This window comes from Dyadobacter crusticola DSM 16708 (assembly GCF_000701505.1).
In the GTDB taxonomy this organism is placed as follows: domain Bacteria; phylum Bacteroidota; class Bacteroidia; order Cytophagales; family Spirosomataceae; genus Dyadobacter; species Dyadobacter crusticola.
Genome location: NZ_KL370787.1, coordinates 163,775 through 221,445, shown reverse-complemented (window position 1 = coordinate 221,445; position 57,671 = coordinate 163,775). Strand labels below are relative to the sequence as shown.

Below are 57,671 nucleotides of genomic sequence, written 5' to 3'. Positions count from 1 at the left end.
CGAAAATTTTCCGTTCAAACAAGGGGTGCAACATAGCAGGAAGGTTATTCCTCATTGGTAAAACTTTAAGATTTTACCCACAATAACCTTCATTAAGCTATGAAAAACATCTTGAAATCCGTTGCTGCGGCTGCATTCAGTTTGTTCCTGCTCAATCAGGAAGCATTTGCTATCGACCCTACTGAGGCAAAATCTCAATGCAAGAACAACACCTGTGAAAAATTCAGGATCGGTATGTACCGCGTCAGGGACACCGAAACGATGAACCTGCTGGTCGAGAAACAAAAGGGTGAGAAGCTTTCCATTCGCCTGACTGATCATAAGGGAACGGTACTGCACGAAGAGATGGTGGGTAAGTCGGTTATGAAATTTGGTAAGAAACTGAATTTCTCCCAGATGCGGGATGGTAACTATACGCTGATAGTCTCTGATGAAACCGAAAAAGTTGTTAAGAATATTTTCCTGTCGACCAACGAGGTGCGTGAAGTCAACAGGCTTTTAGTAGGATTAAATTGAGGTTCAATAAGGTGCGTTGCACGATCTGGCCGCAGGATCTCTGTAACGCCCTTTTTATTTTGCGCTTTCTGCCTCTTCAAAATTCCGTGGCAGCAGCTTGCCGACGGTGAGATCGTAAAGCAATTTGGCCCAGATCAATATACAGGGCACTGCCTTCACCACATACGGCTTCATCCATTCATTCCGGACGAATTTTGGGAAAAGATCAGTTGGCGACAGGATCGTAAATACCAGTGCAAGGATCAGCAAAATGTAATTTGCCTTGCTAGGAAGCTGGCTGTAATACCACAATGCCACGCCTGCGACAGCAATGATAAAGGTCGGCGATTCGGCCCGGTGATTGAAAATAACTACCCAGATCAGCACCGAAGCGAGCATTAAAATCCGGAATGTGTAATTGGAATATGCATTGATCCGCAACAAAGGAATGCAGAAAAGTATCGCACCGGCGACACTCACGTAGGTTTTGTTAAACTCTAACCCAAACCACGTCCGCAGCCAGCCGATCACCGAAATTCCGTCCGAGATGGAGTGGTCGTTGCTCAGCAAATTTCCCCAGCTTTTGTACAGGTAAATAAACTGCTCCGTATCCACTACCACCAGCGGAAAAATCGTAAAAAGCACAATCCAGCATGCGGTTGTGTAGGTAAGTTTCAGCTTGTTCGGATACAGCAGGTAAAGCGCCAGTCCCACAATCCCGAAGAGCTTAATGTAAACAGTGGAGACCAGGCAAAAGGAGGCCAGCCAGTATTTTCTGCGTTCGAGTGCCCCGAATGTAAAAAGCAGCAGCCCGGCAATCAATGCATTGCTCTGCTCGTTCTGGACAGAAGTCAGCATTTCAACTGCAACAAAAACAAGGATCAAACCTTTTGTCCGGAGATCAAATTTTGGAAGATAGTACACTGAATACAGCAGTACCACTACATTCAGGATATTCCACAGCGAAAGACCGAGAACGTCCGGGAGTATTGCTAAAACACCGAAAAGAAGCGCGAAAGTCGGACTGTATTTATACAGATCACCCTGCTCTTCGACATATTCTATATAAAGGTCTTTTCCCTCAATTAAATGAAAGAAAGACTGCTTAAAAATGATGTAATTATTGTAGCTAGTATAAAGTCGCCCTCCCTCCACGAAGCTTTTCAGCGGCGATAGGTAAGATTGCAGGCTTGCGAAAATCGCCATTCCCAAAAACAGGAACAGCAAGTGTTTTTGATTTACCAGAAAACGGTTCAGTGCGGTCATTTGTGTTCAGCTACTTCATGTAACCCATTGCTTTAAGCCAGCCTTCCATGGCGGCAGGCCAGTTGGCCAGGGAGCCTTTTCCTTTCGTGCGCATGCCGTAACCGTGGCCGCCTTTTGGGTAAAGGTGCATTTCTGCGGGTATTTTCTTCTTTTTCAATGCAAGATAATACTCAATGCTGTTTTCAACGGGCACTCCGGTATCGTCCATGGCGTGAACAAGGAATGCTGGCGGCGTTTGTTCGCTCACCTGCAACTCATTACTGTAATATTTGATCAGTTCTTCGGATTTTTCCGGACCCAACAAATTGTCGCGCGAGCCACCGTGAGATATCGCGGGCTGAAATGAGATCACCGGATAGAGCAGAATGGAAAAGTCGGGCTTGGCTGCGGGAGAAGCTTTCGGTCCCATATTGTAGTGAGTCGAAAGGGTAGCAGCGAGGTGCCCGCCGGCCGAAAAGCCCATTACGCCAACTTTACTTTTGTCAATATTCCATTTTGATGCATTGTCCCGGATTAGTTTCATGGCCTGCATAGCATCCATCAGCGGGACTTCGTGCTGGTGCTCCATTGCCTTTTCATTGGGCAGCCTGTATTTCAGTACAAACGCGGAGATACCACGGTCATTGAACCATTTGGCAAAGTCGCTGCCTTCGTGTGAAGCAGCCAGTATCCCGTAACCGCCGCCCGGACAGATCATAACAGCCGCACCGGTGGCTTTTTCTTTGGGGGCAATGTAAGCTGTGACGGTTGGAATGGTAACGCCGCTGATCCTGAGAATACCCTGCGCGTCAGTCTCGGATTTCTCCTGAATGCTGCTGCTTTTGAAATGAGGTACCTTGCCTTCCGGCCAAAGGTTAATGGTTTCTGTTTGTGCCATAACTGGGGAAAGAAGTAAGGTAAGGCTCCAAGCTGTGAGAATCCGTGCGATCGTTTTCATGGGTCAAATTTTCATCGAAAAGGCTGCGGCAGGCGCAATATACCCTCAAATGGACTTCAACCACGTGCGCACAGCTAAATTTAAGTCGTGCTCGCTACCCGCAGTGACATAAATCAGCTGAAAGTCACCTTCGCCCCGCATGGCCTTCCAACGCCAGTCGAGCTGGCTTATGGTGGTATAATGCTGATTGGAAAACCACCAGGCTGTCTGCAACTGGTCGCTCCCTTTTTTGAGTGTGCCTACGTAGACCGTTTTTCCTGCAAAATGCTTTTCACGAATGGAAGTCAGTTCGTAGCCTGAGCCTGTCCAGCAGATAGCAGGATTATGCTCTGTTGTGAAAAATTCAGGAATGGGTTTGATGTAAATAAGCGCCTGCTCGCTCTTGCATTGAATCACGCCATTTTTCATGACATCCGTTTTGTAAGCTCCTGGGATACTTACCGAAACTGTTTTTGCATTTGCTTGATCAGACGGGTTTCTGTGAGATACAAAGTAAACGCAGCAAGCCAGCACAGCGAAATGGACCAGTATGGATCTTCCACCAGGTTCCCATTGTGCCCACTTATCCCGGCAAAGTGCTGTGCCCCGGCTTGAATGCAGGTATTTGACTAAAAACGAAAGCGGAAGCCAGACGTAAACAAGTAAACAGATGATACCCGCCCAATCATGCAGCGGGTTTTCGGGACTGATATGAAATGCAACCAGCATTACAATCCGGATCAGATTGCTCAGAATATTAAGTAAGAAGGCGGCCAACAGGATCGCTAGTTGCAAGATTGGCTTTAATGCTTGTTGCGTTCTGCGTTGCTCGTGCACGATCAGGAAAATGCCGGCAAGAAGTGAAAAGCCCGTCATCTGAAGTCCCATACAAGCCGGGTCAACCGAGAAACCCGCGCCGTTCATCTCGATGATGTTCCCCGAGACAGTAACAGGAATGTTACCAGCTCGCAGAATAATAGCCGACCACTCGCTCAATTGAAGGCGGATCGGGAATGTGAAAACCTCAGAAACGTATTTGAAAAGAGGTGAAATAATTACGAGCAAAGCAGCAGGCAACAGGATGAACTTCCCGTAAAAATGTTGGACTGCAAATAAAGCGGCCGATACCAGCAGCAAATACCGGAAAGTCTGCTCATTCCTGAAAAAGCAGGCGACGATCAGTGCGCTCGCCAGTAAACCGAAGAATGTACCACTGCCGCGAGTTCCATTGTTTTGTAATACAAATGGGATCAATCCCGCTCCGATGAGGCTGGTTGCATCTGCTTTCAGGTAGCCGCTCGCAAAAAGGCTGCCGAACAACATCGTGTACCCTACCAGAAAGAACAATCCGGTGTATCTCTTACCAGCGAGCATAGTTCCTGAATGTGTAGTAGGTTACCAGCAATGCAAACAGGATAATAAGTACCCACTCGTGTGGCTCCGGTACCGCGCCGGAAGATTTGAGAGTAGCATTGTCGAGGCTTTTCTTGCTTTTTCTGATATCAAAATTGTCATAGTCTTTTTGACTTTCAAGAACAATCAAGCTGGATACGGGAGTGACGATATGTGCCTGATCCGCTTCATTTACCAATGCAGATACCAGAACCGAATCTTGCTGATACTGCCGGTCGAGGTAAGCCCGGCCGATTTTCTTCATGATTTGGTTGTAAGCAAACAAGCGAAGCAAATGGTCGGGCGCGCTGCCCTGAACCGGCTCGTTGCTTTCGACGATGATCATTTCGGAACTCCCGATCTTTAATGCGGATTGATCAACCTCAAGATCCGCGGGAAATTGTTGTGATGCAAGCAATTTCTCAATTTCTGCCAGGCCAGTTCGTTCATTTCTGATCAAGCGCAGCTCCTGCATTGTTTTGAGATAAGGAGAAAGCTCTTCGCCAAAATCAAATGTGCGAAGCCTTACCGGTTGAGTATCTCTTGCGATTGCTTTTGAAAATCCGCTGCCCGCCAGGTCTTTCAGATTAGGAGAAGTTCCGTTGCTTTTGGTGATTAAAAGTGCTTTCTCCCGGTTTGCAATGAGGTGAATGGGAAAAAGGGAGTAGTTGAAAGTGGAGAGTTTTTCAAAAATGGCATTCTGATTATCAGCTGTAAGTTGTTCCAGTTTGTTGTCAAAAACAAAAACCGGCTTTCCATTGGCCATTTCACCCACCTCATCAAAGTCAGCCCTGGACCAGGCTTTGTTAATGTCAAGGTAAATGGCTGCGGGTGCAAAAGTTTCTGCCGCCGCTTGAATGGGCATTGCTTTATACGACTTCCCATTGAACTGGAACACCGCATCAGACAAAGGCGGCGCAGGAAACCTTGCTTCCCACGCAGGCTGGTATTTTCCACTAAAAACAACTGTTCTTGAATCTTTCAACTGGGTTTTAAAAGGCAAATGAATGTCGCCGGGTTCATTCGTGAAGTTGAGCGACAAATGCTCGAAAGCTCGCTCGGCCGCCGGACCTTCAAACCAGATATTTTCATAAATCAGCTCACGACCTGCTGATTTTAGCGGAGATGTAATGCCAATTTTGAACCGCCGGTTTTCAACACTTGTACAGGGAAAAACCTTCAATTTCACTGCATTGCCTTCTTGCCAATGTACAACCGAGGGGTCGCGGGTTTCAATTCCCACAATGTTATTGTAAGCGAGGTCAGCCTTGGTTTGGGTAGTTAAGTAACTTTTTTGTTCAACACCATTGATCCATAACGAAAGCGAGCTCACTACCGAACCTTCCGGCAGGTGAAATGTGAACAATGCTTCTTCCTGCTGGAATTTGGAGGATGCATTGCTTTGTATATTGATCGTTTTCTCAGTATAAGCAAGCCTGAACTCAGGATATACCCTTGCATTGGTAAGCACATTGGCAGTAACCAAATCGCTGCCCGACCACAATCTTTCCTGTGTGAAATGCCTCGTGCCAAATAAAACGTCCAGTAAGCTGATCCTCTCTTTTTGTGTCAGGTCGGGTTTGGTCGAGAAAAGCGAAGCGATCAGTACAAGCGGATTATGCTCGGATAGCTTTTCCATGTTCAATGTACTCGGGGCTACGCTGAATAACTCTCCGGGCATTTGGTAAACGAGCCCTCCCATGACAATTTGTTTCGAAGTCCAGTCGGTCTCGATAACCTGGCCAAGCGATACCCATTTCGGCAGGTCACTAGCTTCTCGCATGGAGCTTTCGACAATCTGGTTCCGGATCTTTTCATTTAATACATTCCATCGGATCGAGTACCCCGATGCAAGAAGGAGAGGCACGATCAGGCCCGTTAAAACCGACAACCGATAGCTGCTCCATGCTGCCCGCAAGGCCCTGATATGTGAAATTGCAAGAAGCAATGGAATGAAAGTGTGTGCAGATAAACCCAGAAAAACGAGGAAGATCAGACTGGCCAAATAGAGCCGGGAGAGGTAAATGGCGTAGTAACACCATAAAACCGTGGAAGCCGCAAGAAGGAAAAACAAAGCACTTTTCAGGAATGCAGGCAGCGCCTTTTCCCATGCAAAACAAACACCGCTGAAAGCAAAAATTACAATCAATACACTCAGCCAGTCCGCCGATGCATTGAAAACGGGAAAGGAAAGGTTGAATGTAAAACAGCTAACCAGCCACACATAGCCGAGTAAGATCCGGTGGGGCAGGTACGCAGCCGGCTGTTTTTTCCAAATGAACCGTGCCTTACCTGTGGCTAAAAGCATCACCAGGTAAATCACAGACACCGCAAACGGCAGAATGAAGGAGCCGGGCAGCACATCATTGAAGAAAACGCCTTTTTGTGAGAGAAGGAGTGCAGCCGCATTCAACACCAGGCAGCCTAACCCGATAAAGTAATCAAAATCAGCTGTTGTTTGTCGCAGCCGCTGCTCGTCATTTTGAACACCGGTGTCGTAAACTTCTGGGGTTTCAGACGTTTTGGTAAGTGTAACTTTCATAGGTTATCAGTTTAAAAAGTACTTTGTAGTACAAAGTAAAATTGCGAACTTGATTAAACCTATTATTCAGTATGATAAACTTTGTGTTAACTCAGATGAATTAGCAAGCGGAAACGAATAGGAAATTAATTGCTATCAGGGTTTCGCCGGGTTGATCATAATGTGTGCGCGGTGCGTGCCGGGATCCATTATCCAGGGCATTCCGGCTACATCGGGTTTCAGGGGTAGACCGGTACTTTCAGCAGTAGCAAACGGGATATAAACCACATAACGCAAATAGCCGTTTTTCAGATTGGCAGTCGCTGCATCGTAATTGTCCATTGTTCCGGACAGTGCGAATAGCGTAGACGATTGTTTGGGCATACGCAGTTTTCCATCCTTTGCTTCTTTTTCCCGTATATCGAAGATTTCCTTTGGATTTTTGCCTTCCCGCGTCAATGCCCGCCCGCGTTCCATAAATGGTTCCAGGTCGGCGTGGTAGCAGGAAACTCCGATATCAGCTTTTGTGGGATCATCGGCCAGGCACACGTAGTCGTTTGTCCCTTCGCGAAGTACCGTAAATGTTCCGTCCGCCGAGTAACCGTAAACCTTTGCACCAGCCTGCTTTTCAGAGGGTGCCGCAAGGACAGCGGTCTTGATCTGAATGTCAGACGAGGGGATTTTTTGGGCGGCTGCGGGTAGTGCCAGAACAGCGGCGATCATGGAAAAAAAAGTTTTGTTCATAATAGTAAATGAAAGGTGGATTTTCTCTTATACTCTAAAAATAGTAATCTTTAATGTAAGGATCACACAATAAGGCCGGCTTTCCGGATCTTCACTATTTCACCTGATGAACTTAAAAAAATCCCTGATACTATTCCCGGCAGCCTGCCTGCTGGCTGGTTTGACCGTCGCTACTTACCAGCGTTCCAATCCCAGTACTCTGCAAAGCACCACGCTGGACAGTCTTTACAAAGACCTGACGGAAGCACAAAAACGATCTCCCAAATACGCAGTAGCCGGTTTGCAGGTGACCAATGGGCTGGAAGCAACCTTGTTTGCGTCGGAGCCGATGATCACCAATCCAACCAATATCGACGTCGACGAGCTCGGCCGGGTTTGGGTTTGTGAGGCTTATAACTACCGCCCGGCGATCAATGGAAATCCGACCAAGAATGAGGGCGACAGGATTATGGTTTTGGAAGATACCGACGGAGACGGGAAGTCGGACAAAAGCACAGTTTTCTATCAGGGTAAAGAAATCAATGCGCCGCTCGGAGTTTGGGTAATGGGCAATAAAGTGGTGGTTTCGCAAAGTCCGTACGTGTGGCTTTTTACAGATGAAAATGGTGATTTAAAGGCAGATAAGAAAGAAGTACTTTTTGAAGGAGTAGGCGGGGAGCAGCATGATCACGGTATGCACGCATTCGTTTTCGCACCTGACGGGAAGCTGTATTTCAATTTTGGAAATGAAGGCGGACAGTTGCTCGATGGAAAAGGAAAGCCGATTGTTGATAAAAACGGTAAGGAAATTGACTTTAAAAAATTAAAGCAGGGAATGGTTTTCCGCTGCGATCCTGATTTTACCAACATCGAGGTTTTGGGAAATAATTTCAGGAACAATTATGAAGTGGCGGTGGACAGCTACGGAACTATGTGGCAGTCTGACAATGATGACGACGGAAACAAAGGCGTGCGGATCAACTACGTAATGCAATATGGTAACTACGGCTACACGGACGAAATGACCGGCGCAGGCTGGCGCGCCAACCGAACCAATATGGAAGATTCCATTCCGTACCGCCACTGGCATTTGAATGATCCTGGCGTAGTGCCTAACCTGCTGCAGACTGGCTCCGGCTCGCCTACCGGAATGATAGTTTACGAGGGGAAATTGCTGCCGAAGGAATTTTATGGTCAGATGATCCACTGCGAGCCTGGTCATAATGTACTTCGTTCATATCCGGTTGAAAAATCAGGGGCAGGTTATACAGCTAGAATCGTGAATATCGTCGATGGAAAAAGAGATCAATGGTTTCGGCCAAGCGATGTTTGCGTAGCGCCAGACGGATCTTTGATCGTATCGGACTGGTATGATCCGGGAGTAGGCGGGCACCAGGCGGGAGACCAGCAGCGCGGCAGGATTTACCGCATTGCGCCGACAAATACACCTTATCGCATCAAAAAAGCGGATTTTTCAACAGTAGCAGGCGCAGTAGAAGCGTTACAAAGTCCTAATCTCTCGGTGCGCTTTCTTGCATGGAATGCGTTGGAGAAAATGCAGGAACAGGCAGTGCCTGCTTTGGAAAAGTTGTTTAAAGATAAAAATGCAGATTACAGAATGCGTGCGCGTGCTTTGTGGGTTTTGAGTAAATGGCCGGCAACGAGCAAAAAGAACATCGATCTGGCGATCAAAGATCTGAATCCTGATATGCGAATTGCAGGTTTACGCGCGGCCAGTGAAGTAAAAGGTGCGGATTTGACAGGGTATATCAAAACTTTGGCAAAAGATAAAGACGCACAGGTACGGAGAGAATGTGCATTGATCCTGCATCATCACAATTCCCCTCAATCTGCAGAACTATGGGCTGAGCTGGCCAGGCAGTACGACGGGAAAGACCGCTGGTACCTGGAAGCTTTGGGTATCGGCGCAGACGGACAGTGGGACAGCTTTTTCAATGCATGGAAAGCCAAAGCTGGGGCTAATCCGATTGGTACCCAGGCTGGAAAAGACATTGTTTGGCGGTCGCGCGGGAAAGAGTCTTTGCCACTGCTTGCTTCACTGGCGGGTGACCCGAAGGTGGACTTGAAAAGTCGGCTGCGGTATTTCCGTGCATTTGATTTCAATGAAGCGCCTAATGAGAAATCTTTGGCTTTGCTGAAAATCATGAAAGGTTCCGGGCCTGATCAGGAAAAGGTAAATGAGCTTGCATTGCGGCATCTTGACCCTGCATTTGTCAAACAAAATGCGGAAGCAATGGCGGCATTGAAGAAAATGCTCGATGCCTCTTATAGTACTCCGGCTTATCTTGAATTGGTAACAAAGTACGAGTTAGCGTCTGAAAACGAACGATTATTGGATATGGCGCTTAGTGAGTCGGCAACAAGACTTGGGCCTGCGGCAGCTACGCAATTGATGAAGCAAGGCGGTGCGGATCTTGTCTGGGGTGTGATAAAAGGCAGTGAAAATGCAAAAAGCGAGCAGCTACTTACGGCGCTTAGGTCGGGAGGTGGAAAGGAGACGCTTGAAATTTTGAAGAAGGTCGCTACCGACGAAAAATATCCCCTGTCGCAGCGCATTGTGGCGGCAAAGTCGCTGGGCGGCACGATGAGCGGAGAAGATGAAGTTCTTGAGTTGCTGAAAAAGGGTAAGTTGGAAGGTGAAGTGAAAGTTGCAGCTGTAAAAGGACTGAGCGGCGCGTGGCGTAAATCGGTGAAAATGGAGGCTGCTAAGTATATGGAAGGAGGCGCAGTTGCCGCACGTAAACACCCCGAAACAAAGGAGTTGATCGGAATGAAAGGCGATGCTACGAAGGGTAGGCAGATATTTACAAACTACTGCTCAGTATGTCACCAGGTGAATGGCGAGGGAATGGATTTCGGGCCGAAATTGTCAGAAATAGGTAGTAAGCTGCCGAAAGAAGCGCAGTATGCGGCTATTTTCGAGCCGAGCGCCGGAATCGGATTTGGGTATGAAGGTTTCGAAGTGACTTTCAAAGACGGTTCCGTCGTAACCGGGATTGTGGCAAGCAAAACGGAAACTGACCTGATCCTCAAATTCCCGGGCGGATCAACGCAGGAGTATAAAATGTCGCAAGTTAAATCCATGAAGCAGCTCAAAGATTCCATGATGCCCGCCGGCTTGCAGGACGCGATGACCACCGACGAGCTGGTTAGCTTAGTGGATTATCTGAGTGGGTTGAAGAAGAAGTAAGAACGAGAATTGACATTCTGGATATGAAACTCGGCTTTGTAAGCGCATTAACCTGAAAAAATTTGTAAATTCAAGTTATGAACACGGTAAGAGTTGAAATTGAAAACGATCAGGATATTCCTCGACTTGAAAAGTTGTTGACAGAACTTGGCCACAAATTCTACTTTGAATTTCAGCCGGATGAATCCACCATTATCCCGGAGAATGCGAAGTCTGGGATCGCTGAGGGGCTGAAAGATAGAAATGAAGGAAGGGTGGTTGACAACTTTCAGGCACGGCAGCGGATTGACCGGAAGATATCCGAAATGCAACAAAAGGCCGGAGGGCAGTGACAGCAATACACTGGACCAATCGTGCCATTCTTGACTATGAGATTTTGACTGAATATCTCTTTGAAACTTGGAGCGAAGGAATTGCTTTAAGAGTACTATCTGAGATTGACCATCAGATCGAGAGAGTTCGGCAAAGTCCACTTCAATTCCCGGTTGTTGAGCCCAAACGCAGATCAGGCGCTGCGTAGCATCCCCGCAAACTTCTATTTTCTTCGTGATTGAGCCTGAAAGTATATTGCTGTTATCGATTTTCGACAATAGGTTAGATCCGCAAAAGCGGCCGAGGTAAGTTGTGCTTTTCTCCTCTGTAACCTTATTTTACTTCTTGTATCTTTTCAAAACTTCTCTTCCTTATTCAGGAAACATCAGGTATTTTTAAACGTTTTTTGAGAGTCTGAATCATCCGAGGTCGTTTTGAAACCATTCCATTCTTTTAAGTCTGCATTCCTATTCACCGTAGTTACTTTCCTCCTTCCTGCTTACGGTTTTTGTCAAGTTGCCGATTCAACAGCTGTTGATTCTGTGGCTGCTATCAGTCCCGACAGTGCTTATGCATTGCTTTCCGAACCCGAAAAGCGGTTTGCCAGGAATGCAGTTGCCGGCTTGAAAGTGGCCGATGGACTGGAAGCTACGCTTTTTTCATCTGAACCAAACATCATCAACCCGATCAATATCGACGTGGACCACCGCGGCAGGGTTTGGGTTTGCGAAGCCTATAATTACCGGCCGGCCGTCAATGGAAAATCGGAGCTTGGAATGGGTGACAGGATTATGATCCTGGAAGACAAAGACGGTGACGGAAAAGCGGATGTTACCAAAGTGTTTTACCAGGGGCCGGAGATCAATGCGCCGCTGGGTATCTGGGTAATGGGCAATAAGGCGATTGTTTCGCAAAGTCCGTACGTGTGGCTTTTTACGGATACCAATGGCGACGACAAGGCGGATACCAAAGAGATTTTGTTCAAAGGAATTGGTGGTACCCAAAATGATGCAGGTGTGCACGCATTCGTTTTTGGTCCGGACGGAAAATTTTACTTCAACTTCGGGAATGCAGGCCGGCAGCTTGTGGATGGTCAGGACAGGCCGCTGCTGGATAAATATGAAAGACCTATTGATTTTAGACAATTCAAGCAAGGTGTCGTTTTTCGCTGTGAACAGGACTTTACCAAAGTGGAAATCATGGCGGAGAACTTCCGGAATGGATTTGAAGTCGCGGTGGATAGCTATGGTACCATGTGGCAGTCTGACCAGGAAGAGCCTGGAAATGGCGGCGACCGGGTTTCTTATGTTATGGAAAACGGAAATTTCGGGTACATAGATGAAATGACCGGCGCCAGCTGGCGGCTCAACCGTACTAACCTGGAAGACGAAGTGCCGCGCCGTCACTGGCACCAGAATGATCCCGGCGTAGTACCCAACCTGCTTGAAACAGGTTCAGGCTTTCCGATGGGTATGACGATCTACGAAGGAGAGCTGCTGCCGCGGCGTTACTGGGACCAGATCCTGCTCGCTGACGCAGGCCAGCGTTACGTAAGTTCGTTTCCGGTAGAGAATGACGGAGCAGGATATAAGTCAAAGGGCATGGAGCCGATCGTAGAAGGTACCCGCGACAAATGGTTCAGGCCGACCGATGTTTGTGTCGCACCTGACGGTTCACTGATCATTTCCGACTGGTATGATCCGGTTATCGGGTCTCACAAAATGAAAGACAAAAGCCGCGGTCGGATTTTCAGGATAGCGCCTCAGGGTACACCCTATACAATTCCCGTTTTTGATCTGAATAATCCGGAAGAAGCAGTAAAGGCGCTTCAAAGTCCTAACTTGTCAATGCGGTATCTCGCCTGGAATGCATGTGTAAAGCATGGGTGGAATGCAGAGCCTTATCTCGAAGAACTTTTCAACAGATACAATGCAAACCCAAAGCTGCGCGCCCGTGCATTGTGGGTTTTAAACCGGATCGAAGGGTTCAATTACCGGAGTCTGGACATTGGATTCCGACATTTGAATCCTAACATCAGAATCACTGCTTTGCGGGCAGTAAGGCAGCGCAACAGCGATCCTACCGAGTATATCAAACGGCTCACTTCCGATCCTGATCCGCAGGTAAGAAGAGAATGCGCGCTCGCGATCAACCATAATCACACTTATGAAGCTTTGGATGTGTGGTTGCAGCTCGCCAAACAATACAAAGGAAATGACCGCTGGACAGTGGAAGCTTTGAGTATCGGTGCATTTGATCAGTGGGAACGGATTTTTCCGGCCTGGCTTGAAAGACAAAAAGGTAAACCAACTGCAACCGACGCGGGAAAAGATATTGTCTGGCTGGCCCGTACACGCCAGGCTATTCCGTACCTGACCGAGGCAGCTGCGGACACTTCTGTTGCTTTCAAAAGTCGGTTAAGGTATTTCCGCGCATTCGACTTCTTCCGGGCAGGATATGAAAAATCCCAGGCCTTGCTGAATGTACTGACAGTACCTTCCAGCGATCGCATTGAGGTAAGCAAGCTTGCATTGCTGCATTTGGACAAATCTTTTGTTACCAACTCCCAGCAAGGATTAACTGCGCTCAATAAGCTGCTCGACGAAACCTACGGTACCGAGCATTACATTGATTTGATGACGAGGTATGCGCTTGAATCTGAAAATGACAGGCTGCTTAAAATGGCTGTCGACAAATCAGACGATGTGCTTGGAAGAGACGCCGGTGCTTTATTACTGGAACAGGCGGGGATCAGCTACGTCAATGAAAAGCTGGCGTCGATGAATGACGCAAGGAAGATTGCATTGCTCGCATCATTTCAGACAGTCGGCAGCAGCGAGTCTGTTTACCTGCTGCGTTCTATGGCGGTTGACCCGAATGAATCAGCGAAGGTACGGGAGAGCGCAGCCAGGTTCCTCGGCGCGAGCTGGCCAGGCGAGGAGGCGGTTGTGAAGCTGCTGACGGAAGACAGGCTTGCAGGCGGTGTGAAGGAAGCTGCTTTGGATGGTGTCAGGAATGCATTCAGGGAGGAAATAAAGGCGCAGCTTGCTCCCTATTTCCCGAAGCCAAAGGTAGAAGAAGCTGAGTCAGCACCTGCCAAGCCAGCCTCGAAAAAAGAGCGCCGCCGTCGCCGCAGGTCTTAGGCAAAAACGCATTTTTAAAATAATGGGAGCAGTTTTGAGGTAAATTGTCTTTCCAAAATTCTTTACATCCTAAACATAACTAACGAAATATATGCTTCGTAGAAATTTTGTAAAATCTACACTAGGTCTCGCGGGAGCCGCAGTTGCAGCTGGAAATGCATTTGCTGGACAGTCTGCTCCCACTGCCAAAAACCAGTTCAAGCTTAAATACGCCCCGCATTTCGGAATGTTTCAGAACAAGGCTGGGAAGGACGTAATTGATCAGCTGAAATTTATGGCTGACAATGGATTTATGGCGCTGGAAGATAATGGTATGATGGGCAGGCCGGTAGAAGAGCAAGAAAAGATCGCGAAGGAAATGGCGCGCCTCGGCATGCAAATGGGCGTGTTCGTGGTTGATAAAGGAGGTAATGGCGCTAATACGCTGGCAGCGGGAAAGCAGGAGTACATTGATATTTTTCTCAACGGCTGCAAAAAAGCAGTGGAGGTTGCCAAGCGCGTGAATGCAAAATGGATGACAGTTGTACCGGGTGATTTCGAAAGAAACCTGCCGATCGGCGTGCAAACCGGGCACGTAATAGATGCATTGCGCCGCGGCGCGGAGATACTCGAACCGCACGGTCTGGTCATGGTTTTAGAACCACTTAGTGATAGCCCAAATCTATTCCTGCGTACTTCTGAGCAGACTTACGAGATCTGCCGCGGAGTTAACAGCAAGTCTTGCAAGATACTTTACGATATCTACCACATGCAGAAAAACGAGGGTAGGCTGATCTATAACATCGATAAAACGTGGAGTGAGATCGACTACTTCCAGATCGGAGATGAGCCGGGCAGAAAAGAGCCGACTACCGGGGAAATCAATTACAAAAACATTTTCAAATACATTTACGACCGCAGCAAGAAGGAAAACAAATCTTTCATCATGGGAATGGAACATGGTAACTCCAAATCCGGCGCAGAAGGCGAAGATGCATTGATTAAGGCGTATGTGGAGAGTGATGCGTTTGTGGTTTAGGGAACTTCGGCAATCGGCTCTCGGCAGTCGGCTTTGAAGTTCAATTGCGATTGTGATACTGAGTTAAATAGAAAAAGAACCCGAAGTAGAAATACCTCCGGGTTCTTTTTTGTATTCGATAGCCGATAGCCGATAGCCGATAGCCGATAGCCGATAGCCGATAGCCGATAGCCGATAGCTAATTAGCTACAAACCACTACCGAATTTTCCGATGCTTCGTCAACGCCCGCTGGTACGTATTTGTCTGCTTCCCAGTCGTTTTCCCACTTTTCATCATCGAGGATATAGCGGAACTGATATTCGCCTGCGCCTAGTTCGAGGCTTGTTTTGAATGATCCGTCTTTTTGCTTTTTGAGTACAACTGCTTCTGGATTCCACTCATTAAATTCTCCAACAAGGGCAACTTTCTTCGCTTCGGCAGCCGCCTCAGCAGGAACTGTAAATGTTACTTTGTAAACAGATTTACTCTTTACAAATTGTTTCGTTAATGCCATAATTAAGTAGTGTTAAATAATTAATGAGACAAATATACAATCAATCTATATTCAAATCAATGAATATCAATACTGTATACGTTTTTGCTCTTTGAAAAATCATAAACATGTCATTTGTGTACTCTTCTGGGCACATCTGCTTTGTCCGTTTAATGCAACGTATAGCGTACTCCTAAAAATACCCGGCGACCCTGATTGGGAGCGTAAACGTAAGAAGGGTCAAAGGTAAGCCCGTATGGATTTTCAGGAGTTGCGATCACTTGACCTTGGTCATTAAACTGTACTTTTTTGTCAAATGGATCATTGGCTCGGGCAATGGAATTGGCAGGTGGCGTGAAGTTTAGCAAATTTTTCAAACCTCCGTAAATTTCCATGCCATTGCTAAACTTCTTGGTAACCTGGATATTCTGCAAAGACCACACGGGCGATCTCCGCGCGCGCGGGTCGGTTTCACTTAACACAGGTAAACGCATTGGCCCATACATATTTCCGGTGTAGTCAAATGAAATGCCTGCCTTCTGAATCTCGTAACTGACCGACCAGACTGCCGTGAATTTTTCTGTTAAAACAGGTCGGAACCGCGTTCCGTTTTCTACCTGGTAATTGTCCATTAAAGTCCCACCCGTGATGATTTTCAGCGGGAACGAAAAGTTAAAGTCCAGGTTCAGGCTGATCCCTTTTGAAACTGCATGACCGTCCAGATTGTCGTAAATAATTTGGTTCGGGTCGGTGTCATAATCCGGTAAAATGCGATTCGTAAAATGCGTGTAAAAAAGTGAAGCGTCAAGGCCGACAAAAGAATTTCCGGTTACAATCTTTTTCACCAGGTTCAGATTTGCATTCCAGCTTTGCTCAGGATTGAGCGCTTCTTTCACAATAACCTGCCGCGAGCCCGTCAATGCGGCGTGATCTTCTGTAAATAAATTGACGATCCGGAAGCCGCGGCCCACATTGAGCCGGACCACGTCTGTTTGATTAAACTTGAATTTGTAAGCTGCACGGGGTGTGAAAATGCTTCCGTGCCGGCTGTTATAATCATATCTCGCTCCAAGTAGCAATGCGTGGGCGCCGGTTTTGATTTCATCCTGTACAAAGAAACCAGGGAGGTAAATCTTGTCTGCGTGATCCTGGCCGTCCAGGTACCTGGTTGCGGTCGTGTTATCGTTGTAAAAAGTGTAGCGGAAAGGGGAGCCGATCAACAGATTGTGTTGTCCGATTTCCTTATCCCAGAGCAGCTGCGCAAATGCAATCTTCTGATCGGCGAGAAATGGCACATTTCCATAAACCGAGTTCTGGTGATGTGAGCTGAATGAATATTGAAGCGTGATTTTCTCACGCGTTGGAAGCTGATAATTACCTAAAACTTCAAATCTGGAAGTATAAATGCTCTCGCCATATACCTCGTTCCCGCCGCGGTGAGACTTGTTCCAGTTCATCTGCCCGCCCCAGCGGTCTTCATAGTAGTAACGCGCTGCGACATTGGCCTGTTTGTTGTTTTTGAGGTTAACAGTCCATTTGTTAAAAACTGAAATCCTGTTTTGCAAGGTAAGGTCGGTGAACCCATCACCATTGTGATCCAGCGGGTTTTGGTAATTGAAATAATTGACTCCCAGAATTGCATTCACATTTTCAGCAGGTGAAAGCTTTACGCCAAGATCCAGATTGTAATCCAGCCAGCTGGTACTGAATGCATCTGCTGAAAATACAGGTGCTTTGGATGGATTTTTGGTAATGATATTGATCAGCCCGCCCACTGCTTCCGAACCGTAAAGTGTTGACGCTGGTCCCTTCACGATTTCTACCCTGTCAATCAGACTGTTCGGGATACCTGATAGGCCATAAACAGTTGAAAGCCCGCTTACCATTGGCATACCGTCGATCAGCACCATCGTATACGGACCTTCGAGCCCGTTCATGTGGATATCTCCGGTATTGCAAACATTGCAGTTCAGCTGCGGCCGCACGCCATTTACGTAGCTAAGTCCCTCAAATATGCTCGGAACCGGGTTTTTATAGATGAATTTGGCGGTAATGATATCAACCGGAACCGGACTGTCCAGTTTGGACACTTCCTTCATTGTGCCGCTAATCACGACTTCATCGAGCGCATTGGCACCTGATTTCAATACGAAGTTCTTTACCAGGTCTCTTTCTATCCGGACATTTTTTTCAATGATTGTAGGCATTGAAATGTAACTTACCCGGATGGTATATACGCCGGAAGGAATGTTTGAAATCCGGAAATTTCCCAGCGTATCCGCAGTAGTGCCTGTTTTTAGCTGATCAATGTAAACCGAAGCCCCAAAGGCAGTTTCCTGCTGTCCTTCCAGTGATATATTGCCGCTGAATGTAATCTGCGCATGAGCAGATGCACCTAGCAGTATGAAAATCAATAGTATGTATAGTCTCATAAAGTCTTCAAAATATTTATTTAACTAACCCTTATTTTATAATTTAGGTAAATCTAAAATTATTACTTGGCATATAAAAATTCGGAAGACAGCCTCTACGAAATTTTTTAAGAAACTAAGTGGCGGCTTTATCCCGTTACTAAGTTTCACAAGATATTTGCAGGCGCAAATGATCGCGGCTGTCGTTTATTCACCCAAAAAATAGCTTATGCTGAAAAGATTTTTGAAACCCATTAAGTTACCTGCGTCTGCTGATTTCGGCGTATTGATCCTGCGCGTGGGTATCTCTTGTTTGATGTTGACGCACGGTTATGCCAAACTTTCCGGTTATCTGGGCGGAAATCGTTCTTTTGCCGATCCGATCGGTATAGGAGAGGAGCTTTCTTACATTCTGACCATCTTCGCAGAATTCGTGTGCTCCATTCTGGTCATTTTGGGATTGGTTACGAGAGCTGCATTGATCCCGCTTATTTTTACGATGATCGTCGTCGTTTTCATCGTGCACGGTGCAGATCCGTTTGACAAGAAAGAACATGCCGTCTCTTTTCTGATCACCTATCTCACGTTGTTCTTCACAGGCCCTGGTAAGTTTTCGATTGACAGTAAGCTTTACCGTTGATCATATTGAATGCATTAAAAAACCGTCCCGAGATCCGGGACGGTTTTTTTGCTACTGAGACCATTCTGTTGGCTTTCGGTCCCAGCGGTGATTTTTCATCTTTTCGGCCACTTCCGGCAGCAGCAGATTTCCGTCGCTCACTGCTACATTGGAGCGCACGTGCGGCAGCTTCCGCATACCCGGAATGGTGGTATGCACGTCGGGATTATTGAGGATAAATCGCAATGCAAGCTCGGGCATCGTCATTCCCTCTGGTATATCTGCTCTCAAAGCCTCTGCGTGGTCTACGCTGGAATTGAGGTTTTCGGGTACGAAATAGGTTGCCCGCCAGTCGTCGGCCGGGAATACCGTATCTTTTGTCAAAGTGCCTGTCAATGTACCTTCATCAAAAGGAACGCGTGCGATCACCGCGATATCCAGCTCGCGGCAAAGCGGGAAAAGATTGTCTTCCGGCGCCTGGTCGAAGATATTGTAGATCACCTGCACAGCGTCTATCAGTCCTGTTTTCAAGGTTTCCAATGCATTGTCAGGCTCCCAGCGGTTGATACTGATCCCCCAGCTTGCCACTTTTCCTTGTTGCGTGAGTTTTTGAACTGCCTCTTTCCATTCATCTTCCTGCGCCCAGTTATCTTCCCACACATGAAATTGCAGCAAGTCGATCTGCTCGGTACCGAGATTTTGCAAACTCTTTTCAGTGTATTCAATAATGTAGTCGGCCGGGAAAACGTCGGCTAGCCTGAACTCAGGCCGGGACGGCCATCTGCGGTTTTTAGGCGGGATTTTAGTAGCAGCATACAGCTTGCGACCTGCATTCCTTTTGATAAGCTCACCTAATATCCGCTCGCTCAAACCTTCGCCGTAGCCCCAGGCGGTATCAAAAAAGTTAACGCCCGATTCTACTGCCAGATCGAGTGAATCATCGGTTTCCTTGCGGTCAGAGCCGGTCCAGCCTGCGAGCCCCCACATGCCATAACCTATTTCACTCACCTGCCAGTTCGTGCGTCCAAAACGACGGTATTGCATTTGATTTCAGTTTTAGTGTTACGGGTTTAAAGAAAGGCATAAATCCTTTTTAATGTAAATAGAAATACATTTGTAAGATATTATTTGAAAAAACAGGCAACTACCCGGTGATAGCAGGCAGTCGGAAGAATTCATGACAACAATATTTTGGATGACAATAAAGAGAGCGGCAGGCTTGCTGTTGATCGTCAGTGTTTCAGCTTTCATTGATAAAAGTGAACCTTCCGAGGATCTGGCAGCCTATTGCGCTGCATTTAACCAGATTCAGCTCAACATCAGGGACGGCGCGATCTCACCCGATTCTGCGAGAAAAGCATTTTCCGAAGTAATGGTCAATATCAGGAAGGCTGTAAAGCCGGACACCTGCCGGGGGATCGATTCCGCTTATTTTGTTTATCCTGTCAAAGGATATTCACCGCGTGAGTCCGTGGGTTCAAGGGGAAGAGGTTACCGGCCAAATGGGTTCGATCTTTTCGACCGTGAAGTGGCAGGCAGTCACCCCGCACACGATTTGTTCGTGCGTGACAAAGACCAGGACAACCTCGACGACCGCACCTGGAAACCGATCGACGTACTTTCATTTACATCCGGAATCGTGCTGGCCACAGAAACTGGCTGGAAGTACGATAGTGAGCTGCGGGGCGGCAACTGGATCTGGATCTACGATCCCTGTCTCGACGGACTTTTCTATTACGCGCACAACAACATCGTGGAAGTGCAGCCCGGACAGAGCGTGAAAGCAGGCGATAAAATAGCTGAAATAGGCAGGAGCGGCTACAATGCATATAAACAACGGTCGCCGACACACGTGCATTTAATGTACCTGCAATTGGATAGCCAGGGGATGCCTGAGCCTTATAATACTTATGAATGGATGCTGCAATCCGTCGTGAAAAGTGACCCGGATATGTATTGATTGGGATTGGTGCATTTTATTAATAAATTGTAGCTGACTCAATTACCACTTCCTAAACCACTTTTATGAACGATCGCCGGTCCTTTTTCAAAAAGAGCGCAGCCCTAAGTATGGGCGCTTTTGGTGTCGATAGCCTTTTTAATCAAATCCACGCCGAGCATTTCAGGAATGCAGAACGATTCTGGAAAGCTGATAGCAACGATAACGAAGATTACTGGTCGGTGATCCAGGATGCTTATACTGCCAGCAAAAGCGACATTATCATTTTGAATAACGGCGGAGTATCACCTTCTCCGGTTGCTGTGCAGGAAGCTTTGGAAAAATACAACAAAGCGGCAGCGCAAGGCCCATCTTACTACATGTGGCGCATTATGGACAAAGGCCGGGAGCCTTTGCGGCAGCGGCTTGCAGGATTGGCGGGCTGTAACCCGGAAGAAATTGCGATCAACAGAAATGCGACGGAGGGACTGAACACCATCATATTCGGATTGCCGCTTGAAAAAGGCGACGAGATTATCGGTACTATTCAGGATTATCCAAATATGATCCAGGCCTGGAAGCAGCGACAAATGCGCGACGGGCTGGTTTACAAGCAACTCTCATTTGATTTCCCCATTGAAAATGACGAACAGATCGTAAAAGCATTTGCGGATGCAATTACACCTAAAACCAAAATCATTCACGTCACCCACATTATCAATTGGGTTGGCCAGATTATGCCGGTAAGGAAGATTTGCCAGATGGCGCATGCAAAAGGCATTGAAGTGGTAGTGGACGGCGCACATACTTTCGGATTGCTCGACTACAAAATCCCCGATCTCGAATGCGATTACTTCGGGACGAGCCTCCACAAATTTCTGAGTGCGCCTGTCGGCAGTGGTATGATGTGGATCAAAAAGGATAAAATTGAGAAGATCTGGCCGCTGCTTTGTAATGGCCAGCCAAAAAGTGGGGATATCCGGAAATTTGAAACGCTGGGCACCAGAAGCTTTCCCATTGAGCAGGCAATTGGCGAAGCGATCAATTTTCAGGAAGGAATTGGCTCAAAACGGAAACAAGAGCGTGTTCACTATTTGAAAAAATACTGGGCAGAAAAGGCCGCCCAAATCCCGGGGGTGAAAATCCATACCTCGCTCAAACCTGAATTTTCATGTGCGATCGCGGGTGTAAGCATTGATGGGATGAAACCAGAAGAGCTTGACAGCAAGCTGATGAAAGGTTACCAAATCCACACAGTGGGTATCAATTGGGAAAATATCCATTGTGTACGCGTCACACCGCACGTTTATACCAAACTAAGTGACCTTGACAGGCTGGTAGGCGCATTGGAAAAGATCGCTAAGAAGGCATAGTTCTTTATACGGTAATAATGGTGAGGCACAATCTGGTCACGGGTTGTGCCTTTGTTTTCAGTATCAGGATACAAAAACCGTTTGTAAAGTGACAGGCGAATTACATCCGCTTAATCGAACCACTCGAAAGATAATGCTTACCCCGGGTGAGGTAAAAGCGTATTTTTAAGAATTGTCAGAAAAAAATTCAACAGGTATATGACGCAAATCAGAAAAGGCTCTTTCATCAAACACGTGAAAGACATCAGTATCGGCAGTGCGCTCGCCATTGCCTTGCTGTCGGGAATGACATTGGGCAGCTGCTCTTCAAACAGGGACGATGAAGAAGCTTATAGCTATGAAGAGACAAGTTATACCAAAGGTATCCGGTCGCATATCAAGGAAGTGAAACCGGGCGAATTTAAGATTACCGATGAAGAAAATGTAGCTCCCGACAGTTCGGGCGCGATTGTCACTTACCTCGACGGGCATACAGATAAGCTGAGCCCGGAAGCAGCAAAGGCACTGATTGATGAAGAAATACGGACTAATCAATCAAATGTGGGGCATCACAGCGGCCTGTCATCTATGCTGCTTTACGGCGGAATGGGTTACCTGTTAGGCCGGAACTCCGGTAACGGGTATATGAATGGGTACCGCAATGCGAACGGACAGGCCGCCAGGGGAGTTTACAGCAATCCGGCTACGTATGAAAAGTCGCAGAGCACTTTCAGGCAGGTGGACGCCTCCCGGACTACACGGACTGTAAGTTCCAGGCCAAGCAGCGGTAGAAAAGGATTTTTTGGGAGATCGTCGTCAGGCAGAAGCGGCGGATAATAAAGTTAAATATGGTTGATATAAGAACATTGGTGGACGGACCTGAACGGGCGTTCCAAAATGCAGGCTGGGACTGGATGCTGGGTACCGACACAGTTCCTTACGTGGTGAACGCAGTCGCGGTAATCAGTGAAGAACAGGCTGCGCAATACTATGCGGCGGCTAATACTTTGTACGAAATGTTTGTGGAAGCCGGGCAATATGTAATTGATAATCATTTGTTCAAAGATCTGGGGATTCCTGAAAACCTTGTTGAGCTGATCAAGCATTCGTGGGAAGATGAAAGGAACATTCACCTTTACGGGCGGTTTGACCTCGCGGGCGGCTTTGGGAATGATCAGGTAAAGCTGATTGAATTTAATGCAGATACCGCCACCTGTATCCCCGAAACCGCCGTGGTGCAATGGGCGCATCTGAGAATGAACGGGCTTGATGAGGCGCAGCAGTTCAATACATTATACGAAACCCTGACAGAGCAGTTCAGGTATTTGAAACAGGTTAACTCCGACCTTACCCCTTCTATACTCTTTTCCACCATGCGGGATTATCCCGAAGATGAAACGAATGTGGCAGTACTTGCCGCCGCTGCGAAGGAAGCGGGATTTGATACTGAGTTTGCCTACATCGATGATGTTGAATTTTCAAATGGCGACGGGATCTTTTTTCAGGATCCGACTACCGGTGATTTTATACGATTCGATTTCTGGTTTAAGCTGGTTCCCTGGGAGTACATCGGCTTCGACGAGCCAGAGCTGGCTACTATGCTCACCGAGATCGTAAAGAACCGGAAGGCGGTGGTTTTGAACCCGGCTTACACATTGCTTTTTCAATCGAAATACATATTGAAAGTGCTTTGGGACTTGTACCCGTACCATCCTCATTTGCTGCAAACCGAGCGGTATGCGATCCCGCACAAACAGTCGGTCAGCAAGGTTTTATTCGGAAGAGAAGGCGCGAATGTATCCATTTTGGAAAAAGGCGGGGACGTAATTGAAACCGCGGGAGGCGAGTATGGCGAGCAGAAGAAAATCTATCAGGAGTATTTCCCATTTCCGACGGATCAGGAGGGGCAAAGCTATCAGGCTGGTGTTTTTTATGTGGGAGAAGCGTGCGCACTCGGTTTGCGGCGTGGCGGAAAAATTCTCGACAATACAGCTCAATTTATCGGTCACATCGTTGAATGATAATTTTTTACAAGCTGGCTGTCAATTTGTTGTGTATGTTTCTTGACCAAAACTCCCTGAAAATTTGCCGCAGGCTAAGATATTCGACCGCTGGCTAAACTTTTTGACGGAAAATAGCATCGGTGCGTAATGTTTGTATTAAATATAATTCAGCGGGTGGTACGAAAATTATGATCAAAAAGTGGGTTTTTAGCCAACCGCCAGCAGCATTCAACCATTCCGAAATTCTTAAACGCAACCGTTATGATACACGAGAAAATTTTTTACCTAAAAAGTGGCAGAGAAGTTAAAGTAGTAGTGAAAGGATACTTCCTGAATGACAATCCACAATTCAATACAGAATATGAGATTTTGATCAGAGAACCCAAAGAGAAGTTCTTTCGCACTCCAATTGGAACAAATCACCCGCAATACTGGAAAATGAAGCGTTCCACTGCCCAACAGGCAAAAATGCTGCTGCTTGAATACAGCGGTATCTCGCAGAGACAGGTTAATCAGGCGGTTTCAGAATTTAACAAGGTAGCCAGCTTCCCTTCCGCACAAATCGGACTGCAATACGAAAGCGAGCTGGTTTAGTCAAGGAAATCCAAAGTCAATATATATCACCGGATCCATCAAAAGGAGCCGGTTTTTTTGTGCCCAAAACTGGATTATACCATCAGCAGCGAGATAGTAAAAAGGGTGGTATTCGGGCTTATAGATTTGGCTAAACAAAATTCAAATCACCCTCAATATGTCCAAATTTAAGTCACAAGTAGCCGTTATCACTGGTGCGGCATCCGGTTTGGGGCTGGTCATTGCACACAAACTGTTAAACGAAGGCGCGAACGTGGGGCTGCTTGATATGAACGAAAGTGGACTTTTAGAACATTTCGCCGGAAATCAGGAGCAGCAGGAAGTGATCGGGGTTGATGTGACGGATGAAATGCAGGTTCAGAATGCAATTAAAAGAGTAATTGCACGATTTGGCAAGATAGATATCCTGATTAACTGCGTGGGGATTACCGGGATTACCCAGGTGAAAAGTCATGAGGTAAGCAGCGAGAACTTACGGAAAGTGATGAATGTGAATTTTATGAGCGCATTCTATATGTCGAAAGCGGTGTTACCCTATATGCTGGCTGGTAATTACGGCCGGATACTGCACATTGCTTCCATTGCCGGTAAAGAAGGTAACGCAGGTATGCTGGCCTATTCTGCTTCGAAGGCGGCAATTATAGGTATGACGAAAGTGCAGGGTAAGGAGTATGCCGAAACGGGAATTACGATCAATGCACTGGCGCCTGCAGTGATTCAGACGCCGCTCGTGGCAGCAATGCCGGAAGCGCAGGTCCGGTATATGACTGACAAGATCCCGATGAAAAGATGCGGCACTTTAGAGGAAGCCGCGAACATGGCGGCCTTCATTGTTTCTCCTGAAAACAGCTTTACCACCGGCTTCACCTTCGATCTTTCGGGCGGCCGTGCCACTTACTGATCCTGTTCAGTTCTGCTTTCCAGTTCTATGAAATCCTGCCGTGCGGGAGTGAAGCAGTCAATCACTTTGCACTCGGTATACGCAACTGCGGAATGCGGTGCATTCGAAGGAATGTAGGCCGTCATGCCGCTTGTAAGCAGCTTCTTTTCTCCCAATATCTCAAATTCCAGTTCACCTTCCAGGACGTGGCACCATTGTTCGTGAAAATGGCTGTGCTCCGGGAGAACAGTCCCGCTGTCGATAGTAAAATGGCCAAACGTTTGCTGTTCCGAATGGGCCAGCGTGCCATAAATCCCATCCCATATTTTGACTACTTTTTTGGTATTGAAATCGACGAAAGGCATGATTATGAATAAGATAGTTAAATTGAATGCCACAAAATGTACAGAACCCGCCCTGATCGGGTAACTAGTTCAGCAATGTAAATGTCTGTAAAATCGGATGATTTACCGATGGTTTGACACGACCAACCTTTAAAAAACTGGACGTCCGGATAAGTGGTTGAGGGCACAGGATTAGAGCACAAGGGAGCAAATCAGAGCCGTAGATCTTTTTCAAAGCACGCGGATATGATGTTTCCTATTATTCAACAAAACCAAAACACCATGAAGACGAACAAACTAATGCTCACACTATCTGCTGCAATTTTGCTGATTGCCGGCTGTAAAGACAAGGAGGTTTGGGTTGAGGATTCACCTTACATTACAGTCTCGTCACCCACTAAAGATCAGGTGCTGCAGGACGGCGACAGTATTCGGATTAATGCAGTAATAGAACCGAAATCAGTACTAATTACTTATTACCACATTATTTTGCTCGATCAAAAACACTCAATTTTAAATAGCAAGGTAATTTGCAAGAAAGACGAGAGCAAGGTCGAGATAGACACTGCATTCACGTATAACATCAAAAAGACTTCGGATCTTCTGTTACAAGTACACGCTCAACTTGCAGACGGAAACTACATCCGGGACGAAACCCGCTTCAAGCTAGTAGATAGCAAAAAATAATATTCATTCCGCCGTTTGAAGTCAGTCAATGTTCAATTGCCTGCCGGGCGACTCGTGTACTTGGTATGCGGGTTCACCGGCAGTGGCAACACTTTTTCATCAAACACACTTTCAATTATGAAAATCCACACTGTTTTATGCTTGTTATTTATTTGTAACTGTGCACTTGCGCAGGAACGTATAACAATCAGCGGTTTTGTAAAAGAGCAGGGAAGTCAAGAATTGCTGACCGGAGTAAATGTTTATATACCCGGGACTTCCGCGAATGCAGTTACCAATAACTACGGATTTTATTCATTGACTATCCCGTCAACTGATTCTGTAACAATTTCCTATTCTCTTGTCGGTTATGAAAAGACTGATCGCAGCATTCAGGCCACTCGGAATATGGAGCTTAATATCTTCCTTCCATCAGCCCGGCAGCTGAAAGAAGTAGTGATCTCAGCCAGGAAACAGGAAGATTATGTAAGTCGGTCGGCGCAAATGAGCACAGTAGGAATCCCTATTGACCAAATCAAAAAAATGCCCGCGCTGTTTGGCGAAAAAGATGTTTTGAAAGGGTTACAATTGATGCCCGGCGTTCAGAAAGGTTCTGAGGGACAAACCGGCTTGTACGTACGCGGCGGCGGACCGGACCAAAACCTGATCATACTTGATGACGCGGTTGTTTACAATGCAAGTCACCTGTTTGGGTTCTTTTCGGTATTCAATAGTGATGCGATCAAGAATGTAGAGCTGACGAAAGGCGGTTTTCCTGCGCGCTATGGCGGCCGATTGTCTTCCGTAGTGGAGATGAATATGAAGGAGGGCAGCAAAGACAAGCTGCACGGTGAGGGCGGGATCGGGTTGATCGCTTCGAGAGTCACGTTAGAGGGCCCGCTTTCCAAAGGTAAATCCTCTTTTATAGTCTCAGGAAGACGAACTTATATAGATGTGCTGGCGGCTCCGGTGATCAAACAGCTTAATAAGAAAAGTGAGAAGTCTGGGAATAACTTCAAGCCAGGTTATTACTTCTATGACCTCAATGCCAAGATCAACTATGATCTCGGGCCGAAAGACAAGGTATACCTAAGTGGTTATCTTGGAAGTGATAATTTTTACGTCAAGGAGAAAATGCCGGATTTTCAAATGAGGGCAGGTATGTCCTGGGGAAATGCAACCGGCACAATGCGCTGGAACCATATCCTGAATAGAAAATTGTTTGCAAATACATCCTTAATTTTTACCGACTTCTATTTCAAGACAAACAGCTATTTCAAAGAGATTACGGGCAAAGATCGAGTGGTGAGCGAGTCTGGTGTCGCTTATAGCTCGCGGATCAGGGATTTGAGTTTTAAAACCGATTTCGACTACTATCCGGTTGCTGCTCACGCTATCAAATTCGGTCTGCAAGGTACTTTTCACAAGTCGGTACCCTCAGCTATGAACGTAGAGGGTTCAAACAGCGAAGAGCCGATTACTCCAAAAAAGGAGCTGGTGCATTCACTTGAAGGCGGCGCATACGTTGAAGACACCTGGCAGGCATTTGACGCTTTGAAGATGAATGCGGGTTTTCGTCTTAGCTACTTTCGGGCGCGAGAAAAGAGTTATGTACGACCTGAGCCGCGCTTTTCAGCAGCGTTAAGACTCGCGCCGGACTTCTCCGCCAAAGTTTCCTACGCCAGAATGAACCAGTATGTTCACCTTTTATCCAATACCGGGCTCGGGCTGCCGACCGATCTTTGGGTGACAAGTACGGATCGCGTGAAACCTCAGCAATCCAGCCAATTCGCTTTTGGTTTTGCAAAAGATCTCGAAAAGCCGGCACTCACATTTACGCTCGAAGGATTTTACAAGAACATGAACGACATTCTTGGCTATAAAGAAGGAGCGACCTTCATTGGGATCACTGGTGAGAATGCAACTGATGTCAAATGGGAAGATAATGTGACTTCGGGAAGCGGCTGGTCTTACGGAGCAGAATTTCTTGCACAGAAAAAAAGTGGTCGCCTTTCCGGCTGGGTTGGCTATACATTGTCATGGATCTACTGGAAATTCCCCGAACTGAATGCAGGCCGGGCCTTTCATCCTCGCTACGACCGGCGGCACGATTTGTCCCTTGTCGGTATCTACGAATTTAGTAAGCGAATTACGTTGTCTGCTACCTGGGTCTATGGAACAGGTAATGCACTCAGCGTGCCGGCTTCGACGTATAATGCGATGGGTACATCCTTTTTCAATCGGTATAATCCTTCTGAAGCGATACTTAACCGCAACATGGGCGGAATGTCTATTTCACAGTTCGACAGTAAAAATGACTTTCGGGCAGAAGCATTTCACCGGCTAGACTTTTCGGTCCAGTTCCACAAGAAAAAGAGAAGATATGAGCGTACGTGGGAGGTCAGCGTATATAATGCATACAATCGCAAAAACCCATTCTTCTATGATCTGTCCCAAGATGTTAAACCTTCTGGGGTAACAGAACGCAAGTTGAAGAAATACTCCCTGTTTCCGGTACTTCCTTCTGTAAGCTACAACTTTAAATTTTGAGCCATGAAAAATTCAAGACTATATACCTGTCTGCTATGTGTTGCAGCCTGGGTGCTATTAACCGCTTGTGAATCATTCGTGACCGATATTCCGGAGGCCAAGCTTCCAAAGAGTGAATCCAAGCTGGTCATCAGCTCGATCATTTCTCCACAATTATCTTATATCAATGTCATTGTTACTGAGTCTGTCCCTCTGTTTTCTAAGTCCGGGGCAACCGGTAAAAGGCTTGATAATGCAGTTGTGAAAATTTCCGACGGCGTGAAAGAAGCTACAATTCCCTACGATACTACAAACAACCTTTACAGTTTGGAACAATCGAAATTTCCCATTAATCCTTCAAAAACATACACATTGTTTGTTTCGGACGGAAAAAGAAGCGTAACGGCACAATGCACCGTTCCCGCCAAAGTGCCTGTGGTGGAATCGTATGTTTTCGATACAATGGTATTTGAGGGGGAGCAGTATAAAGACACAGCTATTACTTTGAAAATGACTTGGCGCGACATTCCCGGCGATACTAATCAGTATAGGGTAAGTGGGACGATGGACATTGAATACAATATTTCAGTCAAAGAGCCCTCAGGGAAATATACTGAGCGACGGGTTTCATATCCATTTCAATTTAATTGGAACTGGCAGCAAGGAAAAAACGAATTCCAAAGCGACAGCTATCAAGACGGCGCACTTTTTACATCTCCGCTCGGAAAGATCAATCTGCCGGAAGTCCGGGAAGAAAATCATAACGGGAAAAAGGTTACCGTATATCCCAAAACCAAAATCAAGGGCGTGGTCCTGGAAGTATTTAACATAGATCAGCATTATTACAAATACGAACGGTCGTTAGAAGCACGGAACAATGCAGACAATCCATTCGCCGAACCATCGATAGTCTATTCCAATGTCAAAGGCGGATTCGGGTTTTTCGCTTCGTATAATGCAGCGCAAATCAAGATAGCCAAGTACCAATAGCGCACTTCACGTACACGGAAAGTGTAGTGCGGGAAAATATCAGAAAAAATCCTCTGGGTTATATAAATACTTCCAGAGGATTTTTAACTTTGCCAAGTTCAATTGCTTTTAACATTCAAACATTGCGCAGGATATTGTCCATACTGCTGCTGGGGCTTTTGCTCTATAACATGGTAGGCTATTCGATAGTCTACCTGTTGGAAGAGCGTCATGTGATCAGTGCAGCAAACACGGATTTGATCCAGCAATCGGCCAGTTCGGCAGATATTGTGATTAAAGTGCCGGTGGCAGTTCCATATCAAACTGACTGGGACACACCGGAATCTGTTGAAGGGCAGATCCTGCATGAAGGACTTTTTTATCAAATGAAAAGCCAGCAATTGCTGAACGATACCATGTACGTGCATTGTGAGCTGGACCAGACTGCACGCGACAGGTTTACTGATCTGGTTTCCAAGATCAATGATCAGGTTACCGGCGAGCAGTCTGACAATACGAAAGACCAGCACTCCAGCATTCTCAAAAACTTCCTTAAAGAATACATGGGCCAGGGGAGGAAGCACGTGTTTTATGTGCTCGAATGGACTCCTTCCCATCTGACTATTCCCACATCAACACCTGCCTTTACTCCCAAAAGGCACTCCTCCATTCCAGCGCCGCCGCCCGACCGGTTATCGTAAATTCAGTTTATCCCTTTTCAGCAGCAAAGCAGCGTTTTGCCCAAATTATTTGTGTTTGAGCAAAATAGCCTGTCCGCTCGGGGATCCATAACTATTTACTTTAACCGATTCTCCGAAAATGGCACATATCAACCTGCCCGACGAATCACTTCCGGGCATTGTCGGACTTTTCAATTTCAGGCCGGAAACGGCGGCACCTTTGCAGCTATTAGCCGAAACTTTACTCAGGCGCAGCGCTTCACTTACCAGTGGTGAAAGAGAGCTGATCGCAGCTTACGTTTCACATCTTAACAATTGTTACTTCTGCCATACCTCCCATGCAGCTGCCGCTATGGCACACCTCCAATGCGACCTGGCGCTGATCGACGACATCAAAAATGATTTCAGGCAAATTAAAATATCCCCCAAACTGCGTGCATTACTGAATATAGCTGCCAAAGTGCAGAAAAGCGGCAGGGAAGTAGGGGAGGAAGATGTAGCTGCTGCAAGAGCCGAGAACGCGACAGATCAGGAAATCCATGACACCGTATTGATCGCCGCGGCTTTCTGCATGTTCAATCGCTATGTGGATGGACTGGGTACCTGGGCGCCTCAGGACAAGGAAGCTTATCGTGAAATGGGTCAACGTATGGCGCACACAGGTTACGTCAGGTTCCCTGTTCTTCAAGACTAAAAACACTTTAAAATGCCACATATCCCATTGCCTGAGCACTTGCCAGGTATTACCGGCCTGCTGGAATACAGCAAGGAAACGGCGCATCCGATCCGGTTGCTCACACAATTTTTGCTGCGCGGAGAAAACAGCCTGACCGAAGCTGAGCGCGAGCTGATTGCCACCATCGTGTCGCACAATAATGAATGCAAATTCTGCACAGCGGCGCATACCGCAGCAGCCGATATCCTGCTGGGTGAAACCGAAACCTGTGAAATGGTAAAACAGGATATCGATACTGCACCGGTAAGTGAAAAAATGAAGGCGCTGCTGAAAATCGCCAAACTGGTGCAGGTCAGCGGGCAAGCTGTGACTCCCGAAGCAATAGAACATGCACGTAATGCAGGCGCGACGGACACTGAAATCCACGATACCGTACTGATTGCCGCCCTGTTTTGCCTATACAACCGCTATGTAGACGGAATGGCGACTGTCGCCCCCGCTGATCCGCAATTTTACCTTGGCCTTGGGCAGCGTCTCAAAGACCACGGCTACAACAGATTGCCAAATGGATACGATCATTTGAAACAACAAAATCAACCTTCCTGACTTACAAAATAACTGTGTATGAAAAAACATCTACTCTTCCTCTTCCTCCTGTTCTGCATTGGTGCCTCAGAGACAGCAGTCGCGCAATCGATGAAAATAATAGGTCAAATTCTCAGCAGCGAGTCCCGGGAACCGATATCCGGTGTATCCGTTTCGGTAAAAGGAAAAAATACCGGCACGATTACCAATTCTGCAGGTTCGTTTGAGCTTAATACTTCAATTCCTGCGACTCTGGTCATTTCACTGGTGGGTTATGCGCGCCAGGAAGTGGAGGTTGTCTCTGGCCAGGACCTGAAAGTGAGCCTGGTACCATCCATTGAGGAGCTTAGCCAGGTAGTGGTCACTGCGTCGCGGGTCGAGGAAAGTATCCTGAGATCGCCGGTCAGCATAGAGAAAATGGATTCTCGCGCCATTCAGCAAACACCTTCTGCTAACTTTTACGATGGACTTCTTAATATGAAATCGCTCGACATGGTGACGAGCAGCCTTACTTACAAGCAGATCAACACAAGAGGTTTTAACACGACGGGCAACAGCCGGTTTTTACAACTGGTAGACGGTGTGGATAACCAGCCCTCGGGACTCGGGTTTGCGATGGGAAATTTGTTTGGCCCGCACGACATTGATGTAGAAAGTGCCGAGCTGATACCGGGTGCTGCGTCTGCATTGTACGGTCCGATCGCCTTCAACGGAATGCTGAACACACGCACTAAAAACCCATTTGAATACCAGGGACTCAGTGCGCAGACGAAATTTGGCGTAAATCATATTGGCGACGGAACTGATCAGGGCGCCAAGCCGATGTACGATCTGGCAATCCGTTATGCAAAAGCATTCAACAACAGGTTTGCTTTCAAAATCAATGCATCTTACCTGAAAGGAACAGACTGGTATGCAAACGACTATACAGACATTGATCCTAACACGCCGGAAGCAAGCCGCGGTCCGAATAATCCGGGTAAAAATCAGCTGAATGTTTATGGAGACGAAGTGGCGCAAACACTACCCGGCATCGGCCGGGTATCACGCACGGGCTATGAAGAAAAGGATTTGGCAACTTACGGAGTATACAGCCTCAAACTGAATGCGGCCTTGCATTATCGCATCACCGACAAGCTGGAAGCTATTTACCAGGGCAATTTCAACCAGGGAACTGCGCAGTATACGGGAAGTAACCGTTTTGTGATCAACGATTTTAAATTCATCCAACACAAACTTGAACTCCGCGGAAGTAATTTTTACGTCAGGGCGTATTCCAATCAGGAGCTTTCTACCAATTCGTATAATACCCGCGCACTCGGGCAGCACATTAACCGGACCTGGGTAAAAGACCTGACAGGCGCAACTGTATCGCCGGATAAAGCGGACGCAGTCTGGTTTGAGAGGTATGCAGCAGCTTATAACGGTACTGTCGGCGGTGTAGCTACAAAAGATCACAATGCAGCCCGCAGTTTTGCCGATCAGGGTCGAATTTTGCCAGGTTCGGCTGAATTTGGTAGTGCGAAGGATGCATTGATCAAAACCAGAGGTTTGGCGGGTGCGGGTATCCTGAGCGAATGCAGCCTGCGGCACGTGGAAGGAATGTATGATTTCAGTTCTGTATTGAAGGTCTTCAATTTGCAGGTCGGCGGAAATTACAGGAAGTACTATCTGAATACCGGCGGGACGCTTTTTGACGATAAAGACAAGAACCTGACGAACGAAGAGTATGGCGTATTTGCGCAAGCTTCCAAATCTCTGTGGAAAGAGCATTTAAAGATTACATTGTCGGGCCGCTATGATAAAAACGAGAATTTCGAGGGCCGCTTCACGCCCCGCGCTTCTGCCGTTTTTTCTCCCACAGAAAACCATCACTTCCGTGCTTCCTACCAGACCGGGTTCCGTAACCCGACCATCGGCGACCAGTATATCAAGCTCAATGTCGGGCCGATCATCATTCTGGGTGGAGCGCCCGTTAATTCACAAGGATTGAATGCCTATGAAAATTCGGTAACCATTGGATCATTCTCTGCATTTGCGAATGCATTTGGTGCTGATATGCAAAAAGGTATCCCATTTCCGCAGGCAGTCGCGAACAATAAGGATAAGCTGGTCAAGTCCAATGTGCCTTACATCAAATCTGAAAAAGTGAAAAGTTATGAGATAGGCTACAAAGGTTTGATCAGCAAGAAGTTATTGTTGGATGTCAATTACTATTACAGCCAGTACACCGACTTTATGATCAATACGGTCGTGGCGCGGGCTAAATCAGATATTCTATTAGCGGATGGATCGGTCAACCCTGCTGCTGCCGCCGAGTTATTGGGAGCCGACAGGCAGCTGTTTCAGCTGTATACCAATGCGGCCGACAAAGTTTCCATTCAGGGCGTCAGCGCAGGTGTTACCTATTCTTTGCCCCGCAACTACAAGCTGAGCGGCAATGCAACCTGGATCGATTTCAATATCGGAGATGCCGATGCAAACAACATTCCCGCATTTAACACACCTGAATGGAAGTCAAATGTGATTTTTGGCAACCCGAAACTGACTGATAAGCTCGGCTTTAACATTGCCTGGCACTGGCAAAGCAGCTTTGACTGGTACGGTACCTTCACCGAAATGCGCCCCGGCAAAGTGCAGGCTTACAACCTGCTCGATGCCCAGGTAAGCTACCGCATTCCCTCGCTGAAAACCACTGTGAAGGTCGGCGGTTCTAACATTACCAACAAATACATTGTACAGGCCTACGGTTCGCCGGCTGTGGGCGGGTTGTACTACGTGAGTTTGAATTTCGATCAGCTATTCAGATAACCCGCAGGAGCTATGCAAACTCTCGAAATGACAGGTGTAAAAGCTAAAAGTGTTTCCGGAAAATGGCTTGCATTCGCATTGTGCTTTGTGAGCTATACGTTCAGCGGGACCGTTTCCACGCTGATGTCCGTTTTCTTGCCAGTGGCTGTCCCTGAGCTGAACGGCGAACCGGTAAGCGACGCCAGACTGGGGGAGATAGGTGCTTACATCAATGCATTGTATTTGTACGGCTGGATGTGCGGCGGGCTGCTATTTGGTGTAGTAAGTGACCGGATTGGGCGCGTGAAATCGCTGACGCTGGTCACCGCACTTTACGGGATCTTTACCTGCCTGGTCACCATTGTTCCCAACTTGTATGCACTTGTAGCATTCCGTTTTTTCGCAGGAATGGGCGTAGGCGGCGTTCTGCTGATCTCTACTGTTTACATATCAGAGATTTGGGAAGACAAAACGAAGGCAGTTATGCTGGGTATCCTGGCGGTTTGTTTCCCGGTCGGCATCGTTGCAACCGGAAGCCTGAACCTGATCTTCTCCGATTGGCGAAGTGCATTTGGAATTGGCATTATCCCCGTACTTACCGCGCTCGTCATTTTTATGCTCGCCCCTGAGTCTGCCAAATGGCGCGACCTCAAAGTTGCCGAAAAGAAACCGCAGCAACTGCTCACTGGCGAAAACCGGCTGAACCTGATATCGGGCTCAATCATTTTCGGATCGGTATTGATCGGCCTCTGGGGGATATTCTCCTGGCTTCCTACCTGGGCTCAGAGTTTACTTGCGGCCGGGGAAAACGGACAGAAAGAACGGGGACTGATCATGATCCTTCTCGGAGTGGGCGGCATTCTGGGCGGTGTTTTTTCGGGTGTTCTGCTCAATCGTTTTGGTAAAAAGAAAACGTTGACCGCCGTGTTCACAGCCTGCCTGCTCACCTGCTGTATTTTGTTTTTGACAAATGATACTTTTTCCAACATCATTTACCTCGAAACGGCCGTGCTTTCATTTTGCTTTGGTATCAGCCAGGGTGCATTGTCCAGCTATATTCCGGAGCTGTTTCCGGTGTCGGTTCGCGGTACTGCTACGGGGTTCTGTTTCAATATCGGGCGGTTTTTTACCGCTACTGCCGTGTTTTTTATAGGGTCTCTGGTGAGCGTACTGGGTGGTTTCGGGAATGCATTGCTCGTGTTCACTTTACCTTTTGTGATTGCATTGATTTTCACAATGCGCAGTAAGTAACTATTTAAAAGCGAATATCATAGGTTAATATATTAGGCAAACGGGTTTGCCACATGGCGAACCCGTTTCTTTGTTAATTGTCACCCTGAGCGCAGCCGAAGGGCGTTTCTTTGTTTCTTTTGTCAACCAGGAAAGATTTATATCCATGAAAAAGCTCTTCTATCTCGGTATTATCGGGATCATACTTTACGAAGTCGCCAAAGTCTACTTCATCATGCCAATGCCGGGCAGTCAGCGTATGAACAGCATTGACCTGGCCTATTTTCTGCATACCTGGCGCTGGGCTTTCCGGGTTACATGCTGGTTGCTGATCCTGGTTGGTTCAGTTGGTGTTTTGAGAGCCAAAATGAAGTGGCTGCCTGTTTTGCTGCTGATACTGGCACTCGGGATCTCTTATGCTACTAATTATGAAATGGCGGCAGATACTATGTTTTATCAGCCAAGTACCTTGTTAATGCAGAATGCAGCTGGTAATAAAGTGAATGCAGACAGGCTGGTAATAGGTGCGGTCGTCAACGGTGAAGCAAAAGCTTATCCCATTCAGTTTATTGGCTACCACCATCAGGTGCGCGATAGCTTAGGCGGGAAACCGGTCATGGTTACCTATTGTACAGTTTGCCGGACCGGAAGAGTTTTTGAGCCTGTCGTGAATGGTAAAACAGAGCATTTCAGGCTGGTCGGGATGGACCATTTCAATGCGATGTTTGAGGACGGAACAACAGGAAGCTGGTGGCGGCAGGCGAATGGAGAAGCAATTGCAGGCGAGCTGAAAGGCCAAATCCTCTCTGAAATTGCCAGCGCGCAAACTTCATTAAGACAATGGCTGAAACTTTATCCGAATAGCAGCATCATGCAGCCCGACCCGGCTTACCAGGCCAAATACGATTCTATGAGCCGGTACGAAACGGGAAAAAACAAGTCGTTACTAACGCGCGCGGATTCACTTTCGTGGAAGGAGAAGTCCTGGGTTGTCGGTGTTATCAGCAGTGACGGAAGTAAGGCTTTTGACTGGAACCGGCTTAAAAAAGAGCAGCTTATTCTGGATCAGGTGGGATCAATGCCGGTTGCAGTCGTGCTGGCTGCGGATAAAAAGAGCTTCTTCGCTTTTGAAAATCAGCATCAGGAGAAACTACGACTGCAAAACGATACGATTTATAGCGAGAAAGCAGCTTACAACTTGCTTGGTAACCGCATTGCAGGTGCCGGCGAGGATTTGAAACCACTCAAAGCTTACCAGGAATACTGGCACAGCTGGAAAACTTTCCATCCTGAAACCAGGCAGTACTAAGATTCATTAACTGGCAAATAGCGGGTAATGAAATCTGGTTTTTAGATAATTGATAGCCTCAGCTTTCTTCCTGCGGTCGGGATTGAGTCTTAGTCAAATACTACCGGAACATGAACCGGAAAAACAATTGTCCATTCAGTTCTTTGATGTCAGATCCGGCGTGGCGTGAGATATTGGTTACAGGTAAAATCACATTAAACCCTGCCTGAAAACGCCCTGGCTGGAAGAGAAGACCGGCTTTCAATGCGAATTGAGAAGGGTTAACGTGTTTACTGACTTCACTTCTCCCTGAAGGCACGGCAAGCGGACCATCCCAGACTTTGTTCTGCCAGTTTGTAGTTGTTTGCCGCAACAATGCATTTGAAAAAACCGCGTAGTTAACTCCAGCGCCAACCGAAAAAGCGGGTGCAAAACGATAGTGATACTGAAGGGATAACTGAATGCCCGTGGCTTTGATCAGATTGTAGTTGTAATAAAGTAACGACGAGTCGCCGAATGTAGAATCAATTACCTGCATGCTGGTTTTGTTGTTCCCGAAATAGGTCTGCCGCGCTGCTGCGGTGAGGGTGAGCTGGTGCGCGCGCCAGGTCCTGGAAATTACCAGTGCGGGAATCAGCAGATTCGCCGGCTTGCTCACGGAGTCTTTTCCTGCAAAAAGATAGTTTGTTTTCGCAAATGGACTGTTAAGGTTCCATTCAAGTCCGATGTGAAAACTGCCGGGTTCTTTCTCAGCCCTTTTTTGACTTTTCACCGGGGTGGTTACCGTAATCTTATTGCCCAACTCCGGCTTTGAGCCTGCAAAATTCCCTTTTGTCCCTGCAATGGGGCTGAGGCTGATTTGCAATTTGGTAGCTCCATTACGGTGATCTGCTGCATTCGAGAAAGTTTCAGAAGCGCTTGCATCGGGCTCGTAGCTGATTGTTTCTCCGCCCGCTGGTCTTTTTTCTGAATACCTGCTTCCGCCTTTCTCATTGCCGGAAGTGGGCTTGTTGTCTCCAGACGTTTGCGTTGGTTCGGGCTGCTTTGATGATCTGCTGCTGGTATTTGTCGGCCTGCTTTTGGTCGCCCAAATTTCGATTTTATGCATATCTGTGCCTGCGTTAACAGCAAGTTCTTGTCTGGCTTGCAAATCTGCTCGTTCATCAGATTGTTGCTGCTTTTGGTCAGCTCCGAAAGTCCGATTGTTTGCTATCTCAATAGCACCCGTGCTTTTGTTTTCCTGGGCTATTTGGTTGGCATAAGTAGTGTCGCTGATTGTAGAAGGTAGTTTTTCTTCGCTTTTAATTTTTGATTCAACAGCCTGCTGTTCTTTCTGCCTGACAGGTTGATCGGGAGAATTGGGGGAAATAACCAGTTTTGTGATGAGAATAGCAGTAATAGAGACGCCGGTTAATACCACAGAAGCCCATTTCAGACCGCCCAGCAACTTGCCGCCTGCTGCGCCTGAAACAGCTGCTGGACCGAGCATACCATTCATATTCGCCCATGCTTCATCAGCCGGGATTTCCGGTTCTGGCAGCTTGTCCGTCAGGTACTTGTCGATATGTGCGTTTTTCTTGCTCACAACTGCTTACAGGGATTTTTCAAATATTTTCTTCAACCGGGTCCGGCTTTCGCTCAAATGCCATTTGACAGTCCCGGTACTAATTTCCAGGACTTCCGCAATTTCCTTCACCGAAAATCCCTCAAGATAAAAAAGGCCGCAGATCCGGCGGGTAGCAACGGGCAATTGGGCTAAATAAATTTGAATGTCGTTTGCGGATAAAGTTTCAATAGGGTTATCAGCGGATTCAAAACCCATTCGGTCGTCAATCTCATCATAGTCAAACTGCTGCGTTTTGCGGTCTCGCAGGAGTGTTAGCGCGGCGTTTCTGACGGCGGTGTAAATCCAGTTGAACAACTCACCTTTTGTTGCATCGTATTGATCGATATTTTGGAAAACTTTCATCATACCATTGTTCAGCGCGGTAAGTACATCGTGTTTTTCGTCAAAGAAATTTTTACATAACGCAAAAAGCACAGGGTAGAAGCGCCGGTAGAGTTTTTCCTGACTCTGGCGATCCCTGCGCCGACAACCGGCCAATATTTGATCCAGACTATCCAAATGAGATAAATAAGGCGGGCCGCAGCATTTGCGGCCCACCGCACTGACTATTTTTTAAGAGAATCGGTTGCAATGGAGTCATTTCGAACCGAATCCAGCGGAATGGAATCTGTCGGAATTGAATCTGATGGTATGGAATCTGTCGGAATTGAATCCGTCGGAAACGACGGAATACTATCTGGGTTCACTGTACCAGCAGAATCTTCGCGATTAGCGCGAGCTGCATCTGCGGACGGGGTCACTCGGTTCATTTCGTTGCTGTCGCAAGCCGCCAGGTTTAAAAGAAAAAGTGCAGCTGCAAATACAAGAATCTTCTCAGTTTTCATGGCAGATAAGTTTAAGTGTATAAAGATGATCCGGTGGATCCTGTCAATAAAATAAACTACAAGGGGAGGGGCCGAGGTTGGGTAGGTTTGAAAAAAATACCTGGCACCATTTTGATATTTAAAATCAGAAAACAACTAAAAACATGGAAGATAAGACTTTGAAGGACGTAGCTGAGATCATGAAGGATCTTGATATATGTATGCTCACTACTACGACCAGCAACGGAATGCTCGTATCCCGGCCAATGAGTAACAACCGTCAGGTTGAGTACGACGGCAATTCCTATTTTTTTACCTGGGAGGGTTCCAGAATGGTCAGTGACATTGAAATGGATAGCGGGGTAAACCTCAGTTTCAATGGAGATAATGATATTTTCATTTCAATCGCCGGTAAGGCAGATGTTACCCGCACCCGCGAGAAAATGGAGGAACATTGGGTAGAGGAGCTGGAAGCCTGGTTTGAAGATGGCCTGGATACCCCCGGAATTGCGATGATTTCTGTTGCCGCAAAACAGATCAAGTACTGGCAGGGCGAGGAAGAGGGTGAGTTGAAGTTGTAAGTTATTCAGTGATGATCAGCGACGGTAATATAAATGAGAAAAGCTTAGGCTGTAATAAAGCAAAGAACTTGGCGCATTGCTAAGTTCTTTGCTTTGGATAGTATTATATAATGAATATTTGAAGTAACTTTTGGGCAATTATGTCGCATTGTTTAACACTATATTCAAATGAAGAAAATCTACTTCTTGCTCATTTTAACAGTGAGCGTAAAATTCGCTTTCGGTCAATGCCCGACGAGTAACATTACATTAACAACCCAGGCGCAGGTCAATAATTTTATTACAACCTATCCCAATTGCTCTGTTTTTAATAACAGTGTTGTGGTTACAGGAAATGGGATAACTAACCTCAATGGGCTAAGCAACCTTACCAAAGTTGGCGGACTTTCAATTTCAAACACATCCCTAACCGACCTCACAGGCTGTAATAATCTCACGGAAGCGGGAAGTATCAGTCTTTGGGACAACTTTTCGCTGACCAGTGTAAATGGTCTCAACTCATTAACCAGAATACGTTCCAGCCTTACAGTAGCTAATTGTTTTGCATTTACAGACATTAGTGCGCTTGCAAATCTTACAAAGATCGAAGAAATCGCGCTGAGCAATGTCGCCGTAACAAGTTTGAACGGTTTGAATAATATAGATAGCCTAAGTAGTCTGGGCCTGCAAGCATGCGAATTTCTATCGGATATTAACGCATTGGATGATGTGAAATTTAAACCCACCTTGATCTCTTCCCTTGTATTCATCGGTAACCCCGTCTTATCAGATTGTGTAGGTGACTTCATTTGTGCCGCTGCTTCGGGTGCGCAGGATTCAAATCCCGTCATAATTGGCAGCAATGATGTTGGCTGCAATACTTTGACTGAAGTAAAGAATAATTGCCTGATTGCCATGCCTGTGAAACTTGTGCAATTCAATGCAAAAACAACAGATAACAATTATGTAGTGCTTTCATGGGCAACTTCATCGGAAGCAAACAGCAAAAACTTTGAAATTCACAAAAGTGAGGATGGTCGCACCTGGGGTCGTCTTGGTACCGTTAATGCACAGGGAGAAAGTTCGACTACAGTTCAATATACATTTCAGGACAAATCGCCAAGCTCAGGAAATAATTTTTACCGCTTGAAAATGATCGATCTTGACGGAAGTTATTCTTATTCAAAGATTGTGAACGCAAAGACAGCTTATCTTTCAACTTTCCATATATCTCCTAATCCCGTCAGCGATCTCGTTAAATTCAGTGACTTCGATATGAAGAGCATTAAATCTATTTCCATTTTTGACATGTCTGGAAAAGAAGTTCACAAACAGGATAAAGTTGATTCAAATGAAATTAGCGTGAAGGATTTGCCCACAGGTTTATTTGTGATGCATATTGTCCAAAAGAATGGCGTGGTAATTGACCGTAAATTCCTTAAAAGATCGAATTAGTGAAATTTATCATGATTTGAAACGCTCTCAAATCGCTATTACCAAAAATAGGGTGAGTTGAAATTGTAAGTTATTCAGTAAATAAGCAGTGGGCGGTGGTTTTCTTTACAGAAAGAAATCATCGCCCATTATGTTCAGATACCTGCCAGTACTCTTCCTATTTATTTGCCTGACTCCCGGTCATGCGCAGAACTACGACGAAGCCAAAGTTCCCGCCTATACCCTTCCGCCGGTTTTACAAACCACAGCGGGAAAGGAAATCAAAAACAAAAATACGTGGGAAAAGTCCCGGCGGCCTGAAGTGTTACGGTTGTTTGAAGATCACATTTATGGCCAAATGCCCTCTGAGATTGATAGCAGCAGGTACGCTGTAGTGAGAGAAGACAAGCAAGCAATGGGCGGGAACGCAACTTTGAAAGAGGTTGCAATTGCTGTTTTTAAAAATCAGAAATCAGTCCGGATTAACCTGACGCTTTTTGTGCCCAATAAACGAAAGGCTTCCGTTCCGGTTTTCTTGCTCATCAACAACCGGGGGAAGAATAATACTGACGCGACCCGTGAGAAAAAGAGTGAATTCTGGCCGGCAGAAATGGTAGTTGACAGTGGTTTTGCTGTGGCTGCATTTCACGTCAGCGATTTGGCGCCCGACGATAAACAGGATTATGTAAACGGCGTTTTGCAGCTGTATCCCGACCAGCTTGCGGCCGATAATGGGATGAAAGCAATAGGTGCGTGGGCCTGGGGCGCAAGCCGGGCATTGGATTATTTCGAAAAAGACCCGGATATCAATGCAAAAAAGGTATTTGTGGTAGGGCATTCAAGAGGCGGGAAAGCCTCATTGTGGGCAGCCGCGCAAGATCAACGATTTGCAGCTTGCATTACAAACTGTTCCGGCAACACAGGCGCTGCGCTCGCAAGGAGACAATTTGGAGAGCGGATCAGCAAGATCAACGCTACTTTTCCACATTGGTTTAACAACAACTATAAGAAATTTAACGATAAGGAAAATGAGCTGCCGGTTGACCAGCATATGCTGATCGCGCTCATTGCACCACGACCGGTATATGCAACCAATGCGTCCAGAGATCTCTGGGCTGATCCTACGGGAACATTCCTTTCTCTTAAAAATGCTGAAAAGGTGTACGCACTTTACGGTAAAAAATCTGCGCTCCCAGCCTCTCCGCCAGCCATTGAAAAAGCAATTGCCGGACCGCCACTCGGTTACCATAACCGGGAAGGAGACCATGATATGACCAATTTCGATTGGATGCACTTCATTGTCTTTGCCAAAAACATTGGAAATTAGGTAAGAGGGCTACTCTGCGGCATGGAAATTTAGCCGGTTGCTGTTTCATCAAGACATTTTTTAAAATGGATCAGCAAACAAAAATGATGTCAGACTCAGGGAAATTGGGTTTATATGCGATTGCCGCAGTAGGTCTTATTGCAGCCGCCAGGACTATTTACAAGCGGGTTAATCGTTATGATTTTACAGGAAAAACGGTGATCATAACCGGCGGAGCCAGGGGGCTTGGGCTGCTACTTGCGCGCGGACTGGCAGAAAAAGGCGCTAATCTGGTGATTTGTTCAAGAAATCCGGAGCAGCTCGGCGAGGCGGAACGTGAGCTTACCGGTCTCGGTGCTAATGTACTTGCAATCACGGCCGATCTGAGTGAACAGCAGGATGCCCAGAACGTAGTGGCAGCAGCCGCAGAGCGGTTTGGATCTATCGATGTACTGATCAATAATGCGGGTACGATGATCGTCGGTCCGCAAGAATCGATGGAAATCCAGGATTATAAAAAAGCAATGGATGTAAATTTCTGGGCTGCATTGTACATGGTCAAGGCTGCATTGCCGCATTTAAAGCAGTCAGAGGGCCGGATCGCTAACATTTGTTCCATTGGGGGAAAGATTTCAGTACCGCATTTGCTTCCTTATAGTGTCAGCAAGTTTGCGATGGTTGCATTGTCCGAAGGCTTGCACGCCGAATTGAAACGTGATAAGGTAATGGTAACAACCGTAATCCCTAATCTGATGCAGACCGGCAGTACCAGGAATGTGTTTGTAAAAGGCGATCACGAGGCTGAATATGCGTGGTTTAAGACAATGGCATCTTCTCCTTTATTTTCTCAAAAAGCAGAGAAGTCAGCGAAGCAGATTATCGAAGCTATTGAATATGGAGAGAATGAGCTGATATTGACTGCATCCGCAAAACTCGCAGTAGCATTACAGGGCGCCAACCCGGGACTGGTCTCAGCACTTTCAGCTTCGGCGAATAACTTTATGCACAAAATGACAGCAGATGGTTTTGAGACTAAAAAAGGTTCTGAGTCAGAATCTGAAATATCCGAGTCAGAGATGAATGAGCGTACGGACAAAGCAGCAGTTGCGAACAACGAAATATAACTTTTAAGGCTATGAAAAACAGCAATCTTCCTGAGGACCAATCGCTGGTTCTTTTTACAGATATCAATGGGATACCGAGAGAAGGGATTTATAAAAAAGGATCAAAAGCATTTGTGGAGGCAGTAGGCGACGAGGGGCCCGAGGATACCGGCAACATCTATCCGGAAGAAGATATTGTCTCCTGGGAATATCTCGAAAAGCGCGACAAGCCTAATTCTGATATTATGGTGATTTTGTAAAAGCGCATTCTTATTCCGCTAAAAAGCACTTGGCAGGAATTTGCTAGGTGCTTTTTTGCATGTTGTCAACATACTCAACTCCCCATTTATATAGCTCACTGATGCTTGGCTCCAGCTTTTTGCCTTTGGGAGTTAAGGTATATTCAACTGTGGGCGGAACTGTTGCAAAAACCTTGCGTTCAACAATTCCATTCCTTTCCATATTCTTCAATTCTTTGACGAGCATTCGGGTGTTAATTTTTGGAATCAGCCGCTCCAATTCGCTGAAACGCTTTGTGCCGGTGAATAAGGCATAGATGATCGACATCGACCATTTTCCTCCAATTACGCACAAAATCTCCTGCAGCGCGCAGCGCTCATTATTTTCTTTCATGTTTTGTCAATGATAAGTTTCTGATTCTCTTAAAGCCTTTACATTTTGTTATTACTATACAAAGATGTTACTACTTTCAAAAGTAAAGTTATAGGCTGTATTTTGCAATTCATTTTAAACAAACGACATGGACACAATACTGGAAGGACAGGTTGCATTGGTAACAGGCGGCACAAAAGGCATTGGTAAGGCGATAGCTGATCAACTAAGTAGGCGAGGTGCGGCGGTGGTGGTAACAGCACGAACTAAGCCTGCGGAAAATACAAATGAACATTACTTCATAGCGGCAGACCTCACACAACCTGAAAGTGCCGAAGCTATCGCCAGTAAAATCCTGGAAAAGTATGGCAGGATAGATATCATTGTAAATAATGCAGGTGCTAATCTGGGTCCGGGCGGAGGTTTTGAAGCACTTTCAGACGAACACTGGTACAACGACTGGGCGTTGAATTTTCTGTCTGTTGTGCGCATCAACAAAGCATTGCTGCCATCAATGCTCAGCCAGAAAAGCGGCGTTATCATCAATATTTCCACAGGTGCCGCCAAACAGCCGATCTGGGAAATGACAATGTCTTACTCTTCTGCAAAAGCGGCATTGAATACATACAGCAAAGCATTGGCCAACGAACTCGGCTCCAAAGGAATACGTGTCAATGTAGTTTCGCCTGGTGTGGTCAAAACGCCATTGATGCTGGAGTTCATTGAAAACATTGCGCAGTCTTCCAATACTACTGTCGACAATGCATTTCAAGCTGTAATGGACAAAGTAGGCGTTCCGATTGGCAGGATGGCGGAGCCCGAAGAAGTTGCCAGCCTGGTAACCTTCCTGGCTTCACCGGATGCAAAATATATAACAGGCGTAAATTACGCTGTCGACGGCGGTGCTTCTCCGACAGTGGGTCATTAAAACAATCGGAGTATACATGAGTGATTTCAGGGCCGAATATTGTTAAATCGTGCAACGTTTTTTGTATCTGCTCGTGTCTGAGGAGCAAACTCAATAATGCCTCTTACAATTAGATCATGAAAAACTGCCGGGAAGGCATTGACAATTATTAGGACCTGGTCTGCTAAAGAGGCCTAGCCAGCAATTGTGATTTAATTACTAAGGAATTACCGTAAAAATTTCGGCAGGAGGTGGTTATTCTGACTTATAAATCCTTGAAATTGAAAGCTCAAAAGCAAACCTACTATTTCAAACATGCGTCGAGGGGCTACATGGCTGTAAACAACGCGGCATGTAGAAAAAAAAGCCTATTTGTCGATTTATATCGATAGAGCTATCGTCAACTTTCTATCAGAAATCCGCGGAGGATAACATACTTTTGAGAAGTATTTTGAAAGTAGACATTTAGTTAGTCGATGTCATTGAGTCTTGGTTATCTTGAATACAATTACAACAATTCGTTAGCTTCGCGACGCCTATATTTTTCTTGTATGCAGCCCAATTGTCGATCAATTTAAAATCAGCGGACATTGTATTGCTCCATAGTTATTTGTTTGTATGCAGAAGAAAAAAGCCAGGCTACCTTTCAGTTTGCTCAGTAGCTTGATGATGTTCATAGCAAATGTGAATGCTCAAAACACACTCGAATTAGTGCAGGATGGCACGCACAACAGTTTTCCTCCGCCAATTGCAAAAGGACCAACTTCCATCCCGCAAACCCTTCATTTCTTTACAAACAAGGATGGTGCCTTCGATAAAGGCATTATGTATCAAAAACCACTCAACGATCTCTCGGTAACCGTGAGCCTGGACGACCAGACTTATACGAATGTGCCGCAGCATGTCACAGGCATGACCTTTGGCGCAGGGTCTGGCGCAAGCGTAAACCACACAAAACCTGCACCCATCTTAAATACAGATTATCATTATTCGGATGGATCAAGAACCGTCTTTACAGCCCATCCCGAGGGGCCAAAAGGAGAAGGGGTAAGCCTGAGTGCAAACCCCGGATTGCAGATATTTCTATCTGCAAAGCCATTGATGCTTGCTAATGCACCTAAAACCGATTCCAGTCGCTACTATTATGGGAAGCTTCGATTAGAATTTAGCAGACCAGTCAGTGATCCCGTTATATCATTCGCAGGACTCGGAGCGACTACTAACTTTGGCGGCAAACGGCTTGGTTTTGCTACTGAATTCGCATTGTTGTCGCCCTCAGTGCAGCTTTATAAGCTATCTGGTAACGAGCAGCTCGTAATCGATCAAAACCAGATTGTACATCGTGGGGCGCAAATAACCGGTGACTGTGATGGAGGAGCTGCATGTGGCAGTATACTTTTCAAAGGCAAGCAGCTCACAAAAATTGTCTTGGGTGTTTACCTGCGTTCAGATGGTGGGCCGGGCGTGTGGGGGACAAGCAAGGTGATGAATTCGGGAGACATGTGGCATATAACTGTTTCGCTTGCCGATCAATAATTAAATGTAAGCAACTTAGTTATCAAGGCTGCGGACGGTAAAAAATAGACGATGCATTTAAGAAATTCTGTTTACTAAATATTCCCTCAAACTTTCAATTGTAAGCATATGGACAAAAACTTAGAATATCACTTAGATGATAACCCATTCCCAATGATATGGACAATCATTTTTACTATTGTTGCCGGCTCATTACTCTGGCTGTGGGTTATACTTTTATCAGTGGAAGTTGTTAATTCTTGATCACGTACTAGCGACCAGTGTGCATGGTGATTAATCCTGTTTAATTGACTTTGCAAAATATATTCATTCAGTTAATTGCCAAAAGATTAGAACTAGGACGGGCCACGTTTTATAACGTATATTGACCATCGTTCGTAAGGAATAAGCATAACAAACAATCGCGCTTTGGTCAATCCATATAGCGTATATCCATCACTTGTAGAATAATCTCTATAACAAATAATGACAACATTTTTTACCTCAGTGAATAGTTTGTGTAGCTTTGAGATATTAAATAGTTCGATAACTTAACCAGATTTACCCGATTCTTTTGAATAGTAACCCTACTGCTTACGCCGAATTTTAAACTGTTCCACACCAGTGCGCACACATCATCACTAACTAAACGCTGCCCTGTTATCTGGTCAGCTGAAGAAATCTATTGCCACGTATCTATTGTAACCTTCACTACATTTAACCTGTTCATGCCTATGAAAAAATAATTGCTCCATTTCCATATATATTCCTCTCCGGCACTTATAGTGAAAACTTGGGTGAGCAGCTGACTTACATAATTCTTTGTTCCGTATAATAAAAAAGACTCGGGCTCTACACCCGAGACTGAAAACCTTATCATCGTCCAGTAACATCTGGTGATGTTAAATGGTATTGGTACAAAACGGAAACGGGTTTATTAACCTGGTAAATAGGATCAAGGTCACCTCTAGATCACGCAAGAGCATTACCAACATCGCTGCGGGTTTCCAGATCACAATTGAAAGAGTATCAAAATTCATTATACCAATGATTCTGTTCTGCATCTTAAAAAGTTTCACACTTTGATTCAGCCGTTTACTAGAAACTTAAAATAGACTTTTCACCTAAAAAGTAGATCTAACATGAAAAATTATATTGCCGAATTTATTGGCACGTTTTGGCTTGTCCTTGGCGGCTGTGGTAGTGCGGTGCTCTCAGCCGCTTTTCCCCAGGTCGGCATAGGCCTTTTAGGCGTATCGCTGGCATTCGGATTAACAGTACTTACTATAGCCTACTCGCTTGGTCATATCTCAGGTGCACACTTAAACCCAGCCGTTTCAATTGGCCTTTGGGCCGGGGGGCGCTTTGAATTGAAGTCGCTTTTAGGCTATGTTATCGCCCAGGTACTCGGGGGAATCGCTGGTGCCGCAATACTTTACGTGATTGTCACTGGCAACGGGAGTGCTATCGGCGACTTTGCGGCAAACGGCTACGGCGAACATTCCCCAGGCAAATACAGTATGGCCGCTGCAATGGTCACTGAATTAGTAATGACCTTCCTTTTTCTGATCATTATTCTGGGGTCAACTTATCCATCTGCACCCTTTGGGTTCGCAGGTATAGCAATCGGTTTAGGCTTAACACTGATACATTTGATCAGCATACCCGTCACGAATACATCGGTTAATCCCGCACGGAGCATCAGTCAGGCTATTTTTGTGGGAGGATGGGCAATAGACCAACTATGGCTTTTTGTGATCGTTCCGGTTGTCGGCGCGCTGCTTGCAGGGCTATTCTATAAGCATATCTTGGCCAAAGAATAAGTTCTTGGGATCTCGGAAGAGTAAAATACTATTTTTCGTCCAGCCAGGATTTATTTTACTGCATACACGTATACTGACAAATAGCCTAACAATGTCTCAAAATATTACAGAATGGGTGGAAAATTACAATACAAAATCTTAATTGGCTTATTTTCTGTTACGCTTGCATTACCGGGCTTCGCCCAAAAGGTTGATCTAAGCAACCCGGTTAATGCAAGCAAGCTTAAAGTCTCAGGTGATACTACCTGGAAAAAGATCGAGTTCGGGGCTAATATGAACCAAGGTTCGTTCAGTTCGAACTGGACAGGAGGTGGAGTGAACTCCATTGCATTGGGCTTGTTTTTCAATGCACTAAATGAAACGATTAAGGGAAAGAACGCATGGCGAAACGACTTCCAGTCTCAGTATGGGATTGTCCGCAATAAAGGACAGAAGAGCCGGAAGAATGTAGACCGGATATTTTATGACACTAAGTATAATCGATCTCTAAATACCGTCTGGAGCCTTTTTGCCAACGTCAACTTTCTCTCACAGTTTGCCGCGGGGCACACCTACTCCTCCAATCCCGACTCCTCAGATGTGAAAAGAAAGGTTTCCGGTTTTCTTTCCCCCGCATATCTGACGGAAGCGCTCGGGATTGAATACCGTCCTGTTCCGTATTTCTTCATCGATTTTGCTCCTTTGGCATTGAGGCAAACCATAGTTGCTGACAAGAACTTGTATGTAAATACACCTAATCAGAATAATTACGGGGTGCCAATTGGAAAAAGGGTCAGAACCGAAGCGGCGCTGATACAGATTGTTGCCAACTTTGACAAAGACATCGCCAAAAGCGTGAACCTGAAATTCAGGTATCTGCTATTTTCTAGCTTCAAACGTCCAGGCAATATCGATAACCGGCTGGACGCCATGCTTACTGCGAAAGTGAATAAATATGTAAACGTTAATTTAGGGGCCATAATGGTCTATGATGATGACCAAAGCGATAAAGTGCAATTTGCACAAGCTTTAAGCATTGGCTTTTTGTATTCACTATAAGTCAGTAACAACTTGACAAGCTATTAAGGGCCTAGTTGCGTAAACTATTGATGCTTACTTGGGCCCGGAATCTGCTGTGAATCGAGTAATTCTATCTAGAAGTATCAACGGCGGGACACTTATCCTAAGCCGGAAACACATTGAAATTCTTTGTCGAATATTTCAGCAGAAACGGCAGTCGTGCCGTTTCTGCTTTTTTATATAGGAATATAAACAGCGGATCGGTACATCAAATGTGAAAGTGGCGCGCAAGAAGAGCTGCGAAATAGCGCTTGTAATTCTGTTAATCTCCTGTACTAGCCACCAAGAATTGAACCTGGAAAGCTCACCGACAGAATGTTTCATCTCTGATATACTTTCATGTAGAAAATTGTGTAGAATTTATTCTATAATTTCGTCTGGATATCTCTTGATTGTCCTGCTATGATCTCCACAATGGGTTTAGTAGCAACTCCTTAGATTTGTTTATCAAAATAGTTGTACGGCTGTATCATAATATGATCGGCGTCTGGGCATTCGGATGATCCGACATGACAGTCAAGGCCGTTCGCAGCCAGTATCCACCTGCGGCGGCCCAATGACGTCAAACTATTTATAACAACTGATATGCCGAATGGCCCTGAGAGGTGCTTATGCTCCATTCCTATCGTTCTATTTTCTTACCAACAAATCTAAAGCCTATGAAAAAACAAGTAGTTGATTTTAATGTAGTTCGGATTTTTTACCAACAAAATTGAATTATGCAGAAACAATTTCTACTAGAAAGACCAACACCGCGAACAAGCGGGCATGGCATAACAATGCACACCCTTGTCAGGCGCATGCTTGCAATGGGGCTGGCTTTGTGCCTGTTTTTAATTACGCAGTCCGGGCTTCACGCACAGGAAGTGGGGCTACAATGGGCCGACGGTTTCCTTACAGCGCAAAATTGTGATGTGCAGGGCGTTGCCACTGACGCTGCTAAAAACGTCTATGTTACGGGGTATTTCCAGGGCACGGCCGATTTTAACCCTGCCGCAGCCACTGCCAACCTTACTTCGGCTGGTGGTTGGGATATTTTTATTGCCAAATATGACCAGTTTGGCCGGTACCTGTGGGCCAAACGGATTGGAGCCGCCGGCGATGACCGTGGCCACAAGCTGGTTGCTGATCCTGCCGGGAATGTGTATGTAACCGGCTACTTCAGAGAAACCGTGGATTTTGACCCCAATGCAGGGGTAAGCAACCTGGTTACCACCGGAGGTGCCGGCACGGACCAAGATGCGTTCCTCTTAAAGCTGGACACAAACGGAAACTATGTTTGGGCCAGGCGAATGGGTAGTGCAGGAAATGATTATGCATGGGGTTTGTCCTTTGATCCCACTGGTAACCTGATTGTAGGGGGATATATGGGCCCAGCAACCGCCACATTCGGTACTTTTTCTCTTGCTTCGGCGGGCGCCCAGGACGGTTTTGTTACGAAAATCAATACTGCCGGTACTTTCCTATGGGCAAGAAGAGTCGGAGGGGCAGGCTCCGATATGATTCACGCGGTAAATACGGATGCTGCCGGGAACATTTATATCGCCGGTCGGTCGGGTGGCAGCACAACCGGGATCGGCAATATCGCTGCGGGTGCGTTTGTGGCCAAATTAAACAGTTCAGGTGTCCTGACATGGTCGAACGTTTCCACCGAGATGAATGAGTTCCGGACTGTCCTGGCTGATGCCACAGGGGCTGTCTACGCCGGAGACTACTCGAACGGGACGGGGATGAACCTTGTGAAATTAAACCCCAACGGCACACGCGCCTGGGTCAAACGGGTGGGTACTGGCGTCAGTGAAATGGCCCTGGCAGCTAACAACGATGTGTATATGACCGGGATGTACTCGGGGAGTGCTACAATGGGTAGTACGACACTCACTTCAAAGGGCAGTAGTGACGTGTACGTCGCCAGAATGACCCCTGCCGGAGACTTTGTTTGGGCCAGATCGGTGGGGGGCACCGGCGGTGAAACTAATTACCGGATGACGGCCAATCAGAGCGGGGAAATCATTGTCAGCGGCACTTTTCAGCAAACCAGTGATTTTGATCCGAACGAATGCGTCTATAATATAATCACGACAGGCACCAGCGGCTTTGTTATCAAGTTGAGTGAGAAGCCTTTCCCTGATGGTTTTGCGGTGGCTTCCAGCTCCCTTACGCCTATGACCCAGGATGCCTGCAGCCTGGGTATCCCGCAGGTGATCGCAGGTAATGCAGTTGGCGTAACGGCCCCATCCGGCTATACTACCACCATCAGCTACCAGTGGCAAAAAGCAACCGCAGCGACCGGCCCCTGGGAGGATATGCCTGGTGAGGTATTCAAGGATTTGCAGCCACTTTCTTCCAGTGAAACTTTGTACTACCGGCGTCTTGTCTTTGCCAAAAACTTCTTTTGCAAGCTGGATTCAGTAGGGGCCTCACAAGTGGCCACTGTAAACATCGGTGCCAATACAGCGCCGATTGCCAATGCAAACGGCCCGCAATGGTTTGTTTGTGGCACTGGTAGCAACACCGTGGCCCTGAACGGATCAGCCACCGGAGGGACAGGCCCTTACAGCTATCAATGGTATACCGGCAGCACATCAGGAGCGGTCGTAGGCAGCGCAGCCAACTTTACTACCCCGGCGGTGACCCAGGCAACTACTTACACCTTGCAGGTAACCGACGCGGCCGGCTGTAAAGACATTGATCAGGTAACGATTGTGCCAGCCATCGCCAACGCGGGGCCAGACCGCTCGATCTGCCAGGGTGCGGGTGGGGTACAAATCGGGACACCGCCTGTTTCGAGCCCATCGGTTTCTTATAGCTGGACACGGGTTTCGGGCGCTGCTATCTCTACATTGAGCTGTACGACCTGTGCGCAGCCGATCGCAAACCCAACGTTGGCGACAGTTTACCGTTTAACCGTCACTGTTCGCCAAAAAAGCGGCGCAATTTGTACGACCACCGATGACGTGACTATTACACCGGTGAATGCGCCTAACAGTACGCTGGCCTTTGCAGGTACTGATAAAACAATTTGTAAAAACACCTCGGTGAACCTTGGCGGCACAGCCGATAACACTTTTGCTTACACATGGACACCAGGCCAATATTTGTCTGCTTCGCAGGTTGCAAACCCGGTATTTAGCGCAGGGACGGCCGCTGTGGAAGGCGGGTCGGTCAACTACACCGTATCTGCTGTAAAAACCGGCTGTACCTTTACTGATGAAGTAAAAGTATCAGTCCTGAACTCAGCGATTACTGATCAGAATCAGACGATCTGCGGCCCGGCATGGAGTCGCCATGCGGGTGAGGATAACGCCGCGGGCGCAACCTATACCTGGACTGTTGTTTCGGGAAGTGGAACAGTATTGCAAACCGCAAATTCCGGTCAGGATGCTTATTTGAAAAGCAATACTGGCGTGACAAGGTTCCGCCGGACAGTAAGGCTGAATGGCGTTTCTTGTACCGCCGATGTACTCGTACAGGCTTGTGCGGGCCAGGGTTGTGATTTCGAAATCGTAACACTCTCTGCGCAGGACTGTCCCAAAGTGTTTGGCACGACTGCCTTGCAGCTGGGAACTACCATTGGCGACGTTGCTAACTACAATTTCTCGTGGAGCCCTGCAAATCTGGTGGACAATTACCGGGCTTCTTCGGTCAATATCACTTCCACTTCGCAGGCGACAATCACCCTAACAGTGACCAACAAGTACGATGCCAGCATCACTTGCAGCAAGTCGATCGTTATTAACCGGCCAGGGTGGTCACTGCCTGCTTTCCCAACCGAGGACAAGAACACCTGTCCAAACACCGCAGTCCAGATTGGTAATGCGCCCGTATCGGGCTTCACCTATCTGTGGCAACCTGCGGCAGGGCTCAGCAGTGCTACTGTTGCCAATCCAACGGCCACGGTTGCTTCCACGGCGCAGTTCATTGTAGAAGTAACTGAAACTGCTACCGGCTGTACTAACCAGGCCTCGGTAACAGTGAACGTAGCGGCGCCGGTGGCTGATGCAGGCAACGACCGCACCGTTTGTAACGGGGCAACCGTTACCTTAGGAAGCCCCGCACCGGACGGCACGAACTGGACGTACTCATGGCAGCCTTCCAATGCTGCATGGACTAACGGCACCGGTCCGACTGATGCCCAACCCCAGGTCCAGTTTGCCGCGACGGCACCACAAAGTTTTATCCTGACGGTCACTGATCCGCTGTCCAACTGCGTTGCCAAAGACACCGTTGTTCTTCGCAATACAATTGCTGCGGGAGAATATGCGGGTGCGGCGGTAACTACCTGTCAGGGAGAGCCGGTCCAGCTAGGTCGTGAAGCCGAGCCGTTTGCGCAATACGAATGGTTTATGGCAGACGGTGTAACGCCTGCCACCGGTTTGAGCAGTAATGCTATCGCTAACCCAACCGTGCTTAATCCCTCAGCTACCACGACCTATGTTGTCAAAGTAAGCTATCCGGGATGTACCACCCCCGCTACTGACCAGGTTACAGTAACTGTTAACCAGGTTAGCGGGCTCGAACTGACGGACAAGAACGTTTGCCCGGCGGGACCAATCGCGATCGGGTATGGTGCGGCAGGTAATCCAGCCCCACGAGCGGGAGCGACCTACCTATGGGCGCCAGCCACAGGTTTAAACAGCACCACGGCCGCCAATCCAACAGCAACGGTAACCAGGGAAATGACCTACTCGGTTACTGTTACCTTGCCAAGCGGCTGTGTGTTTACCGACGAAGTAAAGGTTAGTCCAACAGCTAATGCGGGGTCAGATGCGACTCTTTGCCCGGGAGAATCGACCGTAATCGGTACGACCGCGATAGCGGGTGCTACCTACTCGTGGACAGGCGCGGGAATTGTAGGCCCTGCCAATGTGGCTCAGCCAACAGTGCGGCCGACAGTCACAACAACCTATACAGTGAGCGTCACCCTGAACGGATGTACAGTAACTGACCAGGTAGTGGTGGCGGTCAATACCCCTGCGAACTTCTCGATCACAGGTAACACGGCGATTTGTGAAGGAGGCCTTGCGACGCTCTCGCTGGTAGGCGCCCCTGCTGCCAATACAACCTGGCAATGGAGCCCGGTGACCGGTGTGGCCAGTCCCAACGGTACGTCGACTACTGTGGCAGCTACTTCAACACAAACCTACCGTTTGACGCAAACGAACCTGACAACTGGTTGCAGTAACTACAAGGAAGTGGTGGTTGTGGTTAACCCCAACACCATAGCAGCAACCGTGGAAGATATAGCCATTTGTGGAGGTACTTCGGCTGCTTTGCCATTGAATGTCACCTCTTCGGGCAGCTATTCGTACGCATGGAGCCCATCGGTTGGTCTGTCCAATGCATTTATCGCCAAGCCGACTGTGACCACGAATTCTCCACGCACTTATACAGTAACTATAACTGACAATGCAAGTCAATGCCAACTGGTCAGATCCGTTAATGTGATGATGAGAGCGCCAGAGGAATGCCTAGCCCCAGTTTCATTGTCGGGTAATGTCTTTCATGATGCCAATGGGTTAAAGGATGTGACCGTGAACACGACTTCCCCGGTTTCAATACCTTCTGAGTTATACGTGACGCTCCTCGATTCCAAGGGCGCGGCCATAAAAACAGTCCCTGTCAACGCAAATGGATCTTTCGATTTCGGAATTACTTCTCCGGGAACTTACAGCATTGTTCTGCACCAGACCGCAGCCGGTTCTACTACGCCATCGCTTCCGGACGGCTGGCTGAATATGGGCGAGAACCTTGGGGTAGGCGCAGGCAGTGATGATGCCGTCAATGGTATCCTGACCAATGTGACGGTCTTGAATGTAAACGTCACCAATGCCAATTTCGGCATCGAAGTGGCGCCATCGGCCGATCCGTACCACCGGATCATCGAGCAACCGGTCGTAGGCCAGATCACCAACCTGAGCGGAAACCTGCCTGAGCTGACCGGTAGTGATCCGGAAGACCAGCCGACAAGCGGCTCGTTGTCTGGCAAGGCAGTGGTAATCACGGTATTGCCGACCAATACTACATTGCTTTATAATGGCCAGCCTGTTATGGCCGGCGTGGAAATCAGGAACTTTGATCCGCTTAAATTGCAGGTGCAGTTCACTGAAGAAACGATTGGCGATATCAACACCTCGTTCGAATATGCCTGGGTAGATGCGGCTGGTGTACAAGGCACTCCAGCGATTTACAGCCTGGAATGGGGTGCACCGCTGCCAGTTACGCTGGTGAGCTTCGAAGCGCGTATCCAGGAAGGTGCTGCTATGCTTGCATGGTTGACGACCGAGGAGACGAATTCTGACCGCTTTGAGGTCGAGCATAGCATTGATGGCAAAGCGTGGAAGAAAGTAGGGACGGTGCTGGCCACAGGGGAAAGCAGGGTGAAGGTGGGCTACACGTTCGTGCATCCGCAGCCAGTAAATGGCCAGAACCTGTACCGCCTGAAAATGATTGATTTGGACGAAACCTTCGCTTATAGCTCTATCCGAAGCGTTCGCCTGGATGTGCATTCACAGCTGACCGCTTATCCTAATCCGGTGAGCGACCGGTTGATGGTCCGCAATTATCAGCAGATCAAACAAGTTGTTTTACATAACGCTGCCGGTGTAAAGATCTACCAGAGCCAGAAACTAACTTCCGAAGGGATTGATGTTTCTAAGCTTCAACAGGGTAGCTACACCATAACTATGACCCTGTTCGACGGCACTATCAGCACACACAAAGTGGCCGTGATCAGGTAATACCAGATCCGAAATCCGGGCAGTAACTTACTGCCCGGATTTTTACCACGTCCCCATTAACTCTACTAAACCCAATTTTATCTAGATGAATGCATTAATTGTTACAAGCAATCATGTTTTCTCTTTAGGCCTGCAGTCTGTGGTTGCAGCCAGGCTTCCGCTGGGCACCTTCTTCGAGGTAAACTCCCTTCAACGGGCAGGAGAAATCATCTACCAACACGATTTTAAAATTTTGGTGCTAGATGCGGTATCCACCCGCGATAGCAAGAGCGTCCATTTAATCAAGACCATTAAAAACGATTTTCCTGAACTAGGCATACTGGTAGATTTGGGTGACCAGTTGCTGGACATCTACTTTTATATTCGTCTTGGAGTCACTGCCTTCGTTTCTAAACGGGCAACATCCTCCGAAGTTCAGGACGCCGTGATCACCTCGGCCCTTAATCCGAATACCAAATATGTAAGCAGTGATATAGAGCAGCTTTTACTTTCCCAACTAAGCAGTACTTCGGACACCATCGGGCTCACAGCGAAGCAAACATTGATTGCCAAATTACTAGTCTCGACAAGGTCACGAAGCGAGATCGCCCAGACTGTTGGGCTTAGTCCCAATACCGTCAGTAATTACAAAAGGATTATCTTCAAGAAGCTGGGTATTGCCAGCATACCACAGCTAAAAGTGAAAATGCAAATGAGTAACATGTTAGGTTGACGTGAGAAGTGGCTTATGTCATGCGGCTGATATCCCCTTTAGAGTAGATTTGCAAGTAAATCGCATAATTGTCTTTATCAGTAACACCTTTGTACCATCAACAGACTAAGTGAGAGCATTAATTGTCGATGATCATTTTATGATCCGCAACAGCATAAAATTCATTCTAGAAGACTTATGTAATAACATTGAGTTTTTAGAAGCAGATAACTACTATAATGCGGTTCGCTACTTTTCCGATCCAGATATTTCGCTAATTATTCTTGATATCGATATTCCCGGAGGTACAGGTATTGATATGGTGAAACAGATTCGGGCCGAACGCAGGGATGTACGTATTTTGATTTGTTCAGCCGCGGATGAACGTCAAATCGCAATGGACTACATAATTGCCGGAGCGGATGGCTATCTCGAAAAGTCAGTCGATCCTGTGGAGGCTACAAGA

45 protein-coding genes and 1 pseudogene (1 of these 46 cut by a window edge) are annotated in these 57,671 nt (G+C 46.9%); 33 read left to right on the top strand and 13 right to left on the bottom strand.

The window, feature by feature from the left end; translation table 11 throughout:
* The first annotated feature begins 99 nt into the window (after positions 1-99).
* The gene (locus Q369_RS0125700) at positions 100-516 is read left to right on the top strand and encodes a T9SS type A sorting domain-containing protein (RefSeq protein ID WP_031530583.1); all 417 of its coding nucleotides are present in this window, start codon (positions 100-102) and stop codon (positions 514-516) included.
* Positions 517-570: 54 nt separating this feature from the next.
* Here Q369_RS0125700 and Q369_RS0125695 read toward each other — a convergent pair whose 3' ends face one another.
* The 5 genes from Q369_RS0125695 to Q369_RS0125675 form a co-directional block, all read right to left on the bottom strand.
* Positions 571-1,761 carry a glycosyltransferase family 87 protein gene (locus Q369_RS0125695; protein ID WP_031530582.1) on the bottom strand — a complete coding sequence of 397 codons (1,191 nt, stop codon included), beginning with the start codon at positions 1,759-1,761 and terminating at the stop codon, positions 571-573.
* 10 nt (positions 1,762-1,771) lie between these two features.
* Positions 1,772-2,638 (bottom strand): alpha/beta hydrolase, encoded by an 867-nt coding sequence (locus tag Q369_RS0125690; RefSeq protein ID WP_229206951.1) that lies wholly within the window; start codon positions 2,636-2,638, stop codon positions 1,772-1,774.
* A 105-nt stretch (positions 2,639-2,743) separates the two neighbouring features.
* The gene (gene xrtN, locus Q369_RS0125685; protein ID WP_031530580.1) at positions 2,744-4,051 is read right to left on the bottom strand and encodes an exosortase N; all 1,308 of its coding nucleotides are present in this window, start codon (positions 4,049-4,051) and stop codon (positions 2,744-2,746) included.
* Positions 4,038-6,611 carry an XrtN-dependent VIT domain-containing protein gene (locus Q369_RS0125680; RefSeq protein WP_031530579.1) on the bottom strand — a complete coding sequence of 858 codons (2,574 nt, stop codon included), beginning with the start codon at positions 6,609-6,611 and terminating at the stop codon, positions 4,038-4,040. The genes xrtN and Q369_RS0125680 overlap by 14 nt, the downstream gene beginning before the upstream one ends.
* Before the next feature lie 135 nt (positions 6,612-6,746).
* A complete protein-coding gene (locus tag Q369_RS0125675; protein WP_031530578.1) occupies positions 6,747-7,334 on the bottom strand; it encodes a hypothetical protein in 588 nt (195 codons plus the stop codon).
* Positions 7,335-7,440: 106 nt separating this feature from the next.
* Between Q369_RS0125675 and Q369_RS0125670 the strand changes: the two genes are divergently transcribed.
* The 4 genes from Q369_RS0125670 to Q369_RS0125655 all read left to right on the top strand — a co-directional run bounded on the left by Q369_RS0125670 (position 7,441) and on the right by Q369_RS0125655 (position 14,997).
* Positions 7,441-10,524, top strand: coding sequence for a PVC-type heme-binding CxxCH protein (locus Q369_RS0125670; RefSeq protein WP_031530577.1), 3,084 nt, complete (start codon positions 7,441-7,443; stop codon positions 10,522-10,524).
* Between the two features lie 77 nt (positions 10,525-10,601).
* On the top strand, positions 10,602-10,856 hold the full coding sequence (locus Q369_RS0125665) for a hypothetical protein (protein ID WP_031530576.1): 255 nt from the start codon (positions 10,602-10,604) through the stop codon (positions 10,854-10,856).
* 414 nt (positions 10,857-11,270) lie between these two features.
* Positions 11,271-13,979, top strand: coding sequence for a PVC-type heme-binding CxxCH protein (locus tag Q369_RS0125660; protein ID WP_229206950.1), 2,709 nt, complete (start codon positions 11,271-11,273; stop codon positions 13,977-13,979).
* 91 nt (positions 13,980-14,070) lie between these two features.
* Positions 14,071-14,997, top strand: coding sequence for a hydroxypyruvate isomerase family protein (locus Q369_RS0125655; protein WP_031530574.1), 927 nt, complete (start codon positions 14,071-14,073; stop codon positions 14,995-14,997).
* A 182-nt stretch (positions 14,998-15,179) separates the two neighbouring features.
* On the opposite strand, the gene Q369_RS0125650 is transcribed toward Q369_RS0125655, so the two are convergent.
* Positions 15,180-15,491 (bottom strand): isoamylase early set domain-containing protein, encoded by a 312-nt coding sequence (locus Q369_RS0125650; protein ID WP_031530573.1) that lies wholly within the window; start codon positions 15,489-15,491, stop codon positions 15,180-15,182.
* A 149-nt stretch (positions 15,492-15,640) separates the two neighbouring features.
* On the bottom strand, positions 15,641-17,902 hold the full coding sequence (locus tag Q369_RS0125645; RefSeq protein WP_031530572.1) for a TonB-dependent receptor: 2,262 nt from the start codon (positions 17,900-17,902) through the stop codon (positions 15,641-15,643).
* 208 nt (positions 17,903-18,110) lie between these two features.
* Between Q369_RS0125645 and Q369_RS0125640 the strand changes: the two genes are divergently transcribed.
* Positions 18,111-18,521: a DoxX family protein gene (locus tag Q369_RS0125640; RefSeq protein ID WP_031530571.1), complete on the top strand. Its 411-nt coding sequence runs from the start codon at positions 18,111-18,113 to the stop codon at positions 18,519-18,521.
* A gap of 51 nt (positions 18,522-18,572) precedes the next feature.
* Here Q369_RS0125640 and Q369_RS0125635 read toward each other — a convergent pair whose 3' ends face one another.
* On the bottom strand, positions 18,573-19,544 hold the full coding sequence (locus tag Q369_RS0125635) for an aldo/keto reductase (RefSeq protein ID WP_031530570.1): 972 nt from the start codon (positions 19,542-19,544) through the stop codon (positions 18,573-18,575).
* Positions 19,545-19,695: 151 nt separating this feature from the next.
* Between Q369_RS0125635 and Q369_RS0125630 the strand changes: the two genes are divergently transcribed.
* The 6 genes from Q369_RS0125630 (at position 19,696) to Q369_RS0125600 (ending at position 25,289) form a co-directional block, all read left to right on the top strand.
* Positions 19,696-20,460, top strand: coding sequence for a M23 family metallopeptidase (locus Q369_RS0125630; RefSeq protein WP_031530569.1), 765 nt, complete (start codon positions 19,696-19,698; stop codon positions 20,458-20,460).
* A gap of 65 nt (positions 20,461-20,525) precedes the next feature.
* Positions 20,526-21,812: an aminotransferase class V-fold PLP-dependent enzyme gene (locus Q369_RS0125625; protein ID WP_031530568.1), complete on the top strand. Its 1,287-nt coding sequence runs from the start codon at positions 20,526-20,528 to the stop codon at positions 21,810-21,812.
* A gap of 198 nt (positions 21,813-22,010) precedes the next feature.
* On the top strand, positions 22,011-22,628 hold the full coding sequence (locus tag Q369_RS0125620; protein WP_031530567.1) for a Cj0371 family chemotaxis-regulating polar lipoprotein: 618 nt from the start codon (positions 22,011-22,013) through the stop codon (positions 22,626-22,628).
* Positions 22,629-22,639: 11 nt separating this feature from the next.
* Positions 22,640-23,812 carry a glutathionylspermidine synthase family protein gene (locus tag Q369_RS0125615; RefSeq protein ID WP_031530566.1) on the top strand — a complete coding sequence of 391 codons (1,173 nt, stop codon included), beginning with the start codon at positions 22,640-22,642 and terminating at the stop codon, positions 23,810-23,812.
* A 243-nt stretch (positions 23,813-24,055) separates the two neighbouring features.
* A complete protein-coding gene (locus tag Q369_RS0125610) occupies positions 24,056-24,388 on the top strand; it encodes a hypothetical protein (protein ID WP_031530565.1) in 333 nt (110 codons plus the stop codon).
* Positions 24,389-24,545: 157 nt separating this feature from the next.
* The gene (locus Q369_RS0125600; RefSeq protein WP_031530564.1) at positions 24,546-25,289 is read left to right on the top strand and encodes an SDR family NAD(P)-dependent oxidoreductase; all 744 of its coding nucleotides are present in this window, start codon (positions 24,546-24,548) and stop codon (positions 25,287-25,289) included.
* Here the strand turns inward: Q369_RS0125600 and Q369_RS0125595 are convergent.
* Positions 25,283-25,633, bottom strand: a complete 351-nt coding sequence (locus Q369_RS0125595; protein ID WP_031530563.1) for a cupin domain-containing protein — start codon at positions 25,631-25,633, stop codon at positions 25,283-25,285. The two genes, Q369_RS0125600 and Q369_RS0125595, sit on opposite strands and share 7 nt — an antisense overlap.
* 261 nt (positions 25,634-25,894) lie before the next feature.
* Here Q369_RS0125595 and Q369_RS0125590 point away from each other — a divergent pair, with 261 nt between their 5' ends.
* The 9 genes from Q369_RS0125590 to Q369_RS0125550 all read left to right on the top strand — a co-directional run bounded on the left by Q369_RS0125590 (position 25,895) and on the right by Q369_RS0125550 (position 37,046).
* Positions 25,895-26,299 (top strand): hypothetical protein, encoded by a 405-nt coding sequence (locus Q369_RS0125590; RefSeq protein ID WP_157488320.1) that lies wholly within the window; start codon positions 25,895-25,897, stop codon positions 26,297-26,299.
* Positions 26,300-26,416: 117 nt separating this feature from the next.
* Entirely contained in the window at positions 26,417-28,828 is a 2,412-nt protein-coding gene (locus tag Q369_RS0125585; protein ID WP_031530561.1) for a TonB-dependent receptor, read from the top strand.
* Between the two features lie 3 nt (positions 28,829-28,831).
* Positions 28,832-29,797: a DUF4249 domain-containing protein gene (locus Q369_RS0125580; RefSeq protein ID WP_031530560.1), complete on the top strand. Its 966-nt coding sequence runs from the start codon at positions 28,832-28,834 to the stop codon at positions 29,795-29,797.
* A 134-nt stretch (positions 29,798-29,931) separates the two neighbouring features.
* The gene (locus Q369_RS0125575) at positions 29,932-30,477 is read left to right on the top strand and encodes a hypothetical protein (RefSeq protein ID WP_229206949.1); all 546 of its coding nucleotides are present in this window, start codon (positions 29,932-29,934) and stop codon (positions 30,475-30,477) included.
* 118 nt (positions 30,478-30,595) lie between these two features.
* Positions 30,596-31,150, top strand: a complete 555-nt coding sequence (locus Q369_RS0125570; RefSeq protein WP_031530558.1) for a carboxymuconolactone decarboxylase family protein — start codon at positions 30,596-30,598, stop codon at positions 31,148-31,150.
* 12 nt (positions 31,151-31,162) lie between these two features.
* Positions 31,163-31,738, top strand: coding sequence for a carboxymuconolactone decarboxylase family protein (locus Q369_RS0125565; protein WP_031530557.1), 576 nt, complete (start codon positions 31,163-31,165; stop codon positions 31,736-31,738).
* An 18-nt stretch (positions 31,739-31,756) separates the two neighbouring features.
* Positions 31,757-34,528 carry a TonB-dependent receptor gene (locus Q369_RS0125560; RefSeq protein WP_031530556.1) on the top strand — a complete coding sequence of 924 codons (2,772 nt, stop codon included), beginning with the start codon at positions 31,757-31,759 and terminating at the stop codon, positions 34,526-34,528.
* A 12-nt stretch (positions 34,529-34,540) separates the two neighbouring features.
* On the top strand, positions 34,541-35,758 hold the full coding sequence (locus Q369_RS0125555) for an MFS transporter (protein WP_031530555.1): 1,218 nt from the start codon (positions 34,541-34,543) through the stop codon (positions 35,756-35,758).
* 145 nt (positions 35,759-35,903) lie between these two features.
* Positions 35,904-37,046, top strand: coding sequence for a DUF3179 domain-containing (seleno)protein (locus Q369_RS0125550; protein ID WP_031530554.1), 1,143 nt, complete (start codon positions 35,904-35,906; stop codon positions 37,044-37,046).
* Between the two features lie 100 nt (positions 37,047-37,146).
* Here Q369_RS0125550 and Q369_RS0125545 read toward each other — a convergent pair whose 3' ends face one another.
* From Q369_RS0125545 to Q369_RS0125535, 3 genes are read right to left on the bottom strand one after another with little or no spacing between them, the layout of a single operon-like run.
* On the bottom strand, positions 37,147-38,610 hold the full coding sequence (locus Q369_RS0125545) for a hypothetical protein (protein ID WP_031530553.1): 1,464 nt from the start codon (positions 38,608-38,610) through the stop codon (positions 37,147-37,149).
* A gap of 6 nt (positions 38,611-38,616) precedes the next feature.
* Complete coding sequence (locus tag Q369_RS0125540) at positions 38,617-39,189, bottom strand: RNA polymerase sigma factor (protein WP_229206948.1); 573 nt, start codon at positions 39,187-39,189, stop codon at positions 38,617-38,619.
* Between the two features lie 8 nt (positions 39,190-39,197).
* Positions 39,198-39,476 carry a hypothetical protein gene (locus tag Q369_RS0125535; protein WP_031530551.1) on the bottom strand — a complete coding sequence of 93 codons (279 nt, stop codon included), beginning with the start codon at positions 39,474-39,476 and terminating at the stop codon, positions 39,198-39,200.
* A gap of 143 nt (positions 39,477-39,619) precedes the next feature.
* On the opposite strand from Q369_RS0125535, the gene Q369_RS0125530 reads away from it, so the two are divergent.
* The 5 genes from Q369_RS0125530 to Q369_RS0125510 all read left to right on the top strand — a co-directional run bounded on the left by Q369_RS0125530 (position 39,620) and on the right by Q369_RS0125510 (position 44,118).
* On the top strand, positions 39,620-40,036 hold the full coding sequence (locus Q369_RS0125530; protein WP_031530550.1) for a pyridoxamine 5'-phosphate oxidase family protein: 417 nt from the start codon (positions 39,620-39,622) through the stop codon (positions 40,034-40,036).
* A gap of 168 nt (positions 40,037-40,204) precedes the next feature.
* Positions 40,205-41,470, top strand: a complete 1,266-nt coding sequence (locus Q369_RS0125525; RefSeq protein ID WP_031530549.1) for a T9SS type A sorting domain-containing protein — start codon at positions 40,205-40,207, stop codon at positions 41,468-41,470.
* 130 nt (positions 41,471-41,600) lie between these two features.
* Positions 41,601-42,776 carry a dienelactone hydrolase family protein gene (locus Q369_RS0125520; RefSeq protein WP_031530548.1) on the top strand — a complete coding sequence of 392 codons (1,176 nt, stop codon included), beginning with the start codon at positions 41,601-41,603 and terminating at the stop codon, positions 42,774-42,776.
* Between the two features lie 65 nt (positions 42,777-42,841).
* Positions 42,842-43,879, top strand: a complete 1,038-nt coding sequence (locus Q369_RS0125515) for an SDR family NAD(P)-dependent oxidoreductase (RefSeq protein ID WP_031530547.1) — start codon at positions 42,842-42,844, stop codon at positions 43,877-43,879.
* 11 nt (positions 43,880-43,890) lie between these two features.
* A complete protein-coding gene (locus Q369_RS0125510) occupies positions 43,891-44,118 on the top strand; it encodes a hypothetical protein (protein ID WP_031530546.1) in 228 nt (75 codons plus the stop codon).
* 43 nt (positions 44,119-44,161) lie between these two features.
* On the opposite strand, the gene Q369_RS0125505 is transcribed toward Q369_RS0125510, so the two are convergent.
* A complete protein-coding gene (locus tag Q369_RS0125505) occupies positions 44,162-44,491 on the bottom strand; it encodes a winged helix-turn-helix transcriptional regulator (protein WP_031530545.1) in 330 nt (109 codons plus the stop codon).
* A 127-nt stretch (positions 44,492-44,618) separates the two neighbouring features.
* On the opposite strand from Q369_RS0125505, the gene Q369_RS0125500 reads away from it, so the two are divergent.
* The 7 genes and pseudogenes from Q369_RS0125500 to Q369_RS0125455 all read left to right on the top strand — a co-directional run.
* Positions 44,619-45,398, top strand: coding sequence for an SDR family oxidoreductase (locus tag Q369_RS0125500; RefSeq protein ID WP_031530544.1), 780 nt, complete (start codon positions 44,619-44,621; stop codon positions 45,396-45,398).
* Between the two features lie 597 nt (positions 45,399-45,995).
* Positions 45,996-46,913: a hypothetical protein gene (locus tag Q369_RS0125495; RefSeq protein ID WP_031530543.1), complete on the top strand. Its 918-nt coding sequence runs from the start codon at positions 45,996-45,998 to the stop codon at positions 46,911-46,913.
* Positions 46,914-48,028: 1,115 nt separating this feature from the next.
* Positions 48,029-48,715 (top strand): annotated as a pseudogene (aqpZ, locus tag Q369_RS0125480) (aquaporin Z); the annotation flags it as partial.
* Positions 48,716-48,826: 111 nt separating this feature from the next.
* Complete coding sequence (locus Q369_RS0125475) at positions 48,827-49,753, top strand: DUF3078 domain-containing protein (protein WP_031530540.1); 927 nt, start codon at positions 48,827-48,829, stop codon at positions 49,751-49,753.
* Positions 49,754-50,493: 740 nt separating this feature from the next.
* Positions 50,494-56,514: an Ig-like domain-containing protein gene (locus Q369_RS0125465; protein ID WP_084165858.1), complete on the top strand. Its 6,021-nt coding sequence runs from the start codon at positions 50,494-50,496 to the stop codon at positions 56,512-56,514.
* Between the two features lie 85 nt (positions 56,515-56,599).
* Positions 56,600-57,226, top strand: a complete 627-nt coding sequence (locus Q369_RS0125460) for a DNA-binding response regulator (RefSeq protein WP_031530537.1) — start codon at positions 56,600-56,602, stop codon at positions 57,224-57,226.
* A 109-nt stretch (positions 57,227-57,335) separates the two neighbouring features.
* A protein-coding gene (locus Q369_RS0125455; protein WP_157488319.1) for a response regulator transcription factor crosses the window boundary here: on the top strand, positions 57,336-57,671 show its 5' portion. 303 nt of this gene lie beyond the right edge of the window; 336 of the gene's 639 nt are visible here — the first part of the coding sequence; its start codon is at positions 57,336-57,338; its stop codon lies off the right edge, out of view.

What these genes read in the sequence shown, in the direction of transcription:
- Q369_RS0125460 (WP_031530537.1), top strand. Translation starts at nt 56,600, where the DNA reads ATGAATGCATTAATTGTTACAAGCAATCATGTTTTCTCTTTAGGCCTG.
- Q369_RS0125565 (WP_031530557.1), top strand. Translation starts at nt 31,163, where the DNA reads ATGCCACATATCCCATTGCCTGAGCACTTGCCAGGTATTACCGGCCTG.
- Q369_RS0125655 (WP_031530574.1), top strand. Translation starts at nt 14,071, where the DNA reads ATGCTTCGTAGAAATTTTGTAAAATCTACACTAGGTCTCGCGGGAGCC.
- Q369_RS0125700 (WP_031530583.1), top strand. Translation starts at nt 100, where the DNA reads ATGAAAAACATCTTGAAATCCGTTGCTGCGGCTGCATTCAGTTTGTTC.
- Q369_RS0125690 (WP_229206951.1), bottom strand. Translation starts at nt 2,638, where the DNA reads ATGGCACAAACAGAAACCATTAACCTTTGGCCGGAAGGCAAGGTACCT.
- Q369_RS0125580 (WP_031530560.1), top strand. Translation starts at nt 28,832, where the DNA reads ATGAAAAATTCAAGACTATATACCTGTCTGCTATGTGTTGCAGCCTGG.
- Q369_RS0125560 (WP_031530556.1), top strand. Translation starts at nt 31,757, where the DNA reads ATGAAAAAACATCTACTCTTCCTCTTCCTCCTGTTCTGCATTGGTGCC.
- Q369_RS0125530 (WP_031530550.1), top strand. Translation starts at nt 39,620, where the DNA reads ATGGAAGATAAGACTTTGAAGGACGTAGCTGAGATCATGAAGGATCTT.
- Q369_RS0125610 (WP_031530565.1), top strand. Translation starts at nt 24,056, where the DNA reads ATGATACACGAGAAAATTTTTTACCTAAAAAGTGGCAGAGAAGTTAAA.
- Q369_RS0125625 (WP_031530568.1), top strand. Translation starts at nt 20,526, where the DNA reads ATGAACGATCGCCGGTCCTTTTTCAAAAAGAGCGCAGCCCTAAGTATG.
- Q369_RS0125680 (WP_031530579.1), bottom strand. Translation starts at nt 6,611, where the DNA reads ATGAAAGTTACACTTACCAAAACGTCTGAAACCCCAGAAGTTTACGAC.
- Q369_RS0125585 (WP_031530561.1), top strand. Translation starts at nt 26,417, where the DNA reads ATGAAAATCCACACTGTTTTATGCTTGTTATTTATTTGTAACTGTGCA.
- Q369_RS0125465 (WP_084165858.1), top strand. Translation starts at nt 50,494, where the DNA reads ATGCAGAAACAATTTCTACTAGAAAGACCAACACCGCGAACAAGCGGG.
- Q369_RS0125650 (WP_031530573.1), bottom strand. Translation starts at nt 15,491, where the DNA reads ATGGCATTAACGAAACAATTTGTAAAGAGTAAATCTGTTTACAAAGTA.
- Q369_RS0125525 (WP_031530549.1), top strand. Translation starts at nt 40,205, where the DNA reads ATGAAGAAAATCTACTTCTTGCTCATTTTAACAGTGAGCGTAAAATTC.
- Q369_RS0125645 (WP_031530572.1), bottom strand. Translation starts at nt 17,902, where the DNA reads ATGAGACTATACATACTATTGATTTTCATACTGCTAGGTGCATCTGCT.
- Q369_RS0125620 (WP_031530567.1), top strand. Translation starts at nt 22,011, where the DNA reads ATGACGCAAATCAGAAAAGGCTCTTTCATCAAACACGTGAAAGACATC.
- Q369_RS0125665 (WP_031530576.1), top strand. Translation starts at nt 10,602, where the DNA reads ATGAACACGGTAAGAGTTGAAATTGAAAACGATCAGGATATTCCTCGA.
- Q369_RS0125535 (WP_031530551.1), bottom strand. Translation starts at nt 39,476, where the DNA reads ATGAAAACTGAGAAGATTCTTGTATTTGCAGCTGCACTTTTTCTTTTA.
- Q369_RS0125590 (WP_157488320.1), top strand. Translation starts at nt 25,895, where the DNA reads ATGAAGACGAACAAACTAATGCTCACACTATCTGCTGCAATTTTGCTG.
- Q369_RS0125695 (WP_031530582.1), bottom strand. Translation starts at nt 1,761, where the DNA reads ATGACCGCACTGAACCGTTTTCTGGTAAATCAAAAACACTTGCTGTTC.
- Q369_RS0125505 (WP_031530545.1), bottom strand. Translation starts at nt 44,491, where the DNA reads ATGAAAGAAAATAATGAGCGCTGCGCGCTGCAGGAGATTTTGTGCGTA.
- Q369_RS0125475 (WP_031530540.1), top strand. Translation starts at nt 48,827, where the DNA reads ATGGGTGGAAAATTACAATACAAAATCTTAATTGGCTTATTTTCTGTT.
- Q369_RS0125500 (WP_031530544.1), top strand. Translation starts at nt 44,619, where the DNA reads ATGGACACAATACTGGAAGGACAGGTTGCATTGGTAACAGGCGGCACA.
- Q369_RS0125520 (WP_031530548.1), top strand. Translation starts at nt 41,601, where the DNA reads ATGTTCAGATACCTGCCAGTACTCTTCCTATTTATTTGCCTGACTCCC.
- Q369_RS0125595 (WP_031530563.1), bottom strand. Translation starts at nt 25,633, where the DNA reads ATGCCTTTCGTCGATTTCAATACCAAAAAAGTAGTCAAAATATGGGAT.
- Q369_RS0125550 (WP_031530554.1), top strand. Translation starts at nt 35,904, where the DNA reads ATGAAAAAGCTCTTCTATCTCGGTATTATCGGGATCATACTTTACGAA.
- Q369_RS0125640 (WP_031530571.1), top strand. Translation starts at nt 18,111, where the DNA reads ATGCTGAAAAGATTTTTGAAACCCATTAAGTTACCTGCGTCTGCTGAT.
- Q369_RS0125600 (WP_031530564.1), top strand. Translation starts at nt 24,546, where the DNA reads ATGTCCAAATTTAAGTCACAAGTAGCCGTTATCACTGGTGCGGCATCC.
- Q369_RS0125510 (WP_031530546.1), top strand. Translation starts at nt 43,891, where the DNA reads ATGAAAAACAGCAATCTTCCTGAGGACCAATCGCTGGTTCTTTTTACA.
- Q369_RS0125675 (WP_031530578.1), bottom strand. Translation starts at nt 7,334, where the DNA reads ATGAACAAAACTTTTTTTTCCATGATCGCCGCTGTTCTGGCACTACCC.
- Q369_RS0125615 (WP_031530566.1), top strand. Translation starts at nt 22,640, where the DNA reads ATGGTTGATATAAGAACATTGGTGGACGGACCTGAACGGGCGTTCCAA.
- Q369_RS0125635 (WP_031530570.1), bottom strand. Translation starts at nt 19,544, where the DNA reads ATGCAATACCGTCGTTTTGGACGCACGAACTGGCAGGTGAGTGAAATA.
- Q369_RS0125570 (WP_031530558.1), top strand. Translation starts at nt 30,596, where the DNA reads ATGGCACATATCAACCTGCCCGACGAATCACTTCCGGGCATTGTCGGA.
- Q369_RS0125670 (WP_031530577.1), top strand. Translation starts at nt 7,441, where the DNA reads ATGAACTTAAAAAAATCCCTGATACTATTCCCGGCAGCCTGCCTGCTG.
- Q369_RS0125555 (WP_031530555.1), top strand. Translation starts at nt 34,541, where the DNA reads ATGCAAACTCTCGAAATGACAGGTGTAAAAGCTAAAAGTGTTTCCGGA.
- xrtN (WP_031530580.1), bottom strand. Translation starts at nt 4,051, where the DNA reads ATGCTCGCTGGTAAGAGATACACCGGATTGTTCTTTCTGGTAGGGTAC.
- Q369_RS0125630 (WP_031530569.1), top strand. Translation starts at nt 19,696, where the DNA reads ATGACAATAAAGAGAGCGGCAGGCTTGCTGTTGATCGTCAGTGTTTCA.
- Q369_RS0125495 (WP_031530543.1), top strand. Translation starts at nt 45,996, where the DNA reads ATGCAGAAGAAAAAAGCCAGGCTACCTTTCAGTTTGCTCAGTAGCTTG.
- Q369_RS0125515 (WP_031530547.1), top strand. Translation starts at nt 42,842, where the DNA reads ATGGATCAGCAAACAAAAATGATGTCAGACTCAGGGAAATTGGGTTTA.